This window comes from Lentzea sokolovensis (assembly GCF_033949975.1).
In the GTDB taxonomy this organism is placed as follows: domain Bacteria; phylum Actinomycetota; class Actinomycetes; order Mycobacteriales; family Pseudonocardiaceae; genus Lentzea; species Lentzea sokolovensis.
In genome coordinates this window covers 507,726-564,880 of the sequence record NZ_JAXAVU010000010.1, presented here as the reverse complement: position 1 = coordinate 564,880, position 57,155 = coordinate 507,726, and the positions used below count along the sequence as shown (strand labels likewise).

Sequence of the window (57,155 nt, the reverse complement as noted above, 5' to 3'; positions counted from 1 at the left end):
GTGAGAACGGCATCGACTCGATGGAACCGAGTGTCTGCGGGCCGTTGCGGGTCGCGGAGCAGATCGCGGCGTGCGTGGCCGTTGGCGTGACCGACGTCGAGTTCCTCGACCACCCGGACGGCACCATCGAGTACGGCCTTCCGCTGCGACGCGACATCGCGGCCGCCATCCGTCGACACAAGCCGGAGGTCGTGATCACCGGCAACTACCGCGAGACGTGGCCCGGCGGCGGCCTGAACATGGCCGACCACATCGCCGTCGGACGCGCCACCGTCGACGCGGTGCGGGACGCGGGCAACCGGTGGATCTTTCCGGAGCTCGGGCTGGAGAAGTGGGAAGGTGTGAAGTACGTGGCGGCGGCGTCCTCGCCGTTGGCGACGCACGCCGTGGACATCACCGACTCGTTCTATGCCTCCGTGGTCTCTCTACGCGCGCACAAGGCGTACCTGGAGGCCTTGAGCGGCGACATGGCCGATCCCGCGACGTTCCTCCGTTCGATGGCGGAGAACGCCGGGAAGCGGTTCGGAGGGGTGCTGGCGACCTCTTTCGAGCTGCTGGCGCTGTGACCATGTTCCCTTCGGCTGGACACGGCGTGTCCCGTGTGGATGCTTCTACGCATGCCCTTTGAACAGCACTACCTGGCCGGCCTCGACCTCCGGGGCCGGCGCGTCCTCGTGGTCGGCGGAGGCACGGTCGCGCAGCGCCGTCTACCTCGCCTGATCGCGTCCGGCGCCGTCGTCGATCTCGTGTCGCCGTCCGTCACCCCCGCCGTGCAGGGCATGGTCGACGCGGGCGAGCTGACGTGGCACGAGCGTCGTTACGAGGCCGGTGACGTCGAGGGCGCGTGGTACGTGGTGGCGTGCACGTCGGACGTCGAGGTGAACACGCAGATCGGCGAAGAAGCGCTCTCGCAGCGTGTGTTCTGCGTGCGCGCGGACATCGCCGTCGAGGGCACGGCCGTGACGCCGGCGACCGGTACGCACGACGGCATGTTGATCGGTGTGCTGGCGGGTGGCGAGCACCGCCGGTCGGCTTCCGTGCGGGACGGGCTCGTGGCGGCGTTGCGCGACGGGCGCATCGCGGACCAGGCCGCTCCGCCGGTCGGCGTGGCGCTGGTGGGTGGCGGACCCGGCGATCCCGAGCTGATCACCGTGCAGGGCAAGCGATTGCTGGCGCACGCGGACGTGGTCGTGGCCGATCGTCTGGCGCCGCGCGAGCTGCTGGAGGAACTGCCCGCGCACGTCGAGGTCGTGGACGCGGCGAAGATCCCGTACGGCCGTGCGGCGACGCAGGAGTTCATCAACCAGACGCTGATCGACCGCGCCAAGGAGGGGAAGTTCGTCGTCCGGCTCAAGGGCGGCGACCCGTACGTCTTCGGGCGCGGTTTCGAGGAACTGCTGGCGTGCGCCGAGGCCGGGATCCCGGTGACCGTGGTGCCGGGCGTGACGTCGGCGTTCGGTGTGCCCGCGCTGGCCGGTGTGCCGGTGACGCACCGAGGCGTGGCGCACGAGGTCGTCGTCGTCTCCGGTCACGTCGCGCCGGACGACCCGCGCTCTCTCGTCGACTGGTCCGCGATCGCACGCCTTCGCGGCACCGTTGTGCTGATGATGGCGGTCGAACGAGCCGGTGCGTTCGCCGCGGCGTTGATGGAAGGCCGCCCCGGTTCGACCCCCGTCGCCGTGATCCAGGAGGGCAGCACGGCATCTCAGCGCGTTCTGAGGTCCACTTTGGACTCTCTGGGTGCCGACGTGAAGGCGCACGAGATTCGTCCGCCGGCGATCATCGTGGTCGGCCCCGTCGCAGGCATTGCTTCCGCAAATAGTTAGATAAGTTTCTTTACAAAAGCCGCGCATCCGGTGGACTCTGCATTCACGCCGCCAAGTCCACCGGTTTTGCGGAGGCCCGCATGAAACGCGCCCTGTCTTTGGCGGCAGGCATTGTGCTTGCGATGTCCGGTTTGGTCGTTTCGACCCCGGCAAACGCGGCATCCCAACAGGTTTTCTGGACCTTCTACGGCTGGTACGACAACACGCCGCCTGGTGGCGACATCGCCTATCCGGGGCTGCACGACACGGCCGGCGGCAAGGGCACGTGGTCGGACCCGATCACGTTCGCGACGTCCAGCAAAGAGGCCAAGCCGGGAACGAAGATCTATTTCCCGCGGGTCAAGAAGTACTTCATCATGGAGGACTCCTGCTCCTCCTGTGAGCAGGACTGGAACGGCAACGGCCCCAACGGTGGTCCGAAGCTGTGGCACTTCGACGCGTGGATCGGCGGCAAGGGCGGCAACGCCATGAACGCGATCGACTGCGAGGACGCGCTGACGAACTACCACGACGACGGCAAGCCGGTGATGGAGGAGACGATCCTCAACCCGCCGTCGAACCTGCAGGTGGACTCGACGCCGATCTTCAACACCTCGACCGGCGAGTGCTACGGCGGCGCGAAGCCCAAGACCACCAACGGCGAGTACAAGAACGTCTCGACCGGCAAGTGCCTGCAGGGCGGCTCGTCCGGCGCGCAGCTCACGACGGCCACCTGCAGCGGTGCCGCGAACCAGCAGTTCAAGTTCCACGGCGCGTTCATGGAGCAGGGATCGCCCCAGCAGTGCACCACGCTGTCGTCGGGCAAGGTGCTGCTGAAGAAGTGCGACGGCGGACCGGCTCAGCAGTGGTCCATCAACCCGAACAAGACCATTTCGGACATGCAGTACAACACCAAGTGCTACCGCGACGCGTCCGGCAAGGTGACGGCGGCGTCCTGCTCCGGTTCCGCCGCCCAGTGGACGTTCAAGGCGGCGGCAAAGAGGTAGCAAATTCACTTTGCGGCTTTGCTCACCACCGTTCAGGCTTCGGTCTGGACGGTGGTTTTTTCATGCACCTCTCGACCCACAGGAGCCTTGCTTGTCCACCCAGACAGCCTCGCCGCCAGGCGGGGATCGAGTGCTCACCCGCCTGCTGACGACCTACCTGCGGCCGTACCGCAGGGAGCTGACCATCGTCGTCGCGTTGCAGCTCGTCGGCACGGTCGCCTCGCTGTACCTGCCGAGCCTCAACGCCGACATCATCGACAACGGCGTGGCCCGCGGTGACACCTCGTACATCGTGGATCAGGGCGTCTGGATGCTCGTCGTCTCGCTGCTGCAGATCGCCTGTTCGATCGTGGCCGTCCGGTACGGCACCCGCACGGCGATGGCGTTCGGGCGGGACGTGCGATCCGGGGTGTTCCACCGGGTCGGCTCGTTCTCCGCCCAGGAGGTCGCGCGGTTCGGGGCGCCGTCGCTGATCACCCGCACGACGAACGACGTCCAGCAGATCCAGGTGCTGGTGGTGATGCTGACGACGATGTTCGTCGCGGCGCCGATCATGTCCGTGGCCGGTGTCGTCATGGCGCTGCGCGAGGACGTCGGACTGTCGTGGCTCCTGCTGGTCTGCGTGCCGGTGCTGGCGGTCGCGGTCGCGATGATCACCGTGCGGATGGTGCCGTTGTTCCGCCGTCAGCAGGAGCGCATCGACCACGTGAACCGGGTGCTGCGCGAACAGCTCACCGGCGTGCGCGTGGTGCGGGCGTTCGTGCGGGAGAAGGCGGAGACCGAGCGGTTCGCCGACGCCAACGCGCAGCTCACCGACATCGCGCTGAGGGCGGGCCGGCTGCAGGCGATGATCTTCCCGACGGTCATGCTGATCTTCAACGTGTCCAGCGTCGCGGTCCTGTGGTTCGGGGCGCACCGCGTGGCGGACGGGGAGATGCAGGTCGGCGCGCTGACCGCGTTCCTCGCCTACCTCCTGCAGATCCTGATGTCGGTGATGATGGCGTCGTTCATCTCGACGCTGGTGCCGCGTGCCTCCGTCAGCGCCGGGCGGATCATGGAGGTCATCGAGACCGAACCGTCGGTGCACGCTCCCGTCGAGCCGGTGGCCGCGTCCTTCGGGCGCGGAGAGGTTTCCTTCCACAACGCGGAGTTCCGGTATCCCGGAGCCGACGCGCCGGTGCTCAGGAGCACGTCGTTCAGCGTGGGCGCCGGGCAGACCACCGCGATCATCGGCAGCACCGGCTCCGGCAAGACCACGTTGATGAGCCTGATCCCGCGGCTGATCGACGTGACGGCGGGGGAGGTGCGGGTCGGCGGCGTCGACGTGCGGGCGCAGGACCCCGAGGCGTTGCGTTCGCGGATCGGCCTGGTGCCGCAGGTGTCGTACCTGTTCACCGGAACCGTGCGATCGAACCTCCAGCACGGCGCACCCGACGCCACCGACGAACAGATGTGGACGGCGCTGGACATCGCGCAGTCGCGCGACTTCGTCACCGCGATGGGCGGGCTCGACGCCACGATCTCCCAAGGTGGCACCAACCTGTCCGGCGGCCAGCGGCAACGGCTCTCCATCGCCCGGGCACTGGTGCGCAGGCCGGACGTGTACCTGTTCGACGACTCGTTCTCCGCACTCGACCTCGCCACCGACGCGGCGTTGCGAGCGGCACTGCGGCCCTACACGCGCGACTCCGCCGTGATCGTCGTGGCGCAGCGGGTCTCCACAGTGGCCCAGGCCGACCAGATCCTCGTGCTGGAGAACGGCGAGATCGTCGGCAGGGGCACGCACCGCGAGCTGATGGACAACTGCCCCACGTACCTGGAGATCGTCCACTCGCAGCTCACACCGGAGGAAGCGTCATGACCACCACCGCTCGTGAGCAGCCGCGACCGGTGGCCGGTCCGGCAGGCCGGTTCGCCATGCAGGCGCCGGTCAGCAAGGCGGCGGACTTCGGCACGTCGGTCCGGCGCCTGGCCGGTCTGATGAAACCCGAACGCGTCACCTTCGCCGCCGTCGTCGGGCTCGGCGTGCTCGGCGTCTCGTTCACCGTGCTGGGCCCGAAAATTCTCGGCGACGCCACCGACATCATCTTCAACGGCTTGCGCGGTTCGGGCATCGACTTCGGTTCTCTCGGGGCGGTGCTCTCGTTCGCGGCGGGCCTGTACGTGCTGGCCTCGCTGTTCAGCTGGCTGCAGGGGCGGCTGCTGAACACGGTGGTGCAGCGCGTGGTCTACCGGTTGCGCGAGAGCGTCGAGGAGAAGCTGCACCGGTTGCCGCTCAAGTACTTCGACGGCCAGCCGCGCGGCGAGCTGCTCTCCCGCGTCACCAACGACATCGACAACATCTCGACGACGTTGCAGCAGACGATGAGCCAGCTGCTCACCGCCGTTCTGAGCATCATCGGCGTGACCGTGATGATGTTCGTGATCTCACCGCTGCTCGCGGCGGTGATGATGCTCGTCATCCCGATTTCGATCGCCCTGACCCGTGCGATCGGCAAGCGCGCGCAGAAGCAGTTCGTGGCGCAGTGGAAGCACACCGGCCGGCTGAACGCGCACATCGAGGAGGCGTTCAGCGGCCACCAGCTGGTGACCGCGTTCGGCAGGCAGCAGGAGTCGGAGGCGGAGTTCCGCCGCCGCAACGACGAGCTGTACGAGGCGGCGGCCGGCGCCCAGTTCGTGTCCGGCCTGATCATGCCGTCGATGATGTTCCTGTCGAACCTGAGCTACGTCGCCATCGCGGTGATCGGCGGCCTGCGCATCACCACCGGCGGCATGACGCTGGGCGAGGTGACGGCGTTCATCCAGTACTCGCGCCAGTTCACCCAGCCGCTCACCCAGGCCGCCTCCCTGTCGAACCTGCTGCAGTCCGGCGTGGCGTCGGCGGAGCGCGTGTTCGAACTCCTCGACGCACCGGAACAACGCCCGGACCAGGCGGACGCCGTTCCGCCACCGTGGCGCTGCGGCAAGGTCGAGTTCCAGGACGTGTCGTTCTCCTACGACCCGGACAAGCCGCTGATCGAGAACCTCTCGCTGGTCGCCGAACCCGGCCAGATGATCGCGATCGTCGGCCCGACCGGCGCGGGCAAGACGACACTGGTGAACCTCATCATGCGGTTCTACGAACTCAGCGGCGGCCGCATCACCCTCGACGACGTCGACATCACCTCGTTGCGCCGCGCGGACCTGCGTGCACAGGCGAGCATGGTGCTGCAGGAGACATGGCTGTTCGGCGGCACCATCCGCGACAACATCGCCTACGGCAAGCCGGGTGCCACAGAGGAGGAGATCCTCGCCGCGGCCGAAGCGACCTATGTGGACCGTTTCGTGCGCTGCCTGCCTGACGGCTACGACACCGTGATCGACGAGGAAGGCTCGAACGTCTCCGCGGGCGAGAAACAACTCCTCACCATCGCGCGTGCGTTCCTGTCCGACCCAACGCTGCTGATCCTCGACGAGGCCACCAGCTCAGTCGACACCCGCACGGAGTCGTTGGTGCAACACGCCATGGCGGCCCTGCGCTCGTCACGCACGTCGTTCGTCATCGCCCACCGCCTGTCCACCATTCGCGACGCCGACCTGATCCTGGTGATGGAGGCCGGGCGCATCGTCGAACAGGGCACGCACGACGAACTGCTGGCTGGGGAAGGCGCGTACCACCGGCTGTACTCGGCGCAGTTCGCGGCGGCGATCTGAAGTGAGCGCGTAACGGCTTGAGGCTGAACAACCCCACCGCGGTGCGCAAGGCGACGGCCACGTACCACGGAGCCAACAGCCCGAAGTAGTCCGCTGTGAGCCCGCCCAGCAGCGCGCCGACAGGCTGAACACCCCAGGTGATCAGGGTCTGCGCGCTGCTGACGCGCCCCAGCAGTTCCGTGGGCACCGCGCGCTGTCTGAAGGCTGCGGTCGCCACACCCCACACGGCCGTGCAGAACGAACTCACGACCGCGAACGCCGCCACCGTGAGCAGATCGTGGGCGACCGTCGCGATTCCCAGCCACATCAACGGAATCAACACCACGGTCGCCGCAACCATGCCGCGATACCTGGCAAGCAGTCGTTCAGCGAGCAACCCGCCCGCGACCCCACCACACGCGAGAGTGGCCAGGAACGCCCCGAACCCGGCGTTGGTCAGCCCGAGCCTCTGCTGGGCGAACAACACCAGCGTCGCCATCGTCATCGCGATGCACAGGTTCGTCGTCGCCGACACGACCGTGATGGTTCGGAGTGCCTTGTGCCGCAACAGCCATCGCATGCCTTCCCTGGCTTTCGGCCTGGCCGCCGGCTCTTTGCGTTCGGTGCGCATCCTGGTGACCAGCGCCGCCGCGATGGCGAACGTCAGCGCGTTGACCCAGAACGGCGCGGGAACGGCGATCGCGAACAACAACCCACCCAGTGGCGGCCCCACGAACTGCAACGCCACCGCCTGCGACGCGAACAGCCGCCCGTTCGCCCGCTCCAGCAGATGGTTCTCCACGGTGGCCTTGATGAGCGGCTGCCCGACCGCCCTCGGCACGGTCTCGGCGGTGCCGATCAGAAACGCCATGCCGTACAGGAATGCGATGTGCGTGCTGTGGAGAACCGCGAGCAGGGCCATGAGCGCACACTGGACCCACAGGGCCGTGAGGAGAAGGCGCCGTCCGTCGAACCGATCCGCGGCCGCTCCCGCCGAGAGCGAGACCAGCAGCCAGGGGAGCGTGCCGAAGAAACTGACGCCGGCGATCAGCTTCGGGTCCTGGGTGAGCGTGGTGGCGAGCAGCGGAAGCGCCGCCAGGAAGATGCCGTCCCCCAACGCCGAGATGGCGCTGCCGCTCCACAGCAGGTACCAGTTCCGCCCCATGCCGCACCTTACGTGCCGCGCCGAAAACGCCCGCAGCTCAGGCCCCGCCCACCCAGGGGGCTGACCACCTACCTCCACCCAACCTAACGACGATTCGGGCGTGTCAACCCACCGCTCACCGATCTGTGGACAACTCGCCGGGTGAACGGCGAGGTCCCCCGCTTCAAGGCGGAGAGTGGCGAAGGCGGTTTCCGCGAGACGGAAGCGGCCTGGCTCGCACACGGCAAGGTCGTCTGTCCGAAGTGGGGAGGTGGCGTGGTTCGCTCATGCCGAGGGTGTTCGGCGTGGGGTGGTGGCCGTGCACGGCAAGGGTGATCGGCTGTCGTAGGCGAGGTGGCGTGGCTCGCTCATGCCGAGGGTGCTCGACGTGGGGTGGGGGCCGTGCATGGCAAGGGCGATCAGCTGTCGTAGACGAGTGGCGTGGTTCCCTCATGCCGAGGGTGCCTGACGTGGGGTGGCGGCCGTGCATGGCAAGGGCGACCGGCTGTCGTAGGCGAGGTGGCGTGGCCCGCTCATACCGACGGTGCTCGACGCGGCGTGGCAGCCGTGCACGGCAAAGGCGATCAGCTGTCGTAGGCGAGTGCCAGCGCACGTACGCCCAACACCGTCTCCGCAATGCCAGGAGACGCCTCGCGCGGCAAAGACAGACCTCCCAGCGAGAGAAGGCCACCGAACCCCGCACACGGCGAAGGCCGCCTCCCCGAAGCGGGGAAGCGGCCTCAACCGTCGATCAGATCAAGCTCAGTGCTGCGGCGCTGCCCGGCGCGGACGACCCGCGCCGCGCTCGGTTCGCCCGAACGTGCGGCCACCCTCGGAACGCTCCGAACGGCGCGGTCCACCGCGGAACTCGCCACCCTCGGTGCGCCGGCCGGAGCCGCCGCGGTAGCCACCGCCACCGCTGCCGGCCGCGGCGGGAGCGCCGAAGCGACGACCGCCGGAGCCGCCGCTGCGGCGGGCCGGCTTCTCGCGTTCGATGATCGGCTCGCCGCTCGGGATGCGGGCGCCGGTGATGCGGACCAGGTCGTCGTCGCCGGGGCGCACCTTCGTGCTCTCCGGACGGATGCCCGCGCGTGCGGCCATGCCCTGGACTGCGCGGCGCTGGTCGTGCGTGACCAGGGTGACGACCGTGCCGGACTGACCTGCGCGGGCCGTACGGCCTGCGCGGTGCAGGTAGTCCTTCGGGTCGGCCGGCGGGTCCACGTGGACGACCAGTGAGACGTCGTCGACGTGGATGCCGCGCGCGGCGACGTCCGTGGCGATCAGGACCGGCATGGTGCCGTCGCGGAAGTCGCCGAGCACGCGGGTGCGCGCGCTCTGCGCCTTGCCGCCGTGCAGCGCGCCGGCGTTGACGCCCATCGAACGCAGCTTCTTGGCCAGGCGGTCCACGTGGTGCTTGGTGCGCACGAACATGATCGTGCGGCCCTCGCGCGCGGCCACCTCGTTCACCACGTTCTGCTTGTCCTCAGCGGACACGAACAGCAGGTGGTGCTCCATGGTCGTGACGCTGGCGGTGGCCGGGGCCACCGAGTGCGTCACCGGGGAGTGCAGGTACTGGCGGACCAGCTTGTCCACGTCGCCGTCGAGCGTCGCGGAGAACAGCAGGCGCTGCCCGTCCTGCGGGGTCAGGTCGAGGATCGCGCGGACCTGGGGCATGAACCCCATGTCGGCCATCTGGTCGGCCTCGTCCAGCGCGGTGATCTCGACGGAGCCGAGGTCGCACGTGCCCTGGCGGACGTGGTCGGACAGCCGGCCCGGCGTGGCGATCAGCAGGTCGACGCCGCGGCGCAGGTGTTCGATCTGGCGCGGGAACGACGTGCCGCCGACGATGACGCGGCACCACAGGCCCAACGAGCGGGCGTGCGGCGTGAGCGCCGTCTCCACCTGCATCGCGAGCTCGCGGGTCGGGACGAGGATCAGGCCGCGCGGCTTGTTCGGCTGTGAGCGGCCGGTCGCGAGGCGGGTGAGCATCGCGAGGCCGAACGCCAGCGTCTTGCCGGAGCCGGTCTGGCCACGGCCGAGGATGTCGCGGCCGGCCATGGCGTCGGGAAGGGTGGCCGCCTGGATCGGGAACGGCTCCGTGATTTCGTTGGCGACGAGCGACTTGATCAGCGCGTCTGCCAAGCCGAGTTCAGCGAACGAGGGCAGCGGGCCTTCCGGCAGCGTGCTCTCGAAGACCTCGGCGACGATCGGTTCCTCGACCCGCTGCTGCGGACGCGAGGAGTTGCCCTGGCGACCCGAACGGCGCCGCGGTGACCTGCGGCTTTGTCCACGCTCGGAACGGCCTTCGGACATTGATGGCAAAACAAACCTCCGGGACATGGCACGTCTCGAGGCTGCCCCGCGTGCTACCGCGGTGCCGATCACAAGGACGGGCCCGGCGTGATGGTCACGCCGCTGATGAGTGGGTGGAAACACCGGTCAACGGCCGTCAAGCCTGCATCGGTGTACAGCACAGTCTAGCTGATCTATCGCGAAGCCTTGCGCGCCCGGCAGTGTCGTTGGACACGGCCGGGCGCGCAACGTCGGTCAGGACATGCCCGCCACGTCCAGCAGCGTCGTCACCAGCGCGGACGGGTCGCCGATCTCGTGCGGCAGGCCGCGCGAGGCGAACCAGCCGCAGATGTTGCGGACGTCGCGGTCGAGGAATTCCGGACCGCGGGGGTTCGCGACCAGGTCGACCACCTGCGGCAGGTCGATCATGATCAGCCTGCCCTCGTGGACCATCAGGTTGTACGCCGAGAGGTCGCCGTGCGTGATGCCCGCCTCGGCGAGCGTCATCAGCGTCGCGACCAGCTGGCGCCACAGGTCGAGCAGTTCGTCCTCGTCGGGACGGGCCTGCGCGAGCCGCGGCGCCGCGGTGCCGTCGGCGTCCCCGATGAACTCCAGCAGCAGCTCGGTACCGCTGCGCTGCACCGGATACGGCACGGCCGCGCCGATCTGCCACAGCCGGGAGAGCGCGGCGAACTCCGCGACCGCCCACTGCTCCGCGATCAGGTTGCGCCCGAACGCGGTGCGGTTCGCGATCGCCCGCGTCTCACGGGACTTCTTCATGCGACGACCTTCGAGGTACCCCGCGTCGCGGTGGAACATCCGGTGGTCGTTGCTGCGGTAGCGCTTCGCGGCGAGCAGGGTCGACCTGTCGCCGATGGCGCGTTCCAGCAGGAAGACGTCCGCCTCCTTGCCGGTCTTCACGATGCCCAGTTCGCGGTCGACCGCGGCCAGTTCCGTGATGAGCCAGTCGGGGTGCGGTTTCGGGCCCTGGTCGGCGTCGCCCCACGTGGACCAGCGGTCGCCGTCCTCGGGGGTGTCCGCGGTGCTGAGCTGGTCCTCGCGCAGTCGCGAGACCCGCAGCTTCTCTTCCTCGGTCATCCGGCCGCGACGCGTCGGTCCCGCGTCGTCGGCGATCCGGTTGGTGCGCTTTCCCTTGCGCCGCATGGTGTCGTCGGCGCCATCGAAAGCAGATTCGTAACGTTCGAAAAGATCGTGCTCGCGCACGGTGGGGTCTCCCAAAGGATGAAGGTGACCGCCCCACTGGCGCTCTGCGATCAAACGGTGCTGATCAGGCGCGAGAGGCGGCTGGACGGGTCGCGAACGCGGTGCCACGTCCAAAGACAGGCTCTGACATCACGCACCTCCTCGATCCAGCTCCGTTGTCACGCTTCGGAGGGAAGCTTGCCCTGCGGGTCCGGCGCCCGCAACCGAATTAACCGGTGATCAGGTCCGCCGTCTTCTCACCCGTCGGCACCATCGTCAGCCCGGCCTTCTGTGCGAGTCTGACCAGGCCTTTCAGGTCGCCCGGCTCCGTGCTGGACGTCGCGATGGCGCGCGCGAGCAACCCCTTGTGCGCCTTGTTGAAGTGGCTCACGACCTTGCCCTCGCTCGTGATCACCCGGACGACGACGGCGTGTGGGATCCGCGCCAGGCTGGAGTACGCACCGGAACGCAGGTCGACGACGAACTCGCCGGTGTCGGAGAACAACGGCTCCAGCGCGGGCTTCCACAGCGTCCGCAGGCTGCCGTGGTCGGGCAGCGTGCTGCCGCCGGACAACCGGTACGCGGGCACGGGATCGCCGCCGCGAACGGCCCCGAACAGCGCCGACGCGACCGCGAGCCGCTGGTAGGCGCGTTCCTTCGCGGCCTTCTTCAGCGACGGGAAGTCCAGGTTGTCGTAGAGCACGCCGGTGTAGCGCAACAGCGCGGGCGTGGTCTCCGACGTGCGCAGCGCCGCGTTGCGATGCACCTCGTCGACCTGGCGTTCCGAGATGTCGAGCGCTTTGAGGCTCGCCGGGACGTCCTTCGCGAGATCGGCCAGCGCGGACACCAGCTTGTCGCGCACCGGGTTGAGCTCGGGGAACGACAGCGCGTCGAGGTCGAGCGGCGCGCCCTCGCCGCCGATCGCCTTGGTCTCCGACGGGGGAAGCAGCACCAGCACGGTTGAAAAGGGTAGGGCAAAGCCGGAAAACAGCTGGACAGGGCGTGGTGATCTGGAAGGCGTGGACGCACTCGACCGCCTGTACCGCTCGCTCGACGCCCGGCCGCGCCCGGAGGACGTGGCCGTCCTCGTGCTGGAGGCGCTCCCGAAACTGACGCGGCGCGAGCGCGGGGTGATCAACGGCGTCGCGGCGCACGCCTCCCGCCGGCACGGGTTTTCCGGGATGAGCGACGACTACGCCCGCCCGGTCGGTGCCGCACGCCAGGTCGCCGCCACCCGCCGCCTGTTCGGTGTGGACGTCGAGGTCGACGTCGAGGACCCGCTGTCGGTGCTGGAGTTCGCGGCGCTGGCGGGTGCCGGCATCGGCTTCGACCCCGAGCACGCGGACTTCCTGGCGGACCGGCTGAACCGCGATGCCCGCGCGTCAGCCGGCATCGACCTGTCCAAGCGGCAGTACAACCGCCGTTTCCGCATGCTGCGCAGGTTGTCCGCGAAGGCAGGACGGCTGGGGCGCACCCGGGAACTGCACCGTGCGACGCTGCTCGCGGCGGCGGGGTTCGTGGGTGCGATCGACCACGACCGCTTCCGTGCGGACCCCGGCGCGGCCTGCTTCGTCGCGTACTTCACGGCCCGCCGCAAGCTGCGCCGCGAGTTCAGCCTCGCCGGCCGCGAGAACCCGTTCGACCAGGTCGCCGACGTGCTGTTCGCGCGCTGCCGGGCCTCTTCCGGCACGGACTGGGCGATGATCGCCCTCGCGCACCCGGTGTGGGACGTGCTGCGGCACCTGTCCGCCGAGCAGCTCGGTGAGCTGCTCGGCCGGTGGTCCGCGGCGACCAGGTCCATCGCCTCGGGGCTCGGCGAGCTGTGGCGCACGTCCGACGTGGACCGCGCCACCATGATCGTGCGCTCGGGCGTCGACTCGTCGACCTGGAACGCCTTCGCGGGTGCCTGCAACGCCGCCCGCACGGCGTGGATCGCCTGCCTGCACGCCGCGGGGCTCACGTCGTTGCTCGACGACGCCTGGCCGGGCAAGACGATGCGCGTGATGGCGGCCGACCTGGCCTGGTGGCACCGGCAGTCAGGCGGCGGCCTGCACCCGGACACCGCCGTGTGGGCCTCCCTGCCGTTGCCGTGGGAGGTGCTCGACGGCACCGTGACGTGCACCCGTGCCGACGTCGAAGCCGCGTGCCGCTCGCACGGCGTGGACCCCGAGCGCGCCGGCTGGACCGCGCCTCGCAAGCACGGCCTGATCGCGCGCTTCCGGCCGACCCCGGAACTCGTGCACGGCGTTGCCGTGTCGGATCCGTTGTGGGCCATGGCTTTGCGGCGTGCGCACGCGTTCAGCGGAAAGCCGCTGCGCACCGAGGTATTCGGTGGACAGAACCTTCCAAGCTGAGCAGGCTGTAGCGCGTTCGGTGGTAGCTCAGTGGTAGAGCGCCCGGCTCTGGGACCGGGTGGACGCCGGTTCGAGCCCGGTCCGCCGAACGCCCTTGGAACACGTAGCTCAGTGGTAGAGCTCCGGCTCTTGATCCGGAGGGACGCCGGTTCGAGCCCGGCCGTGTTCCCCAGCGGAGGTGCGGCGCGCCGGCCTCGTCCGTGACTGTCGCGGACGAGGTTCACCGGACACGGTCTAAGGCGCCTGGAGCGTCAGGTAGGCCAGGCCGAGCGTGCCGCGCCACCCCCGCAGCCGGTAGCCGCGGGCGGTGTCGGCCTTCGCCCTGATCTCCGGTGCGTGCTCGGAGTCCGGGTTGTCCCGCAGCCAGCGTTCCCAGGCGAGGCCGTGCCCGTTCTCGAACACGTCCCACTCGTCGAGGCTCGCCTGTTCCACCGCGAGCATGCGGTAGCCGTGATCGTGCGCGAGGTCCACCAGGTCGGCCACCGAGCCGTACTGGTCGCGTGGCACCGGCATCGCCGCCAGCTGGTCCTCGGTGGGCTCGCGTTCCCAGAAACCCTCGCCCAGCAGGAGCCTGCCGCCCGTGCGCAGCAACTGCTTCGCCTCTGTGAGCGCATTCGCCGTGTGCTGCAACGGGTCTCCGCCCCACACCTGGCTGGCGCCGTTGACGATCACGACGTCGGCCGGCCGGTCCGGTCGCCATTGAGCGACATCCGCCACCTGCAGACTGACGCGGTCGGTCAGGCCTCTGGCCTCGGCGTTGGCCTGGCCGTGCGCGATGTCCGCGGCGTTCAGGTCGACGCCGGTACCGGTGGCTGTGGGCGCGGCTTCCAAGGTCCGCAGGAGGAACTCCGCCCAGCCGCAGCCGACGTCCAGCACGTGGGCGTTGTCCAGCGGCAGGAGTGAGCGGATGAGGCGAGCTGCTCGTTGTTCGGACAATGGCCCGTGGAACGTCAGGTCCTCGTGCAGCGGTGCGATCTCTGGTGGCGTCATCGCTCGCAGGATGGCCCTGGTGGCTCATCGCGGGCAACGCGTTATTCGGTTGTTGGCGGTATCCCCTCCCCGTAGCGTCATTCGACGTGGAACTCGTGTGGCGCCCGCTCACGACAGCGGACATCCCGGCGGTGGCCGCGCTCTACAACGCGGCCGAGGCGGTCGACGACACCGGCGAACTGTTGTCCGAAGAGGACTTCGCCGAGTCGTTCGGCAAGGCCGACCTGCCCGGTGGGTCGCTGGCAGTGCTCGTGGACGGAAGGCTTGCGGCCTACGGGCTGGTCGCGTTGCGCGACAACCCCGTGGGAACGCACCGCGTCCGGCTCGACGGAGCGGTCCACCCCGAGTTCCGGCGCGAGGGCATCGGGCGGCAACTGCTGCCACGCCTCGCCACTCTGGCGCACGACCTCCACCTCGCACGACACCCGGACCTGCCGCTCGCCGTGTGCACCATGGTCGAGAGCCGTGCCGAGGGACACGTCGCGCTGGTCGAGAAGCTCGGCTTCGGCGCCGACCGCTACTTCTACGAGCTGGAGGTGGCACTGGGCGAGTCACTCGCCCAGGTCCCGATCCCGTCCGGCTACGAGATCGTGCCGTTCTCCGCGGCTCGTGACGAAGAGGTCCGCCTGGTCTGCAACGCGGCCTTCGCCCAGCACTGGGGGTCGGTCGAGCGCAGCCCGGAGGAATGGGCGGCGTCGTTCACCGACAGCTTGAGGTTCGTTCCGGAGTCCTCCTTTCTGGCGCTCTTCCAAGGCGCCGTGGTCGGGTTCGTGCTCGCACGGCACTACCCGGTCGTCGAGGAGATGACGGGCGTCCGCGAGTTGTGGATCGGGGACGTCGGCACCCTGGAGGAGCATCGCGGGCGTGGTGTGGCCGCGGCCCTGCTGAGCCGCACGCTGGCTCAGGGCAGGACGCAGGGCTACCACCGCGCCGGGCTCTCCGTGGACTCGGCCAACTCGACCCGTGCGCTCGGCGTGTACGAGCGCGCCGGGTTCGAGGTGGCGCGGACCTGGATCGACTACGGGCTGCCGGTGGCGCTCTAACGGTGGACCCGGCCCGTCGGCGAGCGAATTCGACCGCCAACGGACCGAGCCACTAGAGCTCTTCGCCGCCCTGGCCGACGCAGAACTCGTTGCCGTCCGGGTCGGCGAGCACGGTCCAGACGAGACCGGGAACGCTGTGCACCGCGATCTCCGTGGCGCCGAGCGCGACGAGGCGGGCGACCTCCGCCAAGCGGTCCGGCACGTGCGAGTCGAAGTGGACTCTGTTCTTGCCCGGCGTCGCGTCCGGCACCTGCTGGATGCCGAGCGCGGGACCGGACTCCGTGTTCGGCGCGAGCACGATGAACTCACCCCAGTCGTTCTGGATCGTGGTGCCCAGAGCGGCCGTCCAGAACTCCGCGAGCTTGCGCGCGTCGCCCGTGTCGATGGTGATCATGTCGATGGTCAGAGGCATGGGACGGACGCTACCCAGGAGGTCTGACAATTCCTGTCGCCGCAGGTCAGAGCCCAACCGAAGCACCGCGCGCGATTTCGGCGAACGTCCAACCAGTACGCTGTTTCAACTGCCCGTGAACGAGGAGTACCCACCGTGATCACCAGGATGTCGTCGCTGTTCCTGCGCACCCTTCGCGAGGATCCGGCGGACGCCGAAGTGCCCAGCCACAAGCTGCTGGTGCGCGCCGGCTACGTCCGCCGCGTCGCACCGGGCGGGTACACCTGGCTGCCGCTGGGCCTCAAGGTCCTGCGCAACATCGAGGCCGTCGTCCGCGAGGAGATGGACGCCTTCGGCGCGCAGGAGATCCAGTTCCCCGCGCTGCTGCCCAAGGAGCCCTACGAGGCGACGAACCGGTGGGAGGAGTACGGCCCCAACCTGTTCCGCCTGAAGGACCGCAAGGGCGCCGACTACCTCCTCGGCCCCACGCACGAGGAGATGTTCACCCTCACCGTGAAGGGTGAGTACAGCTCCTACAAGGACTACCCCGTCACGCTGTACCAGATCCAGACCAAGTACCGCGACGAGGCGCGTCCCCGTGCGGGCATCCTGCGCGGCCGCGAGTTCCTGATGAAGGACTCGTACTCGTTCGACCTCACCGACGAGGGCCTGAGCCAGTCGTACAAGGACCACCGCGACGCCTACATCCGCATCTTCGACCGGCTCGGCCTGGAGTACGTGATCGTCTCCGCCACGTCCGGCGCGATGGGCGGCTCGGCGTCCGAGGAGTTCCTCGCCGTCGCCGAGACGGGCGAGGACACGTTCGTGCGCAGCACCGAGTCCGGTTACGCGGCGAACGTCGAGGCCGTCGCGACGCCCGTGCCCCCCGCGCAGTCGATCGACGACAAGCCCGCGGCGCAGGTGCACCACACGCCGAACACGCCCACCATCGAGACGCTGGTGGACTTCCTCAACGCGAACACCGACCGCAAGTTCACCGCGGCGGACACGCTGAAGAACGTCCTCGTGAAGGTCAAGCAGCCCGGCAAGGACTGGGAGCTGCTCGCGATCGCCGTCCCCGGTGATCGCGAGGTCGACTTCAAGCGCCTCGAGGCAGCCCTCGAACCGGCCGAGGTCGCGATGCTGGAGGCGGCCGACTTCGCCAAGAACTCGTTCCTGGTCAAGGGCTACATCGGCCCGGGAGCCATCCAGGCCAACGGCATCCGCTTCCTCGCCGACCCCCGCGTCGTCACGGGCACCGCCTGGGTCACCGGCGCGGACAAGGCCGACCACCACGTCGTCGACCTGGTGGCGGGCCGCGACTTCACCCCCGACGGTGTCATCGACGTCGCCGAGGTCCGCGAGGGCGACGCGTCGCCGGACGGCAAGGGTGTGCTGGTCGCCGCGCGCGGCATCGAGATCGGCCACATCTTCCAGCTCGGCCGCAAGTACGCGGACGCGTTCTCGCTCGACGCCCTCGGCCCGGACTCCAAGCCCGTTCGCATCACCATGGGCTCGTACGGCGTCGGCGTCTCGCGGCTCGTCGCGGTCATCGCGGAGCAGTCGCACGACGACCGCGGCCTGATCTGGCCCCGCAACGTCGCCCCCGCCGACGTCCACGTCGTGGTCGCCGGCAAGGACGAGACGCTGATGAACGCCGGTGAGGACTTCGCGAAGCAGCTCAGCGCCAAGGGCCTCAACGTCCTGCTGGACGACCGCAAGGCGAGCCCCGGCGTGAAGTTCGCGGACGCCGAGCTCGTCGGCATCCCGACGATCCTGGTGATCGGCCGCGGCCTGAAGGACGGCACGGTCGAGGTCAAGGACCGCCGCTCCGGCGAACGCGTCGAGGTGCCGGTCGCGGAGGCCGTCGACCACCTGGTGCAGGTCGTCACCAGCTGAAGCGAGGACTGAACGCCGGGCAGCGCGCTGGGGGTGGGGCGCGCGGCCCGGCGTTCAGCGTTTCACCAGGGGAGCGGTCAGCCCGCCCGGCGGTCGGTGAGGTCCAGCGCCGGCTCCTCCAGCCACGCCTGCGCCCGTTCCCGCTTCACCGCACGTTCGGCGCGCGGCAACTGGTCGGCCACGACGTCGCGCACCAGCAGGTGCCGGAACCCGTACTCGATCTCGCCCGTCTCGCTGTTGCGGCCCTGACGGCGCAGGAAGTCGCGCTGTTCCAGCAGTTCCAGCGCCTTGGCGACCTCAAGAGCGTCCCGCTGACCGGTCGCGGCCACCGCTCCCGGCGACACCAGATCACCCGCGACAGCGGCGTCCTGGAGGACGGCCTTCACCTCGAACGGCAGCGAGTCGAGCTGAGCGGTCAGCACTCCACGCACTGATGGCGGGACCGGCAGCGAAGCGTCGTTCTGCACGCACGGCATGCGCGGGTCGGCGACCATGCGGGCGTACTCGGTGGCGAACAACGGGTTGCCGCCGACGCACGTCACGAGCGCCTGCCACAGTTCGGACGACAGCTCGCGAGTGTGCAGCAACGAGTTCATCAGGCTGCGCGTTCCGTTGTGGGACAACGGCTCCAGGCTGATCGTGGTCGCGTTGCGCTTGCCGCCGAACCACGACGGCCGACGCTGCAGCAGCTCCGGCCGCGCGGTCGCGATCACCAGCAACGGCACGGAACCGGCGTGCTCGCTCAGCTCCTCCACGAAGTCGAGCACCACGTCGTTCGCCCAGTGCACGTCCTCCAGGAAGACGACCAGCGGATCGGACTCCGCGACCTCCTCCAGGAACCGCCGCCACGCCGGGAAGTCGGCCCGCACGCCGGGGCCGGGTTCGGCCAGGCAGGCGAGGCTCCCGTGCAGCCGGTCCGCGAGCTCACCGACGCCGACCAGCGACGCGAGTGCGGCCCGCAGGGTCTCGAAGGAGGAGAAGCCGCTCACGACGTCCGCCAGCGGCCCATAACCGTGGTCGTCGCCGAAAGCCGTTGCGGTTCCACGCAATGCGGTCGAACAAGAAGACGTGAGTTCGTTGACGAGCCGTGTCTTGCCCACGCCCGCCTCTCCGAGCACGGTCACGAAGTGCGGGCGACGGCGCGTGCGGACCTCGTCGAGAAGCCCTTGCAGTACCAGCAACTCCCGTTCGCGTTCCACGAACGGCACGGCGGCCTGCGAACGGCGGGTCGCACCACGCGGTGACACGCACGAGACCGCCTGCCAGCCTCCGGTCGGCGCGCCATCGGCCTCCCACGTCACGGAACCGGCGGCCTCACGCGTCGCGGAGCACGCACGAACGGCGCCCAGCGGAGACAACGCCATCAGCTGACGGCACTGGTCGAGCAGCACGCCCGTGGCAGTGGGCGCACCAGCCGAAGGCAGACGCACGAGAGAGTCGCCGGTCGCCACGCCGATCTGCACGTCCGCGACGGCAGCCAACCGGTCACGGATGGCCAACGACGCACGCACGGCACGATCGGCGTCGTCCTCGGCGGTCTTGGGCACACCGAACAGGGCCAGGAACACGGACCCGACGTTGCCGCCGACGACGCCGCCCAGGCGGGAGACCTCGGCGGAGACGACGGAAGCGACTTCCTGGTGCACCGCGTCGACGTCCTCCGGGTCACCGTCGCCGGCCGCGAGACCGAGCTGGGCGGACACCATCACAACGCTGACGAGCTTGCGTTCCACCGTCATCACGTTCATCGCGGTCACCGGAGCGACGGGTTCCGCCGCAGGTGGCGTGATCACGACGGGAGCGGACACGGGAGAGGCTTGGCCGACGGAGAGCAGGTGCCTGCGCTGCACCGACGGCGGAAGGTCCAGCACGGGGGCGTGGTCGAGGATCGCGCGCTCCAGTTCCTGGAGCTCGCGGCCCGGTTCGAGACCGAGTTCCTCCACCAGCGCCGCCCTGGTACGGCGGTAGACGCTCAGCGCGTCCACCTGCCGGCCACACCGGTACAGCGCGAGCATCAACTGCCCGTTGAGTCGTTCGCGATACGGCTCCACCTCGATCAGCGACTCCAGCTCGCCGATGATCTCGTAGTGCCTTCCGCAGGCGAGTTCTGCCTCGAAGCAGTCCTCCTGCGTCGCCAGCCGCCCGTCTTTGATGGCGGTCAGCTCCGGCCAGTTGATGCCGGTCTCCGCAAGATCCGCGAGCACCGGTCCGCGCCACAAACTCAGTGCCTTGCGGAGCACCTTCGCCGCGGCGGGCCAGTTGCCGGTGGACAGTTCACCTCGTCCCTGTTCGGTCAGCTGCTGGAAGCGCGACAGGTCGAGGGAGTTCTGGTCCACGCGCAGCAGGTACCCCGGCGCGTGGGTCAGCAGCAGTGCGGACCCCTCGGGGTTGCTGCCGTGGGGAGTGAGAACGCCTCGCAGCCCTGAGACGGCGTTCTGGAGCATCTTGCGCGCCGTGGGCGGGACGTCCCGTGACCACAACGCCTGAAGCAACTTGCTCGTCGCCACCACTCGGTTGGCGTGCAGCAGGAGGAAACCCAGAGCCGCGCGCTGCTTGACGCCGCCCAACGGCACGGGCAGGTCGTCGTCGAGGACTTCCAGTGAGCCCAGCAGGTGGAATCGCATGGTTCTGGCCTCCTTGGGTGACTATCCGGACGGAGGGGGATCAGCCCCAAGGAGTGTCGTCGCCCCACGGGGTGTCGCCGTCGGCCGGAAGCGTCGGCAGCGTGATGGACCGTCCCCACGGGGTGTCGTCCGAAGTGACTGTGCCCCAAGGGGTGTCGCCGTCATTGATGATCTGGCCCCAGGGGGTGTCGCCGTCGTTGACGATCTGGCTCCAGGGGGTGTCACCGCCCGCGCCCTTGCCCCACGGGGTGTCGTCGTCGGCCTGTGCGGTGCCGGCGAAGAGCGTCATCGCCAGGGCCGCCGGGATGGCGGAGAGAACCAGAGCGGCAGCGGTCGTCCTGCGGATCATGTCGGCCTCTTTCTTCTTGGTCTGTCCTTGGCTCGAGTTGTGCTTCAGACACCTTCGAGCGGCGTCTGAGAACGAAGTTAGAAGTGCCGCCCATCGCCGCTCTATCGCGCACCCACCGCGTATCAATCGGCCGTGATGGCGGAGCTCGCACAACCAATTGAGACGCTTCAATAGCTGACCGGCCAGTCAGCACACAGCTGTTACTACGCAGGGTGGTCGCTTATCCGGAGAATTAGGTGCGGTGTACCGCAATGGTTGGGTGCGGTTAGCGATCCGAACGAACGGCTTGTGCCGCTCGGAGTAGTCCCGATGAGACGTTCAGGCTGCTTGGCGGCATGCCGTAGGATCGTCGTGAAGTCCGCCGCCACAACGATGAATTCTCGGGTTCACGTACTCGTTGATCTGCCATGATGTCCCAGATCTGATCATCTCCAAATGAGATGCCTATTGAGATCGAGCGCATTATGGTGGATCGTGTAGTCATGCACAAGAAGGATCTTGACAGTTTTCCCCGTCGAGGCTAACTTCGGAGATCATCACCCATCGGAGTGGCCGTCTGCAGTTGATGCAACCGGAGGTCAAACACGAGATGCGAAGGATTTTCATCTTAAATCGATCTTGAGATGACGTCCTGGAAGTGCCTTTTCCTCGTCTTCGGCAAATGTGATTCGGTAATGGTGAAAACGACCGGGGCGTGAGGTGCAGGGGCATTGCGGGAAATAAAGGCGCGAGGGGTCGTCCGTCATGAGCTCCGCCCCTGATGAGGAACTGATTTTCAAACTGCTCGGTCCGATCGAGGTGATCGGAGCGGAGGAGCAGGTGCAGGTGCCGCCGGGACGTCAGCAGACGATCCTGGGCGCATTGCTGCTCGAAGCCAATCGCGTTGTCAGCATGGACCAGCTGATCGACCTCGTCTGGGAGCACACCCCGCCGTCGACCGCACGGGCGCAGATCCAGATCTGCGTGTCCGCGCTCCGGCGGGAGTTCGCGAGGGTCGGCGTCGACGCCCAGATCGAGACCCGCCAGCCCGGCTACCTGCTGCGCGTCGCCGCAGACAAGATCGACACCTTCCTCTTCGAACGTCGCGTGGCCGACTCCGACGCCGCCGTCCGGCAGGGCCGCATGGAAGACGCGTCGACGGTGTTGCGCGCGGCTTTGGCGTTGTGGCGCGGACCCGCACTCGGTGGCGCCGGTGCCACGTTGCAGAACAAAGCGCTGCGCCTCGACGAGAAACGCCTGTCGGTGCTGGAGAACTGCGTCGACATCGAGTTGTTGCTGGGCCGCCATCACGCACTCATCGGTGAATTGCAGAGCATGGTGACGGAACACCCGTTGCGAGAACGTCCGCGCGGCCAGTTGATGCTCGCGCTCTACCGTTCCGGCCGGCAGTCCGAGGCGCTCGACGTTTACCGCGCCGGCCGCGATCTGTTCATCGAACACCTGGGCCTCGAACCGAGCGACCAGTTGCGCAAGCTCGAGACCGCGATCCTGACCGACGACGAGGTGCTGCGCCTCGATCAGGAGAAGCCGGTTCCGGTCACCGTGCAGAACGTCGTGTCACCGCACCAGCTTCCGGCCACCATCTCGGACTTCATCGGCCGCCAGGACGTCGTGGCGCGCGCCGAGAGCATTCTCGCGGGCGACCACACGACCATGCCGGTGGTGAACATCTCGGGCAAGGCGGGCATCGGTAAGAGCGCTCTCGCGGTGCACGTGGCCCATCGCGTCGCCGCCGAGACCTACCCGGACGGCCAGCTGTACTGCGACTTGCGCGGTACGCAGGCGAAACCGGCCACACCAGCCGAGGTGCTCGGCCGGTTCCTGTCCGCGTTGGGCGCCGTGGGCTCGACCTTGCCCGACGGCGTGGACGAGCGCGCGGACATGTACCGCAGCATGCTCGCGAACCGCCGCGTGCTCGTCGTCCTGGACGACGCGGGCAGTGAGTCGCAGGTGCACCAACTGCTTCCGGGCTCTCCCACGTGCGGTGTGGTGGTCACGAGCCGCACCCGGCTGACCGGTCTCGCCGGATCTCATTTGGTCGACGTCGACTTCATGGACTCCGACGACGCGCTGGAGTTGTTGGGGCGCATCATCGGCACGCAACGCCTGCAGGGCGAACCGGTCGCCGCGGCCGCGTTGGTGGACGTCGTGGGAGGGCTCCCACTGGCGTTGCGCATCATCGGCGCCCGTCTCGCCGCACGCACGCACTGGAGCCTCGCCTCGATGGTCGGCCGCCTCGCCGACGAACGGCACCGCCTCGACGAACTGGTGCACGGCGACATGGTCGTGCGCGCCAGCCTGTCGCTGACCTACGACGGCCTGGAGCCCGACACGTGCCGGGTGATGCGGCTGATGTCGTTGCTGGAAGCGGAAAGTCTGCCGGTCTGGACGGCCTCCGCGCTCACCGACGACGACCGCCACCGCGGCTTCGACCTGCTGGAGCGCCTGGTCGACGCCCAGTTGCTGGACGTGGTCGGCAGTGACATCACCGGCCTGCCCCGCTACCGCTTCCACGACCTGATCCGCCTGTTCGCCAAGGAACAGCTCGTGGTGCACGAGGCCCCGGCCACGCAACTGGCCTCGGTCGAACGCGTGGCCGGCGGCTGGCTCGCGATGGCCGAACAAGCCCATCAACGCCTCTACGGCGGCGACTTCACCGTGCTGCACGGCACCGGCCGGCGCTGGCAGCCCAGCGCCCCGTACCTCGACCAGGTGCTGCAGGACCCGTTGGGCTGGCTGGAAAGCGAACGCCCGAACATCTGCGCCGCCGTCATCCAGGCCGCCGACGCCGGCCTGGACGAACTGTGCTGGGACCTCGCGACGACGCTCGTGACGTTGTTCGAGACCCGCAGCTACCTCGACGACTGGCAGCAGACCCACGAACGCGCCCTGGACGCCGTGCGGAGAGCGGGCAACAAGCGCGGCACCGCGGCCCTGCTGTGCTCGCTCGGGTCGTTGCACCACAGCCAGCGCCGCATGGAAGCGTCCCGCACGGCGCTGGAACCCGCTCTGGAGCTCTTCATGGAGCTCGACGACACCCACGGGCTGGCGTTGGTGCGCCGCAACCTCGGCCTGCTGGAGTACAACGAAGGCCGTCCGGAGATCGCGCTGAGGATCTTCGAGCAGTCGCTGACGGGCTTCAAACGCGTCGGCGACGTCGTCGGCCAGGCCTACGTGGTGTCGCAGCTCGCGCAGTTGTCGCTGGACCGCGGCGAGCACGAGCTGGCGGTCGGTCAGCTGCGCGGCGCCCTGGGCATGTGCCGCGAGATCTCCAGCCCGCGCGTCGAGGCCCAGGTCCTGTACCGGCTCGGCAGCGCGATGCTGGTGCAGGGCCGGTACGAGCAGGCGCAGCAGCTCATCACGTCGGTGCTCGGCATGGTGCAGCGCTCCGGCGACACCGTGGGGGAGAGCTACGCGCTGCATTCGCTCGGCCTGATTCACGGCCGCATGCGCATGTTCGCCGAGGCGGGACGGCTGCTGCGGCGCGCGATCCGGCTCTGCGAGGAGAACCTGGACCGGGTCGGGGCCGCGCGGATCCGGCTCGACCTCGCCCAGCTCGTGTCGCAGCGCGGGGAGACGTTCCACGCGATCGCGATCGTGGAGCAGGCGATGATGACGTTCCAGGAGCTCCGGCTCGAGCTGTGGGAGAGCAAGGCGCTGGCGGTGCTGGAGAAGATCACCGCCGAGAACCCGCTGCCCGCCGCCGTCACGTCCAACGGCGGCGCGCGGTAGGCCCGTGCCCTAAGACGTCGGCGTCAGCGAGTCGACCATCTTCTGCAGGTCGGACTCCTTGAGCAGCGGCGGGTTGGTGCCGCCTCCGCCGCCCTCCAGGTCGCCGTTCACGGCCAGCACGTGCAGCTTGTTGCTGCCGTTGAGCACCACGACCTTGACCATGCCCTTGCTCGCCAGGCACTTGTTGCCGGTTTGGGTGATCGTGGCGTCGATCTGCACGCCGTCGACGACGACCTTCTTGCCGTCCTTCTGGGTGTGCTGGATCTTCACCGGCTTGGGTTCCGCGGTCGTCACCTTGGGGTCGCCGCCCGACGAGTAGTACTGCGTGGCGAGGGCCTTGGTGAAGTCGGTGGCCGCCTTGGTGATGTCGCTCTTCGGGAGCAGGGTGCCGCCGTTGGTGCCCTTGGTGAACGGCTTGCCCTCGCAGGTGTAGTCGCCGTAGGTGGTGATGCCGGACAGCTGGACGCCCTCGAACCCCTCGACCGGGATCTTGACCTCGGCGATGACGTCCCAGTTCTTCGGGACCACGTAGTTGTAGCCGAGCCCCGTCTCGATGCACTGCTGGCCCTCGTTCTTCGGGCACGCGGTGTCGGTCGGTTGCGCGGAGGTGCTGTTCGAGGTGGACGGGTCGGGCTGCGCCGTCGTGTTGTCCGGGCGCGTGAGCAGGAACCAGGTGAGGCCACCGCCCACGAGCAGGACGAGGACGACTGCGCCCATCACGAGCCAGAGCGTCTTCTTGTTCTTCGGCGGCTCGTTGTCGAAGCCCCCGTACACGCCGAGCCCGCCGTATCCGCCGTAACCCTGCTGCGGGAACTGGCCTTGCTGCGGGAACTGGGGCTGCTGCGGGAAACCACCGGTCTGCGGGTAGCCGCCGGTCTGGTAGCCACCGCTGGGATGGTCACCCTGTTGCTGCTGGCCCCAGCCCTGCTGGTCGTTCCAGCCGCCCTGTCCGCCGCCACCTGGGTAAGTCACGGGCAAACGGTACCTGGTGGGTCCGACAGGGGCTTAATTCATCACCCGTTGACTTCGGGAGCGCGTGAGGCGTAGCGTGCCCGTTAAATTCAACGGACGATGAACTTTAAGGAGCAGATGATGCGCACCGCGCTGGTCACCGCCGTCGCAGGCGCGGTGGTGGCGTTTCTCCTGGGCCTGCTGACCTTCGGCGTGCAGGCGACCGTGCACCCGCACGACGTTCCGCTCGCCGTCGTGGCGCCTCCGCCGATCGCGGAGAAGGTGGGGGCGGCCGACTCGGCCGAGGTCGACATCCGGGTCGTGTCCGCGGACGAGGCGCGGAACCTCCTGCGGGACAAGGAGGTCTACGGAGTTCTGGAGATCGTGCCCGGCCAGGCGACGATCCGGCTCAACCCCGCGGTCAACCCGTCCGGCACGCAGGTCGCGCAGCAGGTGCTGACCGGCGTCGCCCAAGGCGCCGGGCTGCCGGTCAGGATCGACGCGCAGACACCGACGGCCGCCGAACGCACCGCGCCGCTCGCCGCGTCGGCACTGCTCTGGGTCGGCGGGATGATCGCCGGACTGCTGTTCGTGGTGCTGAAGGGCGAAAAGCTGAGGTGGCTGTCGGCGCTGGCCGCGGCCGTCCTGGTCACCGGCTCGACCACGGGCCTGCTGGCGTGGTGGGGCGTCACGTTCACCGTCGAGGCGCTCGCGTTCATGCTCGCCGTCGCCGTGTCGTTCGCACTGCTGCAAGCGGGGCTGTTCAAGCACCTCGGCGTCCGCGCGATGGCCGTCCTCGGCCTGCTCTACCTGATGGCCCCCGCTGTCGCGGGACAGGTGCCGGAGCTGCTCAACCCGGCCTACCGGGCGGTCCTGTGGTCGTGGACGCCGTTCCGGTTCTCGGCGGAAGGCCTGCGCAGCCTCATGTACGACGGGTCCGTCAGCACCGAGTGGTGGGTGTTCGGCGGGATCGCGCTAGCGGGGCTGGTGCTGCTTCTAGCCGGCAAGAAAGCTCAGACGGACCGTGCGGACGGGGTTGTCGACGTTGGTGTCGACGAGGCAGACGGACTGCCACGTGCCGAGCGTCAGCACACCGCCTAGCACCGGGATCGTCGCGTAGGGCGGCACCAGCGCGGGCATCACGTGGTCACGGCCGTGGCCAGGGGTGCCGTGCCGGTGCCGCCACTTCACGTCGCGGGGCAGGATGCGCTCCAGCGCGGTCAGCAGGTCGTCGTCGCTGCCCGCGCCCGTCTCGATGATGGCGACGCCCGCGGTCGCGTGGGGCACCCACACGTGCAGCAGGCCGTCGCCGTTCTCGCTGTCGAGGAACCGCTGGCATTCCCGGGTCAGGTCGTGCACGACCTCGTCGGCACCGGTGCGGATCTGGATCTCCTCGCTGCGCATGACTCAGATCTTACGAACGACCCGTGCGGGGTTGCCGACCGCAAGCACGTGAGCAGGCAGATCGCGCGTCACGACACTGCCCGCGCCGACCACCGTGTTGTTGCCGATGGTGACGCCGGGGCAGACGATCACGCCGCCGCCGAACCACACCTGGTCCCCGATGACGATCGGCGCGGTCGTCTCCCAGCCCGCGATCCGCGCGTCGTGGTCCTCGACGGGGTGCAACGCCGTGAGCAGCTGCACGTTCGGACCCATCATCACGTGATCGCCGATGGTCACCGGGCCGCAGTCGAGGATGACGCCGCCGTAGTTCATGAAGCTGTTCGCGCCGACGCGGGTGTTGTAGCCGTACTCGATCTGCAGGCGCTGCATGAACGTCGAGTTCTCGCCGATCTCCGCCACGAATCCCTTGAGGATCGCGTACATCCCGTCGAGGTCTTCCGGGTCGTGCGCGTTGAACCGGGCCATCTCACGCCAGCCGCGGCGCCGGTCCGCGTCCAGTTCGGGGTCCGCCGGCAGGTAGGGCTCGCCGTTGATCATCTTCTCGCGGTTGGTTCCCATGAGGACTCAGTATCGTCAGATCATGCGCGTGCTCTTCGCCAGCATGGCCACCGTCGGCCACACCTATCCGTTGATCCCGCTGGCGTCGGCCTTCCGCGCCGCCGGCCACGAGGTGCACTACGCGGTCGGTGAGGAGATGCACCCGGTGCTCGGGAAGCTCGGGCTGCGGCCGTTCCGGCCCGGGTTCGTGTTCGGGGAGATCTACGCCGAGGACATCGCGCCCGAGTTGGAGCGGTTGCTGCCCGACCTCGTGATCGGCGAGTGGGCGGTGCCCGAGGTCGTGTCCGAGGCCCGGCGCCGCGGGTTTCCCGCGCTGTGGCACGGGTTCGGGCGGATGTTCCCCGACGGCATCGGCTTCGTGCGGCCCACCGGCGGACGGCACCTCGACATCTGCCCGCCGTCGCTGCAGGACGCCGCGTTCCTGAAGGAGGCCCGGATCCCGCTGCGGCCCGTGCCGTTCTCGCCGCCCGGTGACGTGCCGGTGCGCACCGCGGGGAAGCTGATCTACCTCACGCTCGGCACGGCGTTCGGCACGCGCGAACTGCTCGCCGAGGCGGTCGTGGGGCTCGGCAAGATCTCCGAGGCGCAGGTGATCGTGGCCGCGCCGCGTGTCGGACTCCGCGACGTACCGCCGAACGTGAAGGTGTACCCGTGGCTGCCCCAGGCGGAGGTGCTGCGGTACGCGGACGTCGCCGTTCATCACGGCGGCAGCGGCACGATGCTGGGCGCGCTCGCCGCGGGGGTTCCCCAGGTCCTGCTGCCGCAGGGGGCCGATCAGTTCGGCAACGCCGACGCGCTCGTCGCGGCCGGTGCGGCGCTACGTCCGGCCGCGTTCAGCGCGGGGCCGATCGCGGACTGCGTGCGGCAGCTGTTCGCGGACTCCTCCTACCGCGAAGCCGCTGGTCAGATCACCCGGGAGATACGTCACATGCCGTCGCCGGAGGAAGTTGCGGACAGTCTGGCGAGTGTTGTGTAACACTGTTTTTTATGAAGGCAAGCCGCCTGCGCCTCGGGATGAACCTGTGGCCGCCGTTCCTGTTCGCCGGCATCCGCGTCGTGGAGATCTCACCGGACTACCGGTACGCACGGGTGCGGATGCGTCTGCGCCCGTGGAACCGCAACTTCTTCGGCACCCACTTCGGCGGTTCGCTGTTCGCGATGACCGACCCGTTCTGGGTGTTGCTGCTGTTCAACCAGCTCCAGGGCGACCACGTCGTGTGGGACCAGGCGGGCGAGATCGAGTTCGTCGCGCCCGGCCGTGGCACCGTGTACGCCGAGTTCCAGCTGACCGAGGAGCACGTCGCGCAGGTGCTGGAGCAGACCAGCGGTGGCGAGAAGGCCTTGATCTGGTTCGAGACGGACGTCGTCGGGCAGGATGGGACCGTGATCGCACGGGTGAAGAAGCAGGTCTACGCGCGACGTAAGCGCGGCAAGCAGCTCGCGCATGCGTGAGGCTTTTGGAGCGGTCTTCGACGTCGAGCCCGGTTACCTGAACACGGCGTCCATCGGCGTGCCTCCGCGGCACGTCGCCGACGCGGTGACGGCGTCGCACGAACGGTGGCGGCGCGGCCAGGACACGTCGTCCACGTTCAACGAGGCCGTCGAGACCTCGCGCGAGGCGTTCGGACGGCTGATCGGGGTGCCTGCCGCGTCGGTCGCCTGCGGCGCCACGGTGTCGCAGTTCGTGTCGCTGGTCGCGCAGTCGTTGCCGGTCGGCTCGAAGGTCTTCGTGGATCCCGGCGACTTCACCAGCGTCACGCTGCCGTTCGTCGCCGCCGGGCACCAGATCGTGTCCACAGTGGACGAGTGCGACCTCGTCGCGATGAGCGTGGTCCAGTCGGCCGACGGGAAGATCGCGGACCTCGAAGCGTTGAGGGCGTCCGGCAAAGCGGTGCTGCTCGACGTGTCGCAGGCCGCCGGGTGGAGGCCGCTGTCGTTGGCGTGGGCCGATTTCGTCGTCGGTGTGGCCTACAAGTGGCTGATGGCACCGCGCGGCGCGGCCTGGATGGCGGTGCGGCCGGACCGGATGCCGTCGCTCAAGCCGTTGGCGGCCAACTGGTACAGCACGGGCGAGAACTACGGCACCGATCTTGTGCTCCGTTCGGACGCACGGCGGTTCGACCTCTCGCCGACGTGGTTCTCCCACGTCGGTGCGGCGGTCGCGCTCCCGTGGGTGGCCACACTGGACCTCGAAGCAGTGCGCGCGCACTGCGTGAAACTGACGGATCGCCTCCTGAATGGACTGGGGCTGCCGCCCAACGGCTCGGCGATCGTGTCAGTGGGCAGGCCACCCGTTCAGGGGGTCGTTTCCTCGGTTCGTGCTGGTCGCACGCGATATGCGTGTCACATGTACAACACGATCGAGGACGTTGACCGGGTGCTCGAAGCGCTCGCGTGACTGCCGTCCGTTACCGTGGGTCCTTGTGTCGGAACCACGCCAGTCACCTGAAGAGGTGACCCAGAACATGCCTCGCTTCCCACCGAGGCCCACCGACACCGCGCCGTTGTACCCGGCCGACGAGCTCGTGAAGCTGCAGTCGATCATGGACAACCGCCAGGGGCACTTGCCCGCGCCGCCGCCTCCGCCCCAGCGCAAGTCGACGTGGGTGGGCAAGGCTCTGGCGCTCGTCGGCGTCGCGGTGGTGTCAGGGTTCGTGTGGTGGGTGCTGCAGCCGTCGGACCCGATCGACCGGCAGGTCGCGCAACCGCAGAAGACCGCGGGGGAGTTCGAGTTCACCACCGTGCCGGAGTTGCCGGAACCGGTGAAGGACAGCGACTGCGCGGCCCACGCGACGAGCCAGACGCAGGCCTTCTTCAAGACCACGCCATGTCTTCAGCTGACGCGTGCCTTCTACACGGCCAAGTTGCCCAGCGGCAGCACCGTGTACTCGTCGGTGTCCGTGGTGAAGATGAAGACGGCGGACGAGGCACGGCAGCTGCGCGAGCTGACCCAGAAGGACGGCACCGGCAACGTCAAGGACCTGGTGCTGGACAAGGCCATCAGCGTGCCGCCGCTGACCACGCTGGCCAACGGCGGGTACGCCTCCGAGCAACGCGACCAGCTGGTCGTGATCGTCGAGTCCGACTCGCCGACCAGGGGCGCCGACGCGCTCGCGCACAACAAGGAGATGAAGCGGGTCTCCGCGGACGCGATCAGGCTCGCGTCCTCCTTCGGCGGCTAGCTCTTCCGGCGGACGCCGTCAGCCCGAGGCGACGCCCGGCATCGTGATCGACGCCGGGGTCGTCCCCGCGGTCCTGCGCCAGCGGGTCGCACGGACGGCGGCCGTCGTCAACGCTTCAAGCGCCGACGTGCGCAGCCCGGGGTCGTCGGTCCGCTCCAGCACGCCACGCCACGCGGCACAGGTGTCCTGCTCGACGGCCACCAGCGAGGCGAGCGCGGACGGCCCGTCCGACACCGGCGCGGGCGGCAGGTAGGCGGCGGCGGGCGGGTTCGGGGTCGAGCCGTGGTCACGCAGCCACCGCTCGGTCGTGTCCCGGCGCGCCCGGTGCAGGTTCGCGCCCTCCGCGACGGCGGCGGCCTGGTCGCCCAGGAACGCCGACACCATGCCGTAGGTCCACAACGCCGCGTGCTCGGTTCCGAGCGCGGTCTGCACGGATTCGACGCTCATGCGAGCACCTCCCGCAGCGAGGCGCAGCCCGCGGCCACCGAGCCGACGAGACCGGCGCGGTAGGCGGGCAGCTTGGCGACGGCGGCCGAGGCCTCCCGGACGGACTCGTCGAGCGCGGTCCGCAGCGCCGCCAGCGGGTCGGGAGGCGTGGGCGGCGAGGTCGGGGCGGGCGGCGCCGTGGACGACTGCGGCGGGCGTTCGCGGTCGACCTCGGCCTGCAACAACGTGGCGTGCGTCTCGCGGGCCTTCGCGATCTCCGCGGCCGTGGGCACCGTCGTCAGCGCCTGGGCCAGCTTGGCGTCGGCACGCGCTTGCGCCGCGAGGGCCGACAGCGGGTCCGGCGGCGGTGGCGGCGGAGGTTCTGTGGTGCACGCAACGGCGAGCGGTGCGGCGGCCACCGCGAACAGCACACGGCGGCGGCTGACCGATTCGGAGATCACGCGAACCCATATTGCCAGCAGCCGTGCGGCGCGGTGGGAGCCGGGCGAACGAGATAGTCTGGTCGTCCACGGCCGCCGAAAGTACCGTCGGCCGGGGTTTTCATGCGTTCGAACTGAAGGAGACACCACGTGTCCAGCCCGCCGCGCGGAGAGCTTTCCGCGCAGCTAGCACCCGTTGTGCGGGAAGCTCTCGAAGCCGCCGGCTTCGACCTCGACGCGCTCGACGTGAATCAGGCTGGGCGCCGCCGTCTGGTCAAGGTCGTCGTGGACGGTGAGGACGGCATCGGGCTCGACGAGGTCGCCGAGGCGAGCCGCGTGGTTTCCGCCGCTCTCGACGAGCACGACCACATCATCAACGGGCCGTACACCCTCGAGGTCACCTCGCCGGGTGTCGACCGCCCCCTGACGCGCCCGCGCCACTGGAAGCGCGCTCACCTGCGTCTCGTGAAGATCAAGCAGCCGGAGAAGGCCGAGTGGTTCGGCCGGGTCGGCGAGTGCGACGAGACCGGGGTCGAGCTGCTGCACAAGGACGAGCTGCGGCGCGTGGAGTACCGCCATATCGAACGCGCGGTCATGGAGATCGAGTTCAAGCAGCCGCCGGTCGAGGAACTGGCTCGGCTCACTCGGAAAGCACCGAAGGAGGAGCCGAGGTGAACGTCGACATCGCCGCCCTGAGGGCGATCGAACGTGAAAAGGACATCCCCTTCGAGACGGTCCTGGAGGCGATCGAGTCAGCACTGCTGACCGCCTACAAGCACACCGACGGGCATGCCACGCATTCGAAGGTGGAGATCGACCGCAAGACCGGTGTCGTGCGCGTGATCGCGCAGGACATCGCGCCGGACGGTGCGATTCGGGAGGAGTGGGACGACACTCCGGAAGGCTTCGGCCGCATCGCGGCCACGACGGCGCGGCAGGTCATCCTGCAGCGCCTGCGCGACGCCGAGCACGAGCGCACGTTCGGTGAGTTCGCCGCCAAGGAGGGCGAGATCATCGCGGGTGTCGTGCAGCGCGACGCCCGTGCGAACGCCCGTGGCATGGTCGTCGTGCAGGTCGGCGACACCGAGGGAGTGCTCCCGCCGGCCGAGCAGGTGCCGGGCGAGCAGTACAACCACGGCGAGCGCATCAAGTGCTACGTCGTGAGCGTGTCCCGCGGTGCGCGCGGGCCGCAGATCGCCCTCTCGCGCACCCACCCGAACCTCGTGCGGCGGCTGTTCGCCCTCGAGGTCCCGGAGATCGCGGACGGCACCGTGGAGATCCCCGCGGTGGCACGTGAGGCAGGTCACCGTTCGAAGATCGCGGTGAAGACCACGGTCGCCGGAGTGAACGCCAAGGGCGCCTGCATCGGCCCGATGGGTGCCCGTGTGCGCAACGTCATGCACGAGCTCGGTGGCGAGAAGATCGACATCATCGACCACTCGGACGACGCCGCCACGTTCGTCGGGAATGCCTTGTCCCCGGCCAAGGTTGTGTCTGTGCGAGTGCTCGACGAGCGCGCCAAGACGGCACGCGTCGTGGTGCCGGACTTCCAGCTCTCGCTGGCGATCGGCAAGGAGGGGCAGAACGCCCGCCTGGCCGCCCGTCTGACGGGCTGGCGCATCGACATCCGCAGTGACGCGGAGGCTCCGGCAGCCGGTGCGGTCACATCCGGTTCGGCTGAGTGAGCTCCAGGGGATAGAATTATCAACGGTTCAACGTCGGGATCGGTTTCCCAGCACATCGGCCCTGTTCGTACGTGCATTGGATGCCGTACCCGGACGTTGCCGTCTGAGCTGCTGCGTGTGGTCGCGGTGGACGGTTCGGTGGTTCCGGACGTCCGTCGGCGGCTTCCTGGTCGAGGTGCTTGGTTGCATTTCGATCTCGAATGTCTCCGCAACGCCGAGCGGCGACGGGCGTTCTCGCGGGCCTTCAAGGTCCAGGGAGCACTCGACGTCGCTTCGCTGCGCGAGCACGTGGAGCAGCAGCAAGGGAACTTGGCCTCGGGACAGCCCCGCGGCCAGCAAGCATCAAGGAAGCAGGTCGACCCGTCATGAGTCAGCCGTGAAGCTGAAGACATGAACGCGCGACGTTAAGACGAGGTCGATGGGACTTGCCCGCCGGCCTCACGACTTAGGAGAGCAGTGGCAGGCAAGGCCCGCGTGCACGAGCTCGCAAAAGAGCTTGGTGTTACGAGCAAGGAAGTTCTCAACAAGCTCGCCGAACAAGGCGAGTACGTGAAGTCCGCGTCCTCGACCGTCGAGGCCCCCGTGGCCCGGCGGCTTCGTGACGCCTACGAAGCCAAGTCTTCGAAGCCGGCTCCCAAGCCGTCCGCTCCGAAGCCCAAGGCACCCGCACCCGCTGCAGCAGCGCCCGCCGCACCGGCGGAGCAGAAGCCCGCAGCTTCCGACAACCAGTCCGGCGCGCAGAAGGGCTCTCCCGGACCGCGTCCGGCCGCCCCGCGCCCGCCGGCGCCCAAGCCCGCTCCGGCAGCTCCTGCCGCGCAGGCTCCGGCTCCCGCGGCTCCCGCAGCCGCAGCGCCCGCACCTCAGCAGCAGCCCCAGGCTCCGGCCGCCGCACCGGCACCCGCCGCGTCGGCTCCGGCCGCCCCCAAGGCTGCCCCGGCTCCCGGCGGCTCCAAGCCGGGTGGCGGTCCGCGTCCGGGCCCGCGCCCGGCTCCGCAGCAGGCGCCCCAGCAGTCCCAGCCCCAGCAGCCGCAGGCTCCGGCCGCGTCCGCTGGTGCGCAGCCCCCGTCCGTGGTTCCGCCGCGCCCGCAGTCTTCCAAGCCTGCCGGCCCGCGCTCCCCGCGTCCGGGCAACAACCCCTTCGGCGTCGGTGGCGGCAACGCTCCCTCGCCGCGTCCTGGGCCTCGTCCCGGCCCGCGTCCGGAGCAGGGCGAGCGCCCCTCCGGCCCGAAGCCCGGCGACCCGCGCCCGGCGAACCCTCGTCCGAGTGGTGCGCCCGGCCAGGGTGGTCAGCGTCCGGCTGCCGCACAGGGCGGTCGTCCCGGCGGTCCCGGCCAGGGCGGTCCCCGTCCCGGTGGGCCCGGTCAGGGCGGTCCCCGTCCCAACCCGGGCAACATGCCCCCGCGTCCGAACCCCGGCATGATGCCGGGCAACCGTCCGGCCGGTAACCGGCCTGGTCCCGGTGGCGGCGGCGGTGGCGGTCGTCCTGGTGGCGGCGGCGGTGGCGGCGGTCGTCCCGGTGGGGGCGGCGGCGGTGGCGGCGGCTTCCGCGGAGGCGGCGGTGGCGGTGGCGGCGGTGGCGGCTTCCGTCCCGGCGGTGGCGGCGGCGCTGGTGGCGGCTTCCGTCCCGGTGGCGGCGGTGGCGGCGCTGGTGGCGGCTTCCGTCCTGGTGGCGGCGGCGGTGCCCCGGCCGGTGGCGGCGGTTTCCGCGGTCGTCCCGGTGGTGGCGGCGGCGCTGGTCGCGGCGGTACCGCTGGTGCCTTCGGTCGTCCGGGTGGTCCGGCGCGTCGTGGACGCAAGTCCAAGCGGCAGAAGCGCCAGGAGTACATGGACAACATGCAGGCGCCTTCGGTCGGTGGCGTCCGCCTGCCCAAGGGGCAGGGCGAGACGATCCGCCTGCCGCGCGGTGCCTCGCTGACCGACTTCGCCGACAAGATCAACGCCAACCCGGCGTCGCTCGTGCAGGTGCTCTTCCACCTGGGCGAGATGGTCACGGCGACCCAGTCGGTGTCCGACGAGATCTTGGAGCTGCTCGGCACCGAGATGAACTACGTCGTGCAGGTCGTGTCCCCCGAGGAGGAGGACCGCGAGCTGCTCGAGACGTTCGACATCACCTACGGCGAGGACGCCGGTGGCGAGGACGACCTGCAGATCCGTCCGCCGGTCGTGACCGTCATGGGTCACGTCGACCACGGTAAGACGCGCCTGCTCGACACCATCCGCAAGGCGAAGGTCGCCGAGGGCGAGGCCGGTGGCATCACCCAGCACATCGGTGCCTACCAGGTGCAGACCGAGCTCGAGGGCAACCCGCGGCTCATCACCTTCATCGACACCCCGGGTCACGAGGCGTTCACCGCCATGCGTGCTCGTGGTGCGAACGCGACCGACATCGCGGTCATCGTCGTCGCCGCTGACGACGGCGTGATGCCGCAGACGGTCGAGGCCATCAACCACGCGCAGGCAGCTCAGGCGCCGATCGTGGTCGCGGTCAACAAGATCGACAAGGAGGGTGCGAACCCCTCCAAGATCCGCCAGCAGCTGACCGAGTACGGCCTCGTCGCCGAGGAGTACGGCGGCGACACGATGTTCGTCGACATCTCCGCGAAGCAGGGCATCAACATCGACAGCCTCCTCGAGGCCATCCTGTTGACCGCCGACGCCTCGCTGGACCTCCGGGCCAACCCGGACATGGAGGCCCAGGGTGTCGCGATCGAGGCTCACCTCGACCGCGGTCGCGGTCCGGTCGCCACGGTGCTCGTCCAGCGCGGATCGCTCCGCGTGGGTTCCTCGATCGTCGCGGGTGACGCTTATGGTCGCGTCCGCCGCATGGTCGACGAGCACGGCGATGACGTCACCGTCGCGACCCCGTCGCGTCCGGTGCAGGTCATCGGTCTGACCTCGGTGCCGCGCGCCGGTGACTCGTTCCTCGTCGTCGACGAGGACCGCGTCGCCCGCCAGATCGCCGAGCGTCGTCAGGCCCGCACCCGCAACGCCGCCAACGCGGCGAAGCGCAAGCGCGTCAGCCTGGAAGACCTGGACGCAGCGCTCAAGGAAACCAGCGCTCTCACCTTGATCATCAAGGGTGACAACTCGGGTACCGTCGAGGCCCTCGAGGACGCGCTCATGAAGATCGAGGTCGGCGACGACGTCGAGCTGCGCGTGATCCACCGCGGTGTCGGTGGCATCACCGAAGGCGACATCAACCTCGCCGTGGCCGGTTCCGCCATCGTCCTGGGCTTCAACGTCCGGGCCGAGGGCAAGGCGACCGAACTCGCGAACCGCGAAGGTGTGGACGTCCGGTACTACACGGTCATCTACTCGGCGATCGACGAGATCGAGGCGGCCCTCAAGGGTCTCCTCAAGCCGGAGTTCGAAGAGGTCCAGCTCGGCCGCGCCGAGGTCCGCGACGTCTTCAAGTCCTCCAAGGTCGGCACGATCGCGGGTTGCATGGTCCTGTCGGGCGAGATCCGCCGCAACGCGCGTGCTCGCCTGATCCGTGACGGCAAGGTGATCGCGGAGAACCTCCCGATCAGCTCGCTCAAGCGGTTCAAGGACGACGCCACCGAGGTCCGCGAAGGTTTCGAGTGTGGTCTCACGCTCGGCAACTACAGCGACCTGAAGCTGGAAGACATCATCGAGACCTTCGAGATGCGCGAGAAGCCGCGCGCCTAGTCGGTGGATGAGGGGTGCGGAGCCGTTTAACCGGTGGCTCCGCACCCTTTTCTTCTGGAGGATCTTGCCCATGTACGTGGGGGCTCTGGAACTGGACGTGCTCTTGGGCGACGTCCACTCGTTGAAGGAGAAGCGCTCGGTGGTCCGGCCCTTGGTGGCCGAGCTGCGCAAGCGATTCGAGGTCGCTGTCTCCGAGGCGGGTCATCTCGACCTGCATCGGCGCAGCTTGATCGGGGTCGCGGCCGTCGCCGCCGACCTGGAGCACGTCAGGGACGTTCTCGCCGGCTGTGAAAGGCTGGTCGCCGGACGTCCCGAACTGGAACTACTTTCAGCACGGACAAGACTGGTCGGGCCCGAGGACGAGTGACCGCGGCTCGAACTGGAACTGCACTGTGCTTATTGCCTTCGGACCCGGACGCGTTTCGTCGGGCCGGAGGACGACTAGGAAGGGGAGGCTCGTGGCCGACACGGCACGTGCCCGCAAGCTCGCCAAGCGGATCTCGCAGATCGTGGCTTCGGCTCTGGAGCACGAGGTCAAGGATCCGCGGTTGGCTCGGGTCACGATCACCGACACCAAGGTGACCGGGGATCTGCACGACGCGACCGTCTACTACACGGTGCTCGGTGAGCGCCTGAACGTGGAGCCCGACTACGTCGGTGCCGCTCTGGCCCTGGAAAGCGCCAAGGGCGTTCTGCGGTCGATGGTCGGAGCTCAGACGGGGGTGCGTTTCACGCCCACGCTGACGTTCATGACCGACACCGTGCCGGACGAGGCTCGGAAGATGGAAGAGCTCCTCGCCAAGGCGCAGGCCTCGGACGCCGAGGTGGCTCGGCGCGCGGTGGGAGCTGCTCCCGCCGGCGAGGCCGACCCGTACAAGGCTCCTCGTGAGGACGAAGACGAGGACTGACGAGTGCTGACCGAGGCGGGACACGTGCGAACGTGTCCCGCCTTCGTGTTGCCCGGCCGTTCGTCCACATGGCACACAGGCGCGGAAACCGGATGGAAACTGTCTTGTCTGAGGGTGCCGTACAACATTTCGAGACGGTGAGCGGCTAACGTCTCCCTGTGGCAGACGACCTGAGCACCACCATTGCCGAGGCCGCGCGGTTACTGGCCGGCGCCCGTGATGTGACACTTCTCAGTCACATCAACCCCGACGCGGACACGCTCGGGAGTGCCCTCGCGGTGGGACTCGCGCTGCACCGGCGCGGAGTGACGGTGCGGGTGGCCTTCGGCGAGCCCGAGGGCGTGCCCGAAAGCCTGAAGGCACTGGACACGGCGGGGTTGCTGGTGCACCGCGACGAGGTGCCGGAACAGCCGGAGTTCCTGGTGGTCATGGACACGGGAAGCCTGCAGCGGCTCGGACCGCTCGCCGGTCGCGTGGCCGCCTGCACCGGGCCCGTCATCGTTGTGGACCACCACGTGTCGAACACGCGGTACGGAACGGTGCATTGCATCGACGACCACGCGGAAGCCACGGCGCTCATTGCGCTCAAGCTGCTCGACGAGATGGACGTCGAGATCGACGAGCCCATTGCCCGGTGCGTTTACGCCGGACTCGTGACCGACACCGGGGGCTTTCGGAAGGCCGGACCCGAGGCCCACCACACCGCCGCGCGGTTGCTTGAGACCGGAGTGGACGCGTACGCCGTCACGCGGCCGTTGATGGACGCGCACCCGTTCGCATATCTCGGCATGTTGTCGCGGGTGCTGGCCAAAGCAGAGCTTGACCAGAAGGCCGCACACGGCCTGGGACTGGCGCATGCGGTCGTGAGCCTCGATGACGCGCGTGACGTGCGTAGCGAAGAGGTGGAGAGCGTCATCGACGTCGTGCGCTCCGCCTCCGAAGCCGAGGTCGCGGCCGTGTTGAAGGAACTACGGCCTGGGTTCTGGTCCGTGTCGCTGCGGGCCGTGAGCCGGGTCGACGTTCGTGAGGTGGCGCAGATCCTCGGGGGCGGTGGGCATCGGCTGGCGGCCGGGTTCACGTTCGACGGGGCCGCTGAGCAGGTCGTCGCCGCGCTGAAGGGTGCGTTGGAGCGGGTGGAGTCATGACACGGACAGGGAGCCCGCGACTGCTGCGGGAGATCAACGACCGGGCCGCGATCGAGACGCTGTTGCGCAGTGGGGCGATGACGCGGGCCGAGCTGGAGGAGGTCATCGGGCTGTCCAAGCCCGCGACCGCCCAGTTGCTGGCGCGGCTCGAAGAGGACGGCATGGTCGTCCGCACCGGGTTGCGCGGCGGCGGGCGTGGACCTCGTGCGCAGATGTGGGCCGTCAACGGCGGCGTCGGGTACGTGGCCGCGGTGGCGCTGACGGCCGAGCTGATCGACGTGGCCATCGCGGACATCACCGGGTCGCTGCTGGCCGAGCACAGCGCGCCGATGCCGAAGGAGAACACCCTTCAGGTCTTCCGGGAGACGGTGCAGAAGGCGACGGCGCTGGCCGGGCTCAAGCTCGACGCGCTGGCGCACGTCGTCGTCGGCACGCCGGGCGCCGTGGATCCGTCCACCGGGCATCTCGGGTTCGCGCCGCACCTGCCGGGACTGGTGGACGTCGACCTGCCCTCGACGTTGCGCGAGCTGTTCGGGACGTCGGTGTCGATCGAGAACGACATCAACCTCGCCGCTCTGGAGGAGATGAGCTCCGGCAAGGCGGTCGGCGTGCGCAACTTCGTGCTGTTCTGGCCCGCGGACGAGATCGGGTCGGCGGTCGTGGTCAACGGCGTGCTGCTGCGCGGCGTCACCGGCGGCGCGGGCGAGATCGACTCCATGCAGGTGCCCGGCGGGCGCTACGGCGACCAGGTCGACAGCGACGCGATCGTGCAGCTGGCGGCCGAGTACGGCATCAAGGAGTCGTCGGGGCTGGAAGCGGTTGCCCACGCGCTCAACGCCGGCACCGAGGGACGGGCGTTCCTCACGGCTCTCGCGCACCGGATCGCGCTCGGGCTCGCGAACGTCGTGTGCGTGCTCGACCCGGAGCTCGTGCTGCTGTCCGGTGGAGTGGCGCACGCGGGTGGCGAGACGTTGTGCGATCTAGTGGCCTCCGAGCTGTTGAAGCTCGTGGTGCCGCGGACGCCGGTGTACCTCGCGCAGATCACCGCGAACCCGGTGCGGTCAGGGGCGTTGCACTCGGCGCTGGCCGTGGCGCGCGAGCAGGTGTTCGGGTTGCCCCAACGGTCGTGAGTGGCCGCCATCACCGCACGGCAGTGCCCTGGGGAGCATAGGTTCGTCCGGTGGAGGATCGGGTTCCCGCTCGGCGGGTGATCGGGCTGGCGGTGCCCGCTCTCGGGGTGCTGGCGGCCGAGCCGTTGTACGTGCTCGTCGACACGGCCGTGGTGGGACACCTGGGGGCGTTGCCGCTCGCCGGGCTCGCGCTCGGCGGTGTGCTGCTCACGCAGGTGTCGACGCAGCTGACGTTCCTCTCGTACGGCACGACGGCGCGCACGGCACGGTTGCACGGGGCTGGGCGGCGTCAGGAGGCCGTCGAGGAGGGCGTGCAGGCGACGTGGCTGGCGCTGGCGGCCGGGGTGCTCGTCGTGCTCCTGGGGCAGCTGTTCGCGCGGCCGCTGGCGGAACTGCTCGCCGGTGGCGGCGCTGTGGCGGACGCGGCGGTGGAGTGGGTGCGCATCGCGTTGTTCGGTGCGCCGTTCATCCTTGTCACGATGGCCGGCAACGGGTGGATGCGCGGCGTTCAGGACACCAAACGGCCCTTGAAGTACATCCTGATCGGCAACGGCATCAGCGCGGTGCTGTGCCCGGCGCTCGTCTACGGCGCGGGCTGGGGGCTGGAGGGCTCCGCGGTCGCGAACGTGGTGGCGCAGGTGCTCTCGGCAGGGCTGTTCTTCAGGGCGCTCTTCGCGGAGCACGTGTCGTTGAGGCCGCAGTGGACCGCCATGCGCGCGCAGCTCGGCATGGGGCGTGATCTGGTGTTGCGGAGCCTGGCGTTCCAGGCGTGCTTCATCAGCGCCGCCTCCGTGGCGGCGCGGTCCTCCGTAGCTGCCTTGGGCGCGCATCAGGTCGTGTTGCAGCTGTGGACGTTCCTCGCACTTGTGCTCGACTCGTTGGCCATCGCGGCGCAGTCGCTCGTCGGCGCGGCGCTGGGGGCGTCGAAGCGCGGGCAGGCGGAGAAGCTCGCCTGGCAGATCACGCGGTACGGACTGGTGTTCGGCATCGGGCTCGGGGTCGTGTTCGCGGCGCTGTTCCCCGTGCTGCCGCGGGCGTTCACGACGGACGCCGGCGTGCTGGGCGAGATTCCGAACGCGTGGTGGTTCTTCGTTGCGCTGCAACCGATCGCGGGCGTGGTGTTCGCGTTGGACGGTGTGCTGCTCGGCGCCGGTGACGTGAAGTTCATGCGGACCGCGACGCTCGGGTCGGCGGTGATCGGGTTCCTGCCGCTCGTGTGGGCCGCGTACGCGTTCGGGTGGGGGCTCGCCGGGATCTGGACGGGGCTGTCGGCGTTCATGGTGCTGCGGCTCGTGGCCGTGGTGTGGCGCACACGCTCCGGGGACTGGGCAGTCGAGGGCGCGGTCCGTTAGGGCGCTGTGTCCGACCTCACGGCATGAAATCGTTACCAAGAAGGTTGTTTAGGCGATGTAACTAATGTCTGCCTGCCTCCGACCTGGGAGAGTGCCGCCTTGCCACCGGTCGATCGCGCCACCCGCACCTCGTGGCTGATCTGGACCACCGCCGTCTTCGTCTACTTCGCCGCCCTGTTCCACCGCACCACGCTCGGCGTGGCCGGACTGGAGGCGAGCGAACGCTTCGGGCTCGGACCCGCGCAGCTCGGTGTCTTCACCGTGCTGCAGATCGGTGTCTACGCCCTCATGCAGATCCCCACCGGCCTGCTGGTGGACCGCTACGGGCCGCGCCGGGTGCTCACCGTCGCCGCCCTGCTCATGGGCACCGGCCAGGTGCTCTTCGCCATCGCCGACTCGTACGGGCTCGGACTCGTCGCGCGGGCCGTGCTGGGCATGGGTGACGCGATGACGTTCATCAGCGTGATCCGGCTCGTCGCGACGCACTTCCCGCCGCGCCAGTACTCGCTCGTCGTCGCGGTCACGGCCGCGATCGGTGGCGTCGGCAACCTCGTCGCCACCGTGCCGCTGACGCTCATGCTCGGCTCGATCGGGTGGACGTGGGCGTTCCTCATCGCGGGCGGGCTGACCGCGCTGTACTCGGTCGTGGCGTTCTCGCGGGTGCGGGACGTGCCGGCCGGATTCACCGCGCCGAAGCCGGAAGTCGTGCCGGTGCGCAAGATCTGGCCGAAGGTGCGGCAGGCGTGGCGCGTGCCCGGCACCCGGCTCGGGTTCTGGGCGCACTTCAGCACCATGTCGACGCCGGCCGTGATCGGCCTGTTGTGGGGCTACCCGTACCTCGTGCAGGCGCAGGGGATGTCGCCGCGCGCCGCGTCCTCCACGCTCGGGCTGCTCGTCATCGGCGCGATCGTGGCGAGCCCGATCATCGGCGGGATCTTCTCGCGCAACCCCGAGTGGCGCATGCCGATCTCGGTCGGGTTCCTGGCGTTCGCGTTCACCGGGTGGGGCGTGCTGCTGCTGTGGCCGGGCGGGCACGTGCCGGCGCCGGTCATCGCCGTGGTGTTCCTCGTGCTGACCGTGGGCGGGCCGATCTCGGGCGTGGCGTTCGCGCTGGCCCGCGACTACAACCCGTCGCATCGCCAGTCCACCGCGAGCGGCCTGGTCAACGTCGGCGGCTTCCTCGCCGTGACCGTGACCGCGCTGGGCGTCGGCGTGCTGCTGGACCTGGTCGAGGGCGTGCTGGCGCCCGTCACGGCGTTCCGCGTGGCGTTGAGCTTCTGCGTGCTGGTGCTGGTTCTGGGCGGCTGGCGGATGCTCGTGTGGTGGCGTCGCGCGCGTGCCGCCGTGTTCGAGGCGGAGGAGCGCGGCGAGACGGTTCCGGTCCAGATCCGGCGTCGTCGTTGGGACGCTCTGCACGTCGCTTAAGCTTCTGCGCCGTGAAACCCTCTGTTGCACCGGGCCTGGTCGTCGTCGACAAGCCGGACGGCATGACCTCGCACGACGTGGTGGCGCGTGTGCGCAGGATTCTCGGCACCCGCAAGGTCGGGCACGCCGGCACGCTGGACCCGATGGCGACCGGCGTGCTCGTGCTCGGCATCGAACGGGCGACGAAGCTCCTCGGCCACCTCGCCCTCGACAGCAAGGCCTATCTGGCGACGATCGTGCTCGGCGCGTCCACCACGACGGACGACGCCGAGGGCGAGGTTCTGTCCACTGAGGACGCTTCTGACGTCGCCGATGACGCCATCGCGGCCGAGATCGCGAAGCTGACCGGCCCGATCCAGCAGGTGCCGTCGTCCGTCTCCGCGGTGAAGATCGACGGCAAGCGCGCCTACGCACGGGTGCGTGCCGGTGAGGAAGTCGAGATCCCCGCACGCCCCGTGACCGTGCACCGGTTCGACGTGCTGTTCTCGCGCCGTGAGGACAAGAAGGTCCTCCTCGACGTGATGGTCGAATGCTCGTCCGGCACCTACGTGCGCGCGCTGGCTCGCGACCTCGGTGCCGCACTGGGCGTCGGCGGGCACCTGGGGGCGTTGCGGCGCACCAGGGTCGGCCCGTTCGACCTCCGCGTGGCCAAGACCCTGGCGCAGCTGGAGGAGACGCCCGGCCTGTCGCTGGACCTGGACTCGGCGGTCGCGACGGCGTTCCCGCGCCGCGAGATCGACCCGGCAGAGGCTTCCGCGCTGTCGCACGGGCAGCGGTTGCGCGCGGGCGGGATCGACGGGACCTACGGGGTGTTCGGGCCGGACGGGCACGTCATCGCGCTGGTCAAGGACGAGGGCACCGCCTGCAAGCCGATCGTCGTGCTGAGCCCGGCTGACTGACGGTGTGCCCGAGTTCGGACCGTCTTGCGAGGTGGGCGGGCATCAGGCGGGGCAGGCGCCGTAGGCTGATCACCGTGCAACGCTGGCGCGGACTAGATCACCTTCCCGGCGGCTGGGGCCGCTGCGTAGTGACCATCGGCGTGTTCGACGGTGTCCACAAAGGCCACCAGGCGCTCATCGGACGTGCCGTCGAACTCGCGGAGCAGCGCGGCCTGCCGAGCGTGCTGATGACCTTCGACCCCCACCCGTCCGAGGTGGTGCGGCCCGGTAGCCACCCCGCGCAGCTCACCACGCTGCGGCGGCGGGCCGAGCTCGTCGAGGAACTGGGCATCGACCACTTCGTGGTGGTGCCGTTCAGCCTGGAGACCAGCAGGATGCCCGCGGACCAGTTCGTGCACGAGGTGCTGGTCGAGAAGCTGCACGCGGCGGCCGTCGTGGTGGGGGAGAACTTCACCTTCGGGCACAAGGCGTTGGGTAACGTCGCGATGCTGCGCCAGCTCGGGCAGCGGTTCGGATTCGTGACCGAGGGGGCTGATCTGGTGTCCGCAGAAGAGGTGACGTACTCGTCCACCTACATCCGGGCGTGCATCGACGCCGGCGACGTGAAGGCGGCGGCGGAGGCGCTGGGCCGGCCGCACCGGCTGGAGGGAATCGTCGTCAAGGGCGACGGGCGGGGCAAGGACCTCGGGTTCCCGACCGCCAACCTGTCGACGCCGAAGTTCGCGGCCGTTCCGGCGGACGGCATCTACGCGTGCTGGTTCACCGACGCCAAGGGCAAGACTTTGAAGGCCGCGGTCTCCGTGGGCACCAACCCGACTTTCTCCGGCAGGGAACGCCGGGTCGAGGCGTTCGTCCTCGACGTCGACGAGGACTACTACGGGCAGCGCGTCGCCCTGGACTTCGTCGACAGGCTGCGCGAGATGGAGAAGTACGACTCCGTCGAGGCCCTGCTCGAACAAATGCATCGAGATGTAGACCGAACGAGGGAACTGCTCACCGAGTCGTGACCGCCAGATTGAGCGAAGCGGACGTCTGTGCGGTCGCGGGCTGGCAGGATGCGGGTCGGAGTGCGTGCTACTGGAGAGGGCGACGTGGAGGACCACAAGATCGTTCAGCGCAACCTCGCCCTGCAAAGGGAGTGGTACGGGGAGCCTCTGGGTGACCGCGTGCGCCGGTTGGTCGTGGCCTTCAACGTGTCGCAGGCTCAGCTCGCGGACGTGCTCGGGATCAGCGCGCCGATGCTCAGCCAGGTGATGAGCGGCCGTCGCGCCAAGATCGGCAACCCCTCCGTGCTCGCCCGGATGATCATGCTGGAGCGCAAGATCCTCACGCCGGACGTGGCGACCGGCGCGCCGGAGGCGTTGCAGCGGGCCCTCGACGACGTGCGGGAGTCCAAGCCGACGGTGTCGCGTGACTCGTTGCCGGTCAACGGGGACGAGAGCGTCGCGTACCCGGTGCTGCGCCGCGTCGCCGACCGCGTCGAGCTCCAGCAGGCCGCGGATCTGCTGCACGAGGACTTCCCCGCGATCGCCGAGCTGTTCCGCCGCGCGATCCGCGCCGCGGGTTATCCGGTGAAGTGAATTAATTCGGTTGGCACGGCCCGCCGGTGCGCACGACAATGGGTGAGCGCGCCGCACAGTGGCGCGAGACAGCGCTCGTGAGCAGCGCCGACGGTGCCCGCACACCCGTGAATCGGGTGGGGTTGCGCACGTCAGCGCGCCGCTGAGCACTGTGCCTGATAGCCTTCGCAGTTGGGTCTGGCTGCGGTCCGTGGCGGCCAGTACCGGCTACCCCGGCCAGCAATTCGGCGGACGGGGCCGCACGGACCTGAACAAGTAGGAGAAGTACCTAGTGGCACTGTCCACGGATCAGAAGAAGTCCATCCTCGGTGAGTACGGTCTGCACGACTCGGACACCGGCTCCACCGAGGCCCAGGTGGCCCTGCTGAGCAAGCGCATCGCTGACCTCACGGAGCACCTGAAGCAGCACAAGCACGACCACCACTCCCGCCGTGGTCTTCTGCTGATGGTCGGCCGTCGCCGCCGTCTGCTGAACTACCTGACCAAGGTGGACATCAACCGCTACCGCGCGCTGATCCAGCGCCTCGGTCTGCGCAGGTGATACTTGCCGAGGGGGAGTGACCGGCCGGTCACTCCCCCTCGGCGCACAACCGGGTGTATACAGATCCCTGGTTGCAAAGAGGAACGAAACATCAGGACCCGCATCGCGCGAAGCAGTTATCGCCGGTCCTCGGTAGTGGCCTCCTGGTGGAAACGCCCCAGGGGACTTCGATCGAAGACCGGCCTCGTCAAAACGCGTGAGCGGTGTCCAAAAGACGAGGAGTAACAAGTAAATGACGGACATCGAGGTCCACGAGGCGACTGCCGTTATCGACAACGGCAAGTTCGGCTCGCGCTCCATCCGCTTCGAGACCGGGCGCCTCGCGCGTCAGGCCGCCGGCAGCGTGGTGGCGTACCTGGACGACGAGACCATGCTTCTGAGCGCCACGACGGCGTCGAAGCACCCCAAGGAGCACTTCGACTTCTTCCCCCTCACGGTGGACGTCGAGGAGCGCATGTACGCCGCGGGCCGCATCCCCGGCTCGTTCTTCCGGCGTGAGGGCCGTCCCAGCACGGACGCCATCCTCACCTGCCGCCTGATCGACCGTCCGCTGCGCCCGTCCTTCGTGGACGGTCTGCGCAACGAGATCCAGGTCGTCATCACGGTGATGAGCCTGAACCCGAAGGACCTGTACGACGTCGTGGCGATCAACGCCGCGTCCGCGTCGACGCAGCTCGCGGGTCTGCCGTTCTCCGGCCCGATCGGTGGCGTCCGCGTCGCTCTGATCGAGGGCCAGTGGGTCGCGTTCCCGACCTACGAGCAGCTTGAGAAGGCCGTGTTCGACATGGTCGTCGCGGGCCGCGTGGTCGACTCCGGCGACGTCGCGATCATGATGGTCGAGGCCGAGGCCACCGACAACGTGATCGACATGATCGCCGAGGGTGCCACCGCCCCGACCGAAGAGGTCGTGGCCGCGGGCCTCGAGGCCGCCAAGCCGTTCATCAAGGTCCTCTGCGAGGCCCAGGCGCAGCTCGCCCAGGTCGCCGCGAAGGCCACCGGCGAGTACCCGACGTACCCGGCCTACCAGGCCGACGCGTTCGAGGCCGTCGAGTCCTCCGCCTCCGGCGAGCTGGCGCAGGCGCTGACCATCGCGGGCAAGGCCGAGCGCGAGTCCAAGCTGGACGAGGTCAAGGCCGCCACGCTGGAGAAGCTGGCCGAGCAGTTCGAGGGTCGCGAGAAGGAGGTCGGCGCCGCGTTCCGCTCGCTGACCAAGAAGCTCGTGCGCCAGCGCATCCTGCGCGACAAGGTCCGCATCGACGGCCGTGGCCTCACGGACATCCGTGACCTCGGCGCCGAGGTGGCCGTGATCCCGAGGACGCACGGTTCGGCGCTGTTCGAGCGCGGCGAGACCCAGATCCTGGGTGTCACCACGCTGAACATGCTGCGCATGGAGCAGCAGATCGACTCGCTGGCTCCCGAGACGCACAAGCGTTACCTGCACCACTACAACTTCCCGCCCTACTCGACCGGTGAGACCGGCCGCGTGGGTTCGCCGAAGCGCCGCGAGATCGGCCACGGCGCGCTGGCCGAGCGGGCGATCATGCCCGTGCTGCCCAAGCGCGAGGAGTTCCCCTACGCGATCCGCCAGGTGTCCGAGGCGCTGAGCTCCAACGGCTCGACGTCCATGGGCTCGGTCTGCGCGTCGACGCTGTCGCTGCTCAACGCGGGTGTCCCGCTGAAGGCGCCGGTCTCCGGCATCGCGATGGGTCTCGTCTCCGACGAGGTCGACGGTGAGACCCGCTACGTGGCGCTGACCGACATCCTCGGTGCCGAGGACGCGTTCGGCGACATGGACTTCAAGGTCGCGGGCACCAAGGAGTTCGTGACGGCTCTCCAGCTCGACACGAAGCTCGACGGCATCCCGTCCGAGGTGCTGGCGGCGGCGCTGGGCCAGGCCCGCGACGCGCGCTACACCATCCTGGAGGTCATGGCCGAGGCCATCTCCGACCCGGACGAGATGAGCGCCTTCGCTCCGCGCGTGACGTCGGTCAAGATCCCGACCGACAAGATCGGCGAGGTCATCGGCCCGAAGGGCAAGATGATCAACTCGATCACCGAGCAGACCGGTGCCGACATCTCCATCGAGGACGACGGCACGATCTACGTCGGTGCGGCGGACGGCCCCTCGGCCGAGGCCGCGATCGGCATGATCAACGCGATCGCGAACCCGCAGCTGCCGAAGGTCGGCGAGCGCTTCCTGGGCACCGTGGTGAAGACCGCGGCGTTCGGCGCGTTCGTCTCGCTGCTGCCCGGCAAGGACGGCCTCGTCCACATCTCGAAGCTGGGCAACGGCAAGCGCATCGCGAAGGTGGAGGACGTCGTCAAGGTCGGCGACAAGCTCCGCGTCGAGATCGCCGACATCGACCAGCGCGGCAAGATCAGCCTCGTCGTGGTGTCCGAAGAGGACGCCGCGAAGCCGGCTGAGGGCGCCGAGGCTCCGGTCGCCGAGGAAGCTGCGCCTGAGGCGGCTCCCGCGCAGTGAGCACGACAGACAACAACGTGACGGCCGCGGGTGCATCCACCCGCGGCCGTCCGCGTACCGGAACGCTGGGGCACCTTCAGCGGCCGGGCAGCACGCGAGTGCTCGAGATGTCCGCGGGATCCGAGGTGCGGCGCAGCATGCTGCCCTCGGGCCTGCGGGTCATCACCGAGCGCATCCCGAGCGTGCGGTCCGCGTCGGTCGGACTGTGGGTGCAGGTCGGGTCCCGTGACGAACGGCCCGAGGTCGCGGGTGCCGCGCACTACCTGGAACACCTGCTGTTCAAGGGAACCGCGCGACGCACGGCGGCGGCCATCGCGGAGGAGATCGACGCGGTCGGCGGCGAGCTGAACGCGTTCACCGCGAAGGAGCACACCTGCTACTACGCGCACGTCCTGGACGAGGACCTGCCGCTCGCGGTGGACCTGGTCGCGGACGTGGTGTTCGAGGCCATCTGCGGTCCTCGTGACTTCGAGACCGAACGCGGTGTCGTGCTCGAAGAGATCGCGATGCGCGACGACGACCCCGAGGACCTGCTGCACGACGCGTTCATCGAGTCGTTGTTCGGCGGGCATGCGTTGGGGCGTCCGGTTCTCGGCACCGAGAAGTCCATTCAGGACATGGAACGCGACGCGCTCTACTCGTTCTACAAGAAGCGGTACACGTTGCCGCGCATGGTGTTCTCCGTCGCGGGCAACATCGAGCACAACCACGTGATGCGCCTGGTGCGCAAGGCCGTCGGCGACCGGCTGTCGCGGGAGGGCAGCGCGGTGGTGCCACGAGCAGGTCGCGCGCGCATCGCCGACGCCCGCAAACTCGTGCTGCACACCGACGACACCGAGCAGGCGCACCTGATGCTCGGCATGCGCGGTATCGACCGCCACGACGAGCGCCGCTTCGCGTTGAACGTGCTGAACGCGGCCATCGGTGGTGGCATGAGTTCCCGGCTGTTCCAAGAGGTCCGTGAACGGCGAGGCCTGGCCTACCAGGTCTACTCGTCCGTCGGCCTGTACGCGGACACCGGCACGTTCGCCGTCTACGCGGGCTGCCAGCCGGACCGGCTCGGCGAGACCGCCGGCGTCATCCGCGAGGTGCTCGTGGACGTGGCGCGCGGTGGCCTGTCGGACGCGGAAGTGGCGCGCGGCAAGGGACAGCTGCGCGGCGCGCTCGTGCTGGGCCTGGAGGACACCAGCTCCCGGATGTCGCGCATCGGCAAGTCCGAACTGAACTACGGCGACCACCTGAGCGTCGAGGACACGCTGGCGCGGATCGACGCCGTGTCGGCCGACGAAGTGGCGTTGCTCGCACGTGATCTGCTGCGCCGTCCCGTCGCTGCGGCGGTGGTCGGCCCTTACGATCACGTCGACGATCTGCCGGACCAGGTACACGAGGTGATTGCATGATTCGCGTCGGAGTTCTCGGCGCGCGGGGCCGCATGGGTTCCGAGGTGGTCCGCGCGGTCGACGCCGCGAAGGGCATGGAGGTCGTGTCGGCCATCGACGCCGACGACCCGTTGTCCGCGCTCGTCGACGCGGGCGTTCAGGTCGTCGTCGACTTCACGCACCCCGACGTGGTGATGGGGAACCTTGCGTTCTGCATCGCCAACGGAATCCATTGCGTCGTCGGCACTTCCGGTTTCGACAACGCGAAGCTCGCCGAGGTCGAGGCACTGCTCGCGGACCAGCCTTCGGTCGGTGTGCTGGTGGCGCCGAACTTCGGCATCGGCGCCGTGCTGCTGATGCGCTTCTCGGAGATCGCAGCCCGCTACTACGAGTCGGCCGAGATCATCGAGCTGCACCACCCGCGCAAGGCAGACGCCCCGTCGGGCACGGCCGCCCACACCGCCCGCCTGATCGCGGCCGCGCGTGAGGGCATGGACCCGATGCCCGACGCGACCACGCAGGAGGAGCCGGGCGCGCGCGGTGCCGTCGTCGACGGCGTGCGGGTCCACTCGCTGCGGATCTCCGGCATGATCGCGCACCAGGAGGTCGTGTTCGGTGGCGAGAGCGAGACCCTGACGATCCGTCAGGACTCGTTGCACCGCACCTCTTTCATGCCCGGCGTCGTGCTGGGAGTGCGGGAGATCGTCGGTCGTCCCGGGCTCACCGTCGGCCTAGACAAGTACCTGGACCTGTGAAGGTCCGCGTCACCGTCGGGGTGCTGATCGCGGCCCTCGCGGTCTACTTCGTCCTGCTCACCGGCCGCGCTCTGGCGTTGTTGCAGACCGGCGAGGTGGTCGGCGTGCTGCTGGGCGTCGGCGTGCTGATCCTGCCGCTGCTCGGCGTCTGGCTCGTGTACTCCAACCTGCGCTTCGGGTGGGAGACCGAGAAGATGGCCCGCGAACTCGACGCGGACGGCCTCCTCCCGGACGTCTCGCACCTGCCACGCCGCCCGTCCGGCCGGGTGGATCGGGATGCGGCCGACGAGTGGTTCGAGGAGCGCCGGGCCGAGGTCGAGGCTTCGCCCGACGACTGGCGCGTCTGGTTCCGGCTCGCCTACGCGTACGACATCGCGGGGGACCGCGGTCGGGCGCGCGAGACGATGCGCAAGGCCATCGAACTGCACGCCTGATCTTGTCGGCGGTGCCGAGCACGTCCACCGCCTGGTTGTTGTGGCATCTGCGAGCACCACCAACTCTTGATCGGATCGCCCGTGTCCGCACCCCAACTCACCGCAGCCGCTGTGAGCCGGGGTGCGGCTGAAGGTCTGGTGGTCTTGAGTTGGCGGTACTCGCAGACGCCCTTGCCGCGTGGTGGCGAAGCTGCGGAAACCGTCAGACCCACTGAGTACGGTGAAACGCAGGGGTTCCCGATCAGGGGGTACCCCTGCGTCAGCGTGAGCACGGGGGCAGCATGGGGCCGGACTGGTACTGCGACGAGGTCATCCCGGGCAAGATCGAGGTCGAGGTGCTCGCCCGGACCGGGAACACGCTCGCTTTCCGCCCGCCGCTGCCGGGTTTCGGCACCGACCACGTCATCGTGATCCCCACCCGGCACGTCGCGTCCCTGCTCGACCTCGACGACGACCTCGCCTTGGAACTGCTCGCCACCGTCAAAGCCGTCGCCGCGCAGGCAATCGAGCGGCACGGCGGTTGTCAGGTGCTCACGACGCTGGGCAGCGAGCAGCACAACAGGCACCTGCACTGGCACGTCGCGGTCGGCAGGGGAGTCGCCCGTTTCGTGAAACCGGACTGACGCGAACCCTGGTCAGCCGTTGATCGCGGCCGCGATCAGTTCCGCCGCCAGGTCCCCCTTCTGCACCACCAGCACGTCCTCCAGCCCCAGCCAGTCGGCCATGTGTCGCAGCTCCGCGGCCAACTCGGAAGCGACCCGAGGCCGATCCACGCCTTCCTCGGCCCACGCCGACTGCACCCGCAGCACCCCGGCCGCGCGGTCGGCCTTGATGTCCACGCGGGCCACCAGCGAGCCGTCCAGCAGGAACGGGAACACGTAGTAGCCGTGCACGCGCCGGGGCTCCGGCACGTAGATCTCGATGCGGTACCGGAACCCGAAGATCCGCTCGGTGCGCGCCCGCTCCCAGATCAGCGGGTCGAACGGGCAGAGCAGCGCGCGGCCGACCACCCGGCGCGGGGCACGCGCGTCGACGTGCCGGTAGCCGACGCCGCGCCAGCCGTCGACGGCTACCGGTTCCAGCACGCCCTCCTCCACCAGGGAGGCGACGGCGGCCTGGGAGCGGCGCGGGTCGAGGCGGTAGTAGTCGCGCAGGTCAGGTTCGGTGGCCACGCCCAACGCGACGGCGGAGCGCAGGACGAGTTCGCGGGCGCCCTCGTCCGCGGTCCACTTCTGGGCCAGGACTTCGGCCGGGATGACGCGTTCGGTCAGGTCGTAGAGGCGCTCGAACGAGCGGCGGGTGCCCGTCGTCAGGATGCCCACGCCGAACAGGACCTCGCAGATGCGCTTGACCTCGGACCAGTCCCACCACGGGCCCTTCGCGCGGCCTGAGTCGCCCATGAGGGCCTTCTCCAGGGTGCCGGCGCCGATCGGGCCCAGCTCCTTCACCGCGGCCAGCACGTCGTCCACCAGCTGGGGGGAGCGTTCGAGGATGGTCTGGTAGTTCTGCCACCAGCCGCGCTTCTTCGCGCCCGAGTGGAACAGCGGCCAGTCGAGCACCGGCACCAGGGACGCCTCGTGCGCCCAGGTCTCCACCAGCATGCGGGGTTTGCGCGTGGAGTGCGTCCAAGCCGCCTCGTCCAGCAGAGTGGGCTCGTAGGAGCCGAGGCGGGAGAACAGCGGCATGTAGTGCGCGCGCACGGCCACGTTCACCGAGTCGATCTGCAGCAACTGCACGCGGGACAGGACGCGTTGCAGGTGTCTGCGTGTGGCCGCCGACGGCCGAAGGTCGGTGAAGCCCTGGGCGCCCAGGGCGATTCGACGGGCGACGTCCGCACTCATCCTCTGCACGTCGCCGATGTTGCCACGCACCCCTGACAATTCCGCGACACGGCGTCGATAAGCTGCGTTTATGGCCGACGCCGGCGTGGAGATCGCCACCGCTGCTGACCTTTCGGAGATCGTCCGCATCCATCGGGAGACGTGGCGGCTCGCTTATGCCGAACTGCTCCCGCAGGACGTGCTGGACACGCTCGACGCCGACGACGCGTGGGCGCTCGCCGTCCAGAGCGGCGCGGTGCTCAAAGCGACCGAGGGGGAGTGGACCGTCGGATTCGTCGTGGCCAGCAAGGCGCCGGACGGCGAGGTCGCCAAGGCGGACGGAACGCTCCCGGACGACGCGGCGACCACGGCGCTGCTCAGCGTCCTCGTGGAACCCCGCTGGGGGCGGCGCGGGCACGGCACGCGGCTCGTCGCGGAGGCGGCGAGGAGGCTCGACGAAACCGGTGCCACGCGGGGCATCGCGTGGGTGCCGGAAGCCGACAAGGCGTCGCGGAACTTCTACGAACGACTGGGCTGGACGGGTGATGGCACGGTGCGCACGTTGGACGCAGGCGGTCGTCCGTTGCGCGAGGTCCGGGTGTCCGGTCCGCTGAGCGTCCGGCTCGGCGACTGAGATCTGTGTAACCTCGGCCGGGTGCTCGCCCTGGTTGGCCTCACCTTCGGGGTCGCGCTCGGCTCAGCCATCGTTCCCCTGATCAGCATCGAGATGTTCGTCCTGGGACTTTGCGCGCGCTGGCCCGACACGTCTTTCTGGATCGTCGGCCTTTCGGTGGCGGTCGGCCAGGTGCTGGGCAAGCTGCTGTACTTCTACGCCGCGCGGGGCGACATCCACCTGCCGAAGTTCCTGCACCGCAAGCCGAGCGACAAGCCGTCCAAGCTCAGGCGCTGGTTCGGGCCGGGCACGCGCATGCACCGCTGGGGCGACTGGATCCACGTGAAGTGCAAGGCGCACCCGAACTGGATGGCCGGCACTCACGGGGTGAGCGCACTGGTCGGGGTGCCGCCGTTCATGGCGACGAGCGTGCTCGCCGGCCTCGCGGGCATGTCCACCACGATGTTCGTCGCGACCGGCCTGGTGGGCCGCTTCGCGAGGTTCAGCCTTCTCGCGGCCTCACCGGCGATCGTGATGGCCTGGATCTAGTAGGTGAACAAGATCGCCGCCGTCACGGAGAAGGCGATCAGGACTGCGGCGACTGCGATGCGCGCTGATTCGAGCACGACCCCGAAGATATCGATCAGCGGCCGATGAAAACCAGGCGCAATCGGGTGAGAGCCGAATGATCTGGCTCTCACCCGCCTGTTTCGCACCCGATTATTCGAGGACGAGAACGCCGTCAGGCACACCGGGGATGTCGAACGAGTGCCACATCGGGCGCCAGCCGGGCAGTTCCAGCATGCGTCGCAGGTCCGCGAACCCGGACAGCCAGCCCATCCACGGCCCGTAGGGCGGCGTGGCCGTGTCGAAGCCGCTCTGCACGAACGTCAGCCGCGTCTTGCCCTCCGAGCCCTTCAGCTCCCACGACGTCACCATGCCGCCGGGGAACTCCAGCGCGAGGTTCGCCTCGTCCAGCGCGATGACCTTCGCGGGGTTCTCCTCCTCCGCGAGACTCCCCATCGCCCATCGGCCGCCGACGTGCGGCTCGATCTCCATCCGGGCGCCGAACCACCGCGCGAACAGGGCGGGATCGGTCAGCGCCTCGATGATGGCCGCCGGCGTCGCCGCGATGTCGAACTCGAACCGCTGCTCGGGCGACGTGAAGTCGCAGAACCCCAGCACCGGCCGGCCCTCCACGAGTTCGACCAGGTTCCCCAGCGCCAGCGGCCAGAACGTCTGCAGGACCTCCGACTCGTCGTCGCCGACGCCCCAGGTCGGGTAGGGGGACTGCGTCATCGCGATGAGTGTCTCGCCGTCACGCTGCTCGACGGCGAGATCGATCGTGTACTCGGTGCCGTACAGGAGCCACGAGAAGCGCACTGACGTGTCGTCGAAGCCCAGCAGCTTCTGCCGGCCGCGTTCGACCTCCGGCGTGTAGCACCCCCAGAACTCGAACTCGCCGCCCTCCAGGTCCACGTGGGCGTGCTCGGCCAGCCACACCCGCAGGTCGTCGGCGGTCGTCAAGGCCCGGTAGATCCTCGAAGCGGGCGCGGACGTGCGGACTCGGATGGTTCCGGTGCTCATCGGTCTTCTCCTTTTGGGTAACAGGCGAGCGCGATGCGGAACGCATCCCCTTCCGCGCCGCCATAACGGGTGAAGAGGTCCTGCAACGTCGTCTGCAGCTCGGCCAGGAACTGCTGCCGTTCCTCGGGACGCACCCGGATCTCGCCGGACACGCCGACGGACGGCAGCTCGCTGGAGCGGTCCAGCGCCGCCACGTCCGCCTGCACCTGCTCGGCGAGGTCGACGAGGTGGCCCAGCACGAGCTCGTCGCGCGATCCGATCCGGCCGACCAGCCGCGGCGACAACCAGTACGACCGCGCCGCGGCCTGGTAGAGGCCTTCCTGGACGCCGCGCACCTTGCGTTCGGACACCTGGGTCGCGAGACCGGCCTTGACCAGCTGTTTCACGTGATAGTGCACGCGTTGCGGCGTCTGGTCGAGCACCTCGGCGACCTCGGTGCACGACCGCGGCGCGGCGAGCTGCCGCAGCACCTCCACGCGCTGCGGCTTGAGCAGGGTCTCGGCCTGCTCCATCCGGTCCAGATAGATCACGTCTCTCATCGCAAAAAAGACTTTGAACGTTCAAAACTCTTTTGTCAATGAACCGGACAACTATGGACTGACAGATATTGAAATCTGTCAGTCCATCGGGCATGGTGGAGAGACCGAAGAGACGGACGAAGGGGTTCGAAATGCAGAAGCGTCAGCTCGGAGCCACCGGCCCGGTCGTGTCCGCCATCGGTCTGGGCTGCATGGGCATGTCCAACGCCTACGGCCCGGCCGACCGGGACGAGAGCATCGCGACCATCCGCACCGCCCTCGACGCGGGTGTCACGCTGCTCGACACCGGTGACTTCTACGGCCAGGGCCACAACGAGATGCTCGTCGCCGAGGCCATCAAGGGCCGTCGCGACGAGGTGCAGCTCAGCGTCAAGTTCGGCGGCATGCGCGACGCCGACGGCGCGTTCATCGGGTTCGACACCCGGCCGGTCGCCGTGGCCAACTTCCTCGCGTACTCGCTGGAACGCCTCGGCACCGACCACGTCGACATCTACCGGCCGGCGCGGCTCGACCCGAGCGTGCCGATCGAGGACACCATCGGCGCCATCGCCGAGCAGATCGACAAGGGCCGCGTCCGGCACATCGGCCTGAGCGAGGTCGGGCCTGAGACCATCCGCCGCGCACACGCCGTGCACCCGATCGCGGACCTGCAGATCGAATACGGCCTGCTGGAGCGCGGGGTCGAGCGGGAGATCCTGCAGACCACCCGTGAGCTCGGCATCAGCATCACCGCGTACGGCGTGCTGTCGCGCGGCCTGATCTCGGCCACGCCGCTCACCCTCGACGCGAGCGACTGGCGTGGGCACGCACCGCGGTTCCAGGGCGACAACCTGACCCGCAACCAGGGGCTGGTCGAGAAGCTCGACGAGATCGCGAAGAACAAGGGCGTCACGGTCGCGCAGCTCGCGATCGCGTGGGTCGCCTCACGCGGGGAAGACGTGGTGCCTCTCGTCGGCACGACCAAGCGTGCGAGGCTGAACGAGGCGATCGGTGCCGTTGACGTGACGTTCACCGAGGCAGAATTGCGGGAGATCGAGGCCGTCGCTCCTCTGGGAGCCGCCGCGGGCACGCGTTACGCGGCCGAGCAGATGGCCATGCTGGACAGCGAGAGGTGAGATGAAGTGGCGGAGGCGTTGACCTCGGAGGCGATCCTCGCGGCGACCGAAGAGGTCCTGCGCAGGTACGGCCCCGCCAAGGCGACGGTGGTCGACGTCGCCAAGGCACTCGGGGTCAGCCACGGCAGCGTCTACCGCCACTTCGCGACCAAGGCCGCGCTCCGGGAGGCCGTGACCCGGCGCTGGCTCGACGCGATCCACGAGGAGATGGAGAGGGAGTTCGAGCCGTCCCTCTCCGCCTCCGACATGCTGAGGGACTGGCTGCAGCGGCTCTTCGACAAGAAGCGGCTCTCGCACACCGAGGACGTGGAGCTGTTCACCACGTTCCGGACGCTCGTCGGCGAGAACAGCGCCGTCATCGAGTACCACCTGGAGCACCTGGTCGGTCAGGTCGCGCGCATCATTCGCGCGGGAGTGGACACCCACGAGTTCGTGACCGACGACGTCGAGAAGACCGCGCAGGCGGTGTGGGACGCGACGCAGGTGTTCCACCATCCGGCGCACGCCCAGGAGTGGGGGAATCCTCACATTCAGGACGCGTTCGACGCCGTCGTCTCACTGGTCGTCGCTGGACTGCGGTACAACCGAATCCCTAGTGCCACAGGCGATGCTTGAGGGTCACGGAGGT

At 69.0% G+C, this 57,155-nt stretch carries 52 protein-coding genes, 2 tRNA genes and 1 pseudogene (1 of these 55 only partly in view); 39 read left to right on the top strand and 16 right to left on the bottom strand.

The window, feature by feature from the left end:
- The 5 genes from SK854_RS24640 to SK854_RS24620 all read left to right on the top strand — a co-directional run.
- Positions 1-566, top strand: partial view of a PIG-L deacetylase family protein gene (locus SK854_RS24640; protein ID WP_319977470.1) — the 3' portion only. It extends 148 nt beyond the left edge of the window; only the last 566 of its 714 coding nucleotides appear in the window; the start codon falls outside the window, past its left edge; its stop codon occupies positions 564-566.
- A 51-nt stretch (positions 567-617) separates the two neighbouring features.
- The gene (cobA, locus tag SK854_RS24635; protein WP_319977469.1) at positions 618-1,826 is read left to right on the top strand and encodes a uroporphyrinogen-III C-methyltransferase; all 1,209 of its coding nucleotides are present in this window, start codon (positions 618-620) and stop codon (positions 1,824-1,826) included.
- A 122-nt stretch (positions 1,827-1,948) separates the two neighbouring features.
- Positions 1,949-2,812: an RICIN domain-containing protein gene (locus tag SK854_RS24630; RefSeq protein ID WP_319977468.1), complete on the top strand. Its 864-nt coding sequence runs from the start codon at positions 1,949-1,951 to the stop codon at positions 2,810-2,812.
- Positions 2,813-2,942: 130 nt separating this feature from the next.
- Positions 2,943-4,673, top strand: coding sequence for an ABC transporter ATP-binding protein (locus SK854_RS24625; protein WP_319977857.1), 1,731 nt, complete (start codon positions 2,943-2,945; stop codon positions 4,671-4,673).
- The gene (locus tag SK854_RS24620; RefSeq protein WP_406601823.1) at positions 4,670-6,505 is read left to right on the top strand and encodes an ABC transporter ATP-binding protein; all 1,836 of its coding nucleotides are present in this window, start codon (positions 4,670-4,672) and stop codon (positions 6,503-6,505) included. The genes SK854_RS24625 and SK854_RS24620 overlap by 4 nt, the downstream gene beginning before the upstream one ends.
- Positions 6,506-6,545: 40 nt before the next feature.
- On the opposite strand, the pseudogene SK854_RS24615 reads toward SK854_RS24620, so the two are convergent.
- The 4 genes and pseudogenes from SK854_RS24615 to yaaA form a co-directional block, all read right to left on the bottom strand.
- Positions 6,546-7,649, bottom strand: a pseudogene (locus SK854_RS24615) (MFS transporter); the annotation flags it as partial.
- 741 nt (positions 7,650-8,390) lie between these two features.
- Positions 8,391-9,950, bottom strand: coding sequence for a DEAD/DEAH box helicase (locus SK854_RS24610; protein WP_406601822.1), 1,560 nt, complete (start codon positions 9,948-9,950; stop codon positions 8,391-8,393).
- Positions 9,951-10,175: 225 nt separating this feature from the next.
- Complete coding sequence (locus SK854_RS24605) at positions 10,176-11,144, bottom strand: serine protein kinase RIO (protein WP_406601832.1); 969 nt, start codon at positions 11,142-11,144, stop codon at positions 10,176-10,178.
- A gap of 208 nt (positions 11,145-11,352) precedes the next feature.
- Positions 11,353-12,081: a peroxide stress protein YaaA gene (yaaA, locus tag SK854_RS24600; RefSeq protein ID WP_319977465.1), complete on the bottom strand. Its 729-nt coding sequence runs from the start codon at positions 12,079-12,081 to the stop codon at positions 11,353-11,355.
- 61 nt (positions 12,082-12,142) lie between these two features.
- Between yaaA and SK854_RS24595 the strand changes: the two genes are divergently transcribed.
- The 3 genes from SK854_RS24595 (at position 12,143) to SK854_RS24585 (ending at position 13,649) form a co-directional block, all read left to right on the top strand.
- Positions 12,143-13,477 carry a hypothetical protein gene (locus tag SK854_RS24595; protein ID WP_319977464.1) on the top strand — a complete coding sequence of 445 codons (1,335 nt, stop codon included), beginning with the start codon at positions 12,143-12,145 and terminating at the stop codon, positions 13,475-13,477.
- 16 nt (positions 13,478-13,493) lie between these two features.
- Positions 13,494-13,566, top strand: a tRNA-Gln gene (locus tag SK854_RS24590).
- A gap of 8 nt (positions 13,567-13,574) precedes the next feature.
- Positions 13,575-13,649, top strand: a tRNA-Lys gene (locus SK854_RS24585).
- A 62-nt stretch (positions 13,650-13,711) separates the two neighbouring features.
- Here SK854_RS24585 and SK854_RS24580 read toward each other — a convergent pair.
- Positions 13,712-14,467 (bottom strand): SAM-dependent methyltransferase, encoded by a 756-nt coding sequence (locus tag SK854_RS24580; RefSeq protein ID WP_319977463.1) that lies wholly within the window; start codon positions 14,465-14,467, stop codon positions 13,712-13,714.
- An 86-nt stretch (positions 14,468-14,553) separates the two neighbouring features.
- Here SK854_RS24580 and SK854_RS24575 point away from each other — a divergent pair, with 86 nt between their 5' ends.
- Positions 14,554-15,510 (top strand): GNAT family N-acetyltransferase, encoded by a 957-nt coding sequence (locus tag SK854_RS24575; protein WP_319977462.1) that lies wholly within the window; start codon positions 14,554-14,556, stop codon positions 15,508-15,510.
- Between the two features lie 52 nt (positions 15,511-15,562).
- Here SK854_RS24575 and SK854_RS24570 read toward each other — a convergent pair whose 3' ends face one another.
- Complete coding sequence (locus SK854_RS24570) at positions 15,563-15,922, bottom strand: VOC family protein (RefSeq protein ID WP_319977461.1); 360 nt, start codon at positions 15,920-15,922, stop codon at positions 15,563-15,565.
- Between the two features lie 135 nt (positions 15,923-16,057).
- On the opposite strand from SK854_RS24570, the gene SK854_RS24565 reads away from it, so the two are divergent.
- The gene (locus SK854_RS24565) at positions 16,058-17,800 is read left to right on the top strand and encodes a proline--tRNA ligase (RefSeq protein WP_319977460.1); all 1,743 of its coding nucleotides are present in this window, start codon (positions 16,058-16,060) and stop codon (positions 17,798-17,800) included.
- Between the two features lie 77 nt (positions 17,801-17,877).
- Here the strand turns inward: SK854_RS24565 and SK854_RS24560 are convergent, their stop codons facing one another.
- Together SK854_RS24560 and SK854_RS24555 are read right to left on the bottom strand one after the other, a co-directional pair.
- Positions 17,878-20,424 carry a BTAD domain-containing putative transcriptional regulator gene (locus SK854_RS24560; protein ID WP_319977459.1) on the bottom strand — a complete coding sequence of 849 codons (2,547 nt, stop codon included), beginning with the start codon at positions 20,422-20,424 and terminating at the stop codon, positions 17,878-17,880.
- Positions 20,425-20,464: 40 nt separating this feature from the next.
- Positions 20,465-20,773, bottom strand: coding sequence for a hypothetical protein (locus tag SK854_RS24555; protein WP_319977458.1), 309 nt, complete (start codon positions 20,771-20,773; stop codon positions 20,465-20,467).
- 744 nt (positions 20,774-21,517) lie between these two features.
- Here SK854_RS24555 and SK854_RS24550 point away from each other — a divergent pair.
- A complete protein-coding gene (locus SK854_RS24550) occupies positions 21,518-24,505 on the top strand; it encodes an AfsR/SARP family transcriptional regulator (protein ID WP_319977457.1) in 2,988 nt (995 codons plus the stop codon).
- Positions 24,506-24,514: 9 nt separating this feature from the next.
- Here SK854_RS24550 and SK854_RS24545 read toward each other — a convergent pair whose 3' ends face one another.
- Entirely contained in the window at positions 24,515-25,477 is a 963-nt protein-coding gene (locus SK854_RS24545; protein WP_319977456.1) for a hypothetical protein, read from the bottom strand.
- A 120-nt stretch (positions 25,478-25,597) separates the two neighbouring features.
- Here SK854_RS24545 and SK854_RS24540 point away from each other — a divergent pair, with 120 nt between their 5' ends.
- A complete protein-coding gene (locus SK854_RS24540; protein ID WP_319977455.1) occupies positions 25,598-26,557 on the top strand; it encodes a YhgE/Pip domain-containing protein in 960 nt (319 codons plus the stop codon).
- On the opposite strand, the gene SK854_RS24535 is transcribed toward SK854_RS24540, so the two are convergent.
- Both SK854_RS24535 and SK854_RS24530 read right to left on the bottom strand, forming a co-directional pair.
- The gene (locus tag SK854_RS24535) at positions 26,453-26,860 is read right to left on the bottom strand and encodes a YjbQ family protein (protein ID WP_319977454.1); all 408 of its coding nucleotides are present in this window, start codon (positions 26,858-26,860) and stop codon (positions 26,453-26,455) included. The genes SK854_RS24540 and SK854_RS24535 overlap by 105 nt on opposite strands.
- 3 nt (positions 26,861-26,863) lie before the next feature.
- Positions 26,864-27,421 carry a sugar O-acetyltransferase gene (locus SK854_RS24530; protein ID WP_319977453.1) on the bottom strand — a complete coding sequence of 186 codons (558 nt, stop codon included), beginning with the start codon at positions 27,419-27,421 and terminating at the stop codon, positions 26,864-26,866.
- Positions 27,422-27,443: 22 nt separating this feature from the next.
- Between SK854_RS24530 and SK854_RS24525 the strand changes: the two genes are divergently transcribed.
- The 4 genes from SK854_RS24525 to SK854_RS24510 all read left to right on the top strand — a co-directional run bounded on the left by SK854_RS24525 (position 27,444) and on the right by SK854_RS24510 (position 30,603).
- Entirely contained in the window at positions 27,444-28,397 is a 954-nt protein-coding gene (locus tag SK854_RS24525; RefSeq protein WP_319977452.1) for a glycosyltransferase, read from the top strand.
- Between the two features lie 11 nt (positions 28,398-28,408).
- Positions 28,409-28,873 (top strand): DUF4442 domain-containing protein, encoded by a 465-nt coding sequence (locus tag SK854_RS24520; protein ID WP_319977451.1) that lies wholly within the window; start codon positions 28,409-28,411, stop codon positions 28,871-28,873.
- On the top strand, positions 28,866-29,819 hold the full coding sequence (locus tag SK854_RS24515) for an aminotransferase class V-fold PLP-dependent enzyme (protein ID WP_319977450.1): 954 nt from the start codon (positions 28,866-28,868) through the stop codon (positions 29,817-29,819). The genes SK854_RS24520 and SK854_RS24515 overlap by 8 nt, the downstream gene beginning before the upstream one ends.
- 67 nt (positions 29,820-29,886) lie before the next feature.
- On the top strand, positions 29,887-30,603 hold the full coding sequence (locus SK854_RS24510; protein ID WP_319977449.1) for a hypothetical protein: 717 nt from the start codon (positions 29,887-29,889) through the stop codon (positions 30,601-30,603).
- Between the two features lie 18 nt (positions 30,604-30,621).
- On the opposite strand, the gene SK854_RS24505 is transcribed toward SK854_RS24510, so the two are convergent.
- Both SK854_RS24505 and SK854_RS24500 read right to left on the bottom strand, forming a co-directional pair.
- Positions 30,622-31,050, bottom strand: coding sequence for a ferritin-like domain-containing protein (locus SK854_RS24505; RefSeq protein ID WP_319977448.1), 429 nt, complete (start codon positions 31,048-31,050; stop codon positions 30,622-30,624).
- Entirely contained in the window at positions 31,047-31,490 is a 444-nt protein-coding gene (locus SK854_RS24500; RefSeq protein ID WP_319977447.1) for a hypothetical protein, read from the bottom strand. Before SK854_RS24500 ends, SK854_RS24505 begins: the two co-directional genes overlap by 4 nt.
- Before the next feature lie 129 nt (positions 31,491-31,619).
- Between SK854_RS24500 and rimP the strand changes: the two genes are divergently transcribed.
- From rimP to SK854_RS24405, 19 genes are all read left to right on the top strand, one after another.
- Positions 31,620-32,144: a ribosome maturation factor RimP gene (rimP, locus tag SK854_RS24495; RefSeq protein WP_093597674.1), complete on the top strand. Its 525-nt coding sequence runs from the start codon at positions 31,620-31,622 to the stop codon at positions 32,142-32,144.
- Complete coding sequence (gene nusA, locus SK854_RS24490; protein ID WP_319977446.1) at positions 32,141-33,154, top strand: transcription termination factor NusA; 1,014 nt, start codon at positions 32,141-32,143, stop codon at positions 33,152-33,154. The genes rimP and nusA overlap by 4 nt, the downstream gene beginning before the upstream one ends.
- Positions 33,155-33,271: 117 nt before the next feature.
- Positions 33,272-33,523, top strand: coding sequence for a YlxR family protein (locus tag SK854_RS24485; RefSeq protein ID WP_406601821.1), 252 nt, complete (start codon positions 33,272-33,274; stop codon positions 33,521-33,523).
- A gap of 87 nt (positions 33,524-33,610) precedes the next feature.
- Positions 33,611-36,823, top strand: coding sequence for a translation initiation factor IF-2 (gene infB / locus SK854_RS24480; RefSeq protein ID WP_319977445.1), 3,213 nt, complete (start codon positions 33,611-33,613; stop codon positions 36,821-36,823).
- A gap of 70 nt (positions 36,824-36,893) precedes the next feature.
- The gene (locus SK854_RS24475; protein ID WP_189153684.1) at positions 36,894-37,190 is read left to right on the top strand and encodes a DUF503 domain-containing protein; all 297 of its coding nucleotides are present in this window, start codon (positions 36,894-36,896) and stop codon (positions 37,188-37,190) included.
- 91 nt (positions 37,191-37,281) lie between these two features.
- A complete protein-coding gene (gene rbfA / locus SK854_RS24470) occupies positions 37,282-37,731 on the top strand; it encodes a 30S ribosome-binding factor RbfA (protein ID WP_319977444.1) in 450 nt (149 codons plus the stop codon).
- A gap of 158 nt (positions 37,732-37,889) precedes the next feature.
- The gene (locus SK854_RS24465; protein ID WP_319977443.1) at positions 37,890-38,876 is read left to right on the top strand and encodes a DHH family phosphoesterase; all 987 of its coding nucleotides are present in this window, start codon (positions 37,890-37,892) and stop codon (positions 38,874-38,876) included.
- The gene (locus SK854_RS24460; RefSeq protein ID WP_319977442.1) at positions 38,873-40,006 is read left to right on the top strand and encodes an ROK family transcriptional regulator; all 1,134 of its coding nucleotides are present in this window, start codon (positions 38,873-38,875) and stop codon (positions 40,004-40,006) included. Before SK854_RS24465 ends, SK854_RS24460 begins: the two co-directional genes overlap by 4 nt.
- A gap of 50 nt (positions 40,007-40,056) precedes the next feature.
- Positions 40,057-41,358: an MATE family efflux transporter gene (locus tag SK854_RS24455; protein WP_319977441.1), complete on the top strand. Its 1,302-nt coding sequence runs from the start codon at positions 40,057-40,059 to the stop codon at positions 41,356-41,358.
- Positions 41,359-41,457: 99 nt separating this feature from the next.
- Entirely contained in the window at positions 41,458-42,783 is a 1,326-nt protein-coding gene (locus SK854_RS24450; RefSeq protein WP_319977440.1) for an MFS transporter, read from the top strand.
- Positions 42,784-42,794: 11 nt separating this feature from the next.
- Positions 42,795-43,682 (top strand): tRNA pseudouridine(55) synthase TruB, encoded by an 888-nt coding sequence (gene truB / locus SK854_RS24445; protein WP_319977439.1) that lies wholly within the window; start codon positions 42,795-42,797, stop codon positions 43,680-43,682.
- 74 nt (positions 43,683-43,756) lie between these two features.
- A complete protein-coding gene (locus tag SK854_RS24440) occupies positions 43,757-44,689 on the top strand; it encodes a bifunctional riboflavin kinase/FAD synthetase (RefSeq protein ID WP_319977438.1) in 933 nt (310 codons plus the stop codon).
- An 84-nt stretch (positions 44,690-44,773) separates the two neighbouring features.
- The gene (locus SK854_RS24435; RefSeq protein ID WP_319977437.1) at positions 44,774-45,262 is read left to right on the top strand and encodes a helix-turn-helix domain-containing protein; all 489 of its coding nucleotides are present in this window, start codon (positions 44,774-44,776) and stop codon (positions 45,260-45,262) included.
- 271 nt (positions 45,263-45,533) lie between these two features.
- Positions 45,534-45,803 (top strand): 30S ribosomal protein S15, encoded by a 270-nt coding sequence (rpsO, locus tag SK854_RS24430; protein WP_045318466.1) that lies wholly within the window; start codon positions 45,534-45,536, stop codon positions 45,801-45,803.
- A 232-nt stretch (positions 45,804-46,035) separates the two neighbouring features.
- Positions 46,036-48,285, top strand: coding sequence for a polyribonucleotide nucleotidyltransferase (locus SK854_RS24425; RefSeq protein WP_319977436.1), 2,250 nt, complete (start codon positions 46,036-46,038; stop codon positions 48,283-48,285).
- Positions 48,286-48,392: 107 nt separating this feature from the next.
- On the top strand, positions 48,393-49,685 hold the full coding sequence (locus SK854_RS24420; protein ID WP_319977855.1) for a M16 family metallopeptidase: 1,293 nt from the start codon (positions 48,393-48,395) through the stop codon (positions 49,683-49,685).
- Positions 49,682-50,419, top strand: a complete 738-nt coding sequence (dapB, locus tag SK854_RS24415; protein WP_319977435.1) for a 4-hydroxy-tetrahydrodipicolinate reductase — start codon at positions 49,682-49,684, stop codon at positions 50,417-50,419. Before SK854_RS24420 ends, dapB begins: the two co-directional genes overlap by 4 nt.
- Complete coding sequence (locus tag SK854_RS24410; RefSeq protein ID WP_093597626.1) at positions 50,416-50,853, top strand: tetratricopeptide repeat protein; 438 nt, start codon at positions 50,416-50,418, stop codon at positions 50,851-50,853. Before dapB ends, SK854_RS24410 begins: the two co-directional genes overlap by 4 nt.
- Positions 50,854-51,134: 281 nt before the next feature.
- On the top strand, positions 51,135-51,476 hold the full coding sequence (locus SK854_RS24405) for an HIT domain-containing protein (protein ID WP_319977433.1): 342 nt from the start codon (positions 51,135-51,137) through the stop codon (positions 51,474-51,476).
- A gap of 12 nt (positions 51,477-51,488) precedes the next feature.
- Here the strand turns inward: SK854_RS24405 and SK854_RS24400 are convergent, their stop codons facing one another.
- On the bottom strand, positions 51,489-52,694 hold the full coding sequence (locus SK854_RS24400; RefSeq protein WP_319977854.1) for a winged helix-turn-helix domain-containing protein: 1,206 nt from the start codon (positions 52,692-52,694) through the stop codon (positions 51,489-51,491).
- A gap of 70 nt (positions 52,695-52,764) precedes the next feature.
- Between SK854_RS24400 and SK854_RS24395 the strand changes: the two genes are divergently transcribed.
- Positions 52,765-53,307 carry a GNAT family N-acetyltransferase gene (locus SK854_RS24395; RefSeq protein ID WP_319977431.1) on the top strand — a complete coding sequence of 181 codons (543 nt, stop codon included), beginning with the start codon at positions 52,765-52,767 and terminating at the stop codon, positions 53,305-53,307.
- A gap of 21 nt (positions 53,308-53,328) precedes the next feature.
- Positions 53,329-53,835 (top strand): hypothetical protein, encoded by a 507-nt coding sequence (locus SK854_RS24390; RefSeq protein ID WP_406601819.1) that lies wholly within the window; start codon positions 53,329-53,331, stop codon positions 53,833-53,835.
- 171 nt (positions 53,836-54,006) lie between these two features.
- Here the strand turns inward: SK854_RS24390 and SK854_RS24385 are convergent, their stop codons facing one another.
- Positions 54,007-54,873, bottom strand: a complete 867-nt coding sequence (locus tag SK854_RS24385) for an SRPBCC family protein (RefSeq protein WP_319977430.1) — start codon at positions 54,871-54,873, stop codon at positions 54,007-54,009.
- Positions 54,870-55,412, bottom strand: coding sequence for a helix-turn-helix domain-containing protein (locus SK854_RS24380; protein WP_319977429.1), 543 nt, complete (start codon positions 55,410-55,412; stop codon positions 54,870-54,872). Before SK854_RS24380 ends, SK854_RS24385 begins: the two co-directional genes overlap by 4 nt.
- 131 nt (positions 55,413-55,543) lie before the next feature.
- Here SK854_RS24380 and SK854_RS24375 point away from each other — a divergent pair, with 131 nt between their 5' ends.
- Both SK854_RS24375 and SK854_RS24370 read left to right on the top strand, forming a co-directional pair.
- A complete protein-coding gene (locus tag SK854_RS24375) occupies positions 55,544-56,527 on the top strand; it encodes an aldo/keto reductase (RefSeq protein WP_319977428.1) in 984 nt (327 codons plus the stop codon).
- A 6-nt stretch (positions 56,528-56,533) separates the two neighbouring features.
- Positions 56,534-57,142 (top strand): TetR family transcriptional regulator, encoded by a 609-nt coding sequence (locus tag SK854_RS24370; RefSeq protein ID WP_319977427.1) that lies wholly within the window; start codon positions 56,534-56,536, stop codon positions 57,140-57,142.
- The last annotated feature ends 13 nt before the right edge of the window (positions 57,143-57,155 follow it).

Excerpts from the sequence above, each read along its gene's own strand:
- cobA (WP_319977469.1), top strand. The coding sequence starts at position 618 with ATGCCCTTTGAACAGCACTACCTGGCCGGCCTCGACCTCCGGGGCCGG.
- SK854_RS24630 (WP_319977468.1), top strand. The coding sequence starts at position 1,949 with ATGTCCGGTTTGGTCGTTTCGACCCCGGCAAACGCGGCATCCCAACAG.
- SK854_RS24620 (WP_406601823.1), top strand. The coding sequence starts at position 4,670 with ATGACCACCACCGCTCGTGAGCAGCCGCGACCGGTGGCCGGTCCGGCA.
- SK854_RS24580 (WP_319977463.1), bottom strand. The coding sequence starts at position 14,467 with ATGACGCCACCAGAGATCGCACCGCTGCACGAGGACCTGACGTTCCAC.
- SK854_RS24570 (WP_319977461.1), bottom strand. The coding sequence starts at position 15,922 with ATGCCTCTGACCATCGACATGATCACCATCGACACGGGCGACGCGCGC.
- SK854_RS24560 (WP_319977459.1), bottom strand. The coding sequence starts at position 20,424 with ATGCGATTCCACCTGCTGGGCTCACTGGAAGTCCTCGACGACGACCTG.
- SK854_RS24555 (WP_319977458.1), bottom strand. The coding sequence starts at position 20,773 with ATGATCCGCAGGACGACCGCTGCCGCTCTGGTTCTCTCCGCCATCCCG.
- SK854_RS24550 (WP_319977457.1), top strand. The coding sequence starts at position 21,518 with ATGAGCTCCGCCCCTGATGAGGAACTGATTTTCAAACTGCTCGGTCCG.
- SK854_RS24540 (WP_319977455.1), top strand. The coding sequence starts at position 25,598 with ATGCGCACCGCGCTGGTCACCGCCGTCGCAGGCGCGGTGGTGGCGTTT.
- SK854_RS24535 (WP_319977454.1), bottom strand. The coding sequence starts at position 26,860 with ATGCGCAGCGAGGAGATCCAGATCCGCACCGGTGCCGACGAGGTCGTG.
- SK854_RS24530 (WP_319977453.1), bottom strand. The coding sequence starts at position 27,421 with ATGGGAACCAACCGCGAGAAGATGATCAACGGCGAGCCCTACCTGCCG.
- SK854_RS24525 (WP_319977452.1), top strand. The coding sequence starts at position 27,444 with ATGCGCGTGCTCTTCGCCAGCATGGCCACCGTCGGCCACACCTATCCG.
- SK854_RS24520 (WP_319977451.1), top strand. The coding sequence starts at position 28,409 with ATGAAGGCAAGCCGCCTGCGCCTCGGGATGAACCTGTGGCCGCCGTTC.
- SK854_RS24515 (WP_319977450.1), top strand. The coding sequence starts at position 28,866 with ATGCGTGAGGCTTTTGGAGCGGTCTTCGACGTCGAGCCCGGTTACCTG.
- SK854_RS24510 (WP_319977449.1), top strand. The coding sequence starts at position 29,887 with ATGCCTCGCTTCCCACCGAGGCCCACCGACACCGCGCCGTTGTACCCG.
- SK854_RS24505 (WP_319977448.1), bottom strand. The coding sequence starts at position 31,050 with ATGAGCGTCGAATCCGTGCAGACCGCGCTCGGAACCGAGCACGCGGCG.
- SK854_RS24475 (WP_189153684.1), top strand. The coding sequence starts at position 36,894 with ATGTACGTGGGGGCTCTGGAACTGGACGTGCTCTTGGGCGACGTCCAC.
- SK854_RS24460 (WP_319977442.1), top strand. The coding sequence starts at position 38,873 with ATGACACGGACAGGGAGCCCGCGACTGCTGCGGGAGATCAACGACCGG.
- SK854_RS24425 (WP_319977436.1), top strand. The coding sequence starts at position 46,036 with ATGACGGACATCGAGGTCCACGAGGCGACTGCCGTTATCGACAACGGC.
- SK854_RS24420 (WP_319977855.1), top strand. The coding sequence starts at position 48,393 with ATGTCCGCGGGATCCGAGGTGCGGCGCAGCATGCTGCCCTCGGGCCTG.
- dapB (WP_319977435.1), top strand. The coding sequence starts at position 49,682 with ATGATTCGCGTCGGAGTTCTCGGCGCGCGGGGCCGCATGGGTTCCGAG.
- SK854_RS24405 (WP_319977433.1), top strand. The coding sequence starts at position 51,135 with ATGGGGCCGGACTGGTACTGCGACGAGGTCATCCCGGGCAAGATCGAG.
- SK854_RS24400 (WP_319977854.1), bottom strand. The coding sequence starts at position 52,694 with ATGAGTGCGGACGTCGCCCGTCGAATCGCCCTGGGCGCCCAGGGCTTC.
- SK854_RS24395 (WP_319977431.1), top strand. The coding sequence starts at position 52,765 with ATGGCCGACGCCGGCGTGGAGATCGCCACCGCTGCTGACCTTTCGGAG.
- SK854_RS24385 (WP_319977430.1), bottom strand. The coding sequence starts at position 54,873 with ATGAGCACCGGAACCATCCGAGTCCGCACGTCCGCGCCCGCTTCGAGG.
- SK854_RS24380 (WP_319977429.1), bottom strand. The coding sequence starts at position 55,412 with ATGAGAGACGTGATCTATCTGGACCGGATGGAGCAGGCCGAGACCCTG.
- SK854_RS24375 (WP_319977428.1), top strand. The coding sequence starts at position 55,544 with ATGCAGAAGCGTCAGCTCGGAGCCACCGGCCCGGTCGTGTCCGCCATC.